Here is a 57,671-nt window from a genome sequence, read left to right as displayed (position 1 = left end):
AAATAGGTCAGCGCGTTCAGATCCAGGTCGGTCTTCACGTTGTTCAGGAGGATATCAATATATTCCGGGAATTTCTGCGGGTTGGCGACGGCCTTTTTCAGCACGGCGGTGAGCAGGTCCCGCTGGGTCTGTGTGCGCCCCACATCCGCGCCGTTGTAGATGTCATAGGTGTGGACCTGCCCCGCGTCGTCGATATAGGAGTTCTGCCGGCAGCGGGCCACCTTCAGCGCGTCGGCGCCGGAGAGCCACTGGCTGCCCTTATTGTAGTGGATGTGCAGGTCCTGCGTGGGGTCGTCGTAGCTCATATCCACCGGCACGTAAAATTCCACGCCGCCCACCGCGTCCACCAGGCGGACAAAACCGCTGATGTTGACCTTGATATAGTAGTCGATGGGAAAGCCCAGGATCTTGGAGACCTCCGTCTTCAGCCCGTCGATCCCATTATAGGCGTATGCGGCGTTGAGCTTGTAGAAGTTCTTGCCGTTGGACTCCCGCACCCCGTTGATAAAGGTATCCCGCGGCAGTGAGACCAGCCCCACCGTCTGGTTCACCGTGTCGTACGTGGCGACCATCATGGTGTCGGTGTTGCCGTTGCCCTGGTCGCTGGCCACCAGCAGAAAGGTATAGGTATACTCCTTGCGCGCCATGGCAGGCTCCGGCGCCGGGGTAACGGCGGCCAGGCGCTCGTCCACTTCCGTATCCGGATCATCGGTGGGCTGTATGCCGGCCGCCGGCGCGGGACCTGTAAGCTCCGGCGGCCGGGCCAAATAGCGGTATACGCCGTAAAGCACCACGATGACGGCGGAAAGCGCCACCGCCACCCGGTATAGGATCTTTCCCACCCGCCGGGCGGGGGAAGCTGCGCTCTTCATGACGCGTCGGGCCAAGGGAGACGCCCCCTTCTTTTGTGAAATGACAACACCGTTCCGGCCTTGCTTCGACCAGCCCGAAACACGGCCTGACGTCTGTTTGAAGCACCGGAAAATGGCGCAGGCGCGCAAACGGACGCTAGTCCAGTATACAGGTTCCGACGAACGGGGGCAAGGAAAAGTTTCACGGTTTCGATTATTTTAAGAAATTGCCGCCGTCCCCGGGAAATGCCTGCGTTACATGCAGCAGCAGGGTCTCCGGCTCCAGCTGAGCCCGGAACCCGCCGCAGTTGAGGCACATCCAGCCGTAGTATTCCCGCTCGGGACGGCCGTATTGCGCCAACAGGCCCATGAGCGCCCCGCCGTGGGATACCACGCCTACCCGTCCAAAGCCCCGGCGCCCGGCATCCGCGGCCACCTTCTTCAGGCCGGCGGAGACCCGCTCCACCACCTGTTGGGCCGATTCGCCCACCGGCAGGGCGGCAAAATTAGCGCCCCCCGGCGCACCGATCCAGGCTTGGTAGAGAGGATCGTCCTTCAGCTCCTCGTGGTTTTTCCCCTCAAAGGGGCCGAAGTCCGTCTCCCGCAGCTCGTCCACCACCGTCTGTTCCACCCCGGGCCATAGCAGCTGCGCCGTCTGCCGGCAGCGCAGCAGGGGACTGCGGTAAACATGCTCCACCGCCGGCAGCGTCGGCCCCACCTGCCGGGCCAGCGCTTCTCCCTGGGGGGCCAGGGGCACGTCCAGCGTACCGATGAACCGCTTCTCCAGGTTGCCCTGGGTGGTGCCATGCCGGATCAAGATCAGTTCCATGTGCCTTCTCCTTTCAGTACCATGCTCAATCCGCAGAAGATACGCTCCACACGTTCGGCCCGCGCCGCCAGGCGGCAGCACAGCCGTCCCACCTGCTCCCGGCGCAGCCGCTGCTCCGGGTCGGCGGGCACCACGCCGCTGCCCACCTCGTCGCAGATCAGGATAATCTCCGGGTTGGCCGCCAGCAGCTCGTTTTCCTCCAGCTCCGGCCACTGCTCCACCCCCGCGAAAACAGGGCGGCTGCGGGCCGTCTCCGGGTCCCTTGCCACCTGTTCCGGCCCCAGGCCGGTCTTCTGCAGCACATACTCTAGCTTCCCCTGGCCCGCACCGCCGATGATGAGGATCATCCAAACACCTCCAATCGCATGCCCACGGCCGCTCCCAGCACCACTGCCAGCTCGCACAGCTGCAGAAAGAAGCCGGCCAGATCCCCGGTGATGCCGCCGAACTGGCGCCGGGACATGACGGTGTAGTACAGGCAGACCAGCGCCGCCCCCGCCAGCGCGCCCGCTCCCGCCCAGGGGGAGAGCAGCGCCATGGCCCCACCAGCCGCCGCCGTCCACAGACCCAGGACGCAGCGCGCCTTCACGGCGTCCATCGGCGCGGTGAAGGCCGCCAGCAGCCCGCTGCCCCGGGCGTTGGGCAGCACGGCGGCAAAGAGGCCCGACAAGCTCCGGGACAGCACCGGGCCCAGCGCGAGCACCCACGTTTCCCGCCCGGCGGGCAGCGCCTCGCACCAGACGGCAAAAAAGCAGATCAGATACAGGCAGCAGCAGATGATGGCAAAGGCCCCCGTGTGGGAATCCTTCAGGATCTCCAGCTTCCGCTCCCGGCTCTGGTGGGAGGACAGGGCGTCGCAGGTATCGCAGAAGCCGTCCAGGTGGATGCCGCCGCTGACGGCCACCGGCAGCAGCAGCGCCCCGGCGGCGCAAAGCACAGTGCTCAGTCCCAGCAGCTGACTCAGGCGCAGCCACAGCCACAGCAGTCCTCCCGCCGCCAGGCCGACCGCCGGGAACCACCACAGGGCCCGGGACAGGCTCTTCTCGTCCCACTCCACCCGGGGCATGGGCAGCTTGGAATACATGGCAAAGGCAATGACCAGGCTTTTCACACCGCTTCCCCCTTCCAGCCGACCGGGATACCGCATACGACCTCCCAGACTTGCTCCGCCGCGGCGGCCAGCTTCCGCTCCAGACGCGCCAGCTCCGCCAGCCAGGCCCGGGTCTGCGCCGCGTAATCCATACCTCCGGCGTACACGTTGCCGGTGACCACCGCCAGCAGGGCCGAGCGCTCCGCAGCCCGGAGCACCCCCCGCAGCACCCGCTCCGCCGCGCCCGCGGCCCCAGCGGCTCCGAAATACTCGTTGGCAAACAGGTTGGGCAGATCCTCCAGCAGCACGGCGCAGCCCTCCGGCAGTGCAAATCCCGCCAGGTCTGCCGGGCGCTCTATCGTCTCAAAGCCCTTTCCGGCCCGCATGGCCCGGTGCCGCTCCACCCGGGCCTCGCTCTCGGCGTCCCACACCTGCATGGTGGCCAGATAGAGCTTGGGCTCGCCCCGCGCGCCCACCAGGGCCTCGGCAAACGCCGATTTGCCGCTGGAGGCGCCGCCGGACACCAGGATCAGCATTCGTCTTCCCCCCCCAGGGGCTGATACGCCTCGATCTTCACGTCGTCAAAACTCGCCATCTCCCGGTACACGGCAAGGCCCATGTCCAGCAGGGGCATCACCGCCACCGCGCCGGTCCCCTCTCCCAGCCGCATCCCGGCAAAGAGGAACGGCCGCAGCCCCAGCGCCTCCAGCACCAGGGTCCCGGCCGGCTCCTGCGAGGCGTGGGAGCCCAGCATGTAATCCACCGCCGCCGGGCAGAGACGCGCGGCGATGAGGGCGGCCACGGAGGAGATGAAGCCGTCCACCAGCACGGGAAGCCGGCAGGCCGCGCCTCCCAGGAACACTCCGGCCAGCCCGGCCAGATCCAGTCCCCCCACCTTGGCCAGCACGTCCAGGGGATCGCCGGGGTCGGGGGCGTTGACCGCTACCGCCCGCTCGATTGCGGCGATCTTCCGCCGCAGCCCCGCGTCGGAAAGCCCCGCGCCCCGCCCCGTCATGGTCACGGCGGGTTGGTCCAGCAGCACGCAGGCCACGGCGCTGGAGGTCGTGGTGTTGCCGATCCCCATCTCTCCGGTGGCCAGCAGGCGGCAGCCCTGCTCCTTCAGCTCCCGCGCCACCGCCGCCCCGGTCAGAATGGCCCGCTCGGCCTCCGCCCGCGTCATGGCGGGGCCCCGGGTCATATTGGCGGTACCCCGGCGGACGCACCGCTGCAGGATGCGCTCCCCCTTGACCGGCCGGGCCACGCCGATGTCCACCGGCACCACGTCCGCCCCGGCGGCGCGGGCCATGGCGCACACGCTGGTATCCCCGGTGGACATGTTCTCGGCGACGATGGCGGTGACCTCCTGCCCGGTCTGGGTGACCCCCTCCTCCACCACGCCGTTGTCGGCGCACATGACCACCACAGCCCGCGGGGCGGTCTCCACGTCCGGACTTCCGGAGGCCCCGGCGAGGCGCTCCACCGCCTCCTCCAGCAGACCCAGGCTGCCCAGGGGCTTGGCGATGGAATCCCACCGGCGGCGGGCCGCCGCCCGGGCGGCCCCGTCGGCGGGACGAATGGATGCGATCAGTTCCGGTACGGTCATTGTTTTAACTCCTCTCGTTCTCCCAGCAGATAAAAACGTCCCTTGGGAAAGATGATGGACACCCGGGTCCCCTCCCCCGCCTGCGAGGCGATGGAGAAGCCCAGCCCCAGCCGCCCGCACAGCGTTCTGCACAGGTAAAGGCCCAGTCCCGTGGAGCGTTTGGACAGCTTCCGGCCATTTTCCCCGGTAAAGCCCTTTTCACATACCCTGGGCAGATCGGCCTGCGGAATCCCCACCCCGTTGTCCGCCACGTTCAGCGCCACTGACTGCTCCGCCCGGCTCTGCGTAAAGACGAGCCGGGGGTGCTCGCCCCGATATTTGATGGCGTTGGAAATGAGCTGGCCCAGGATAAATTCCACCCACTTTCCGTCGGCGTAGGCCACGGCGTCCAATCCCTCCAGCTCCACGGAGAACCCCGCGGCGATGAGCGGCCGGGCGTACTTCTTCACCGCGTCGGAGGCCGCTTGGCGCAGGGCCATGGGGCGCACCACATAATCCCGCTCCACCGCGCCGCTCCGGGCGTAGAACAGCGCCTGCTCCACATAACCCTCGATTTGAAACAGGGCCTCCTCCAGCCCCTGAAGCGGTGGACCCGGCAGGTTCTCCAGGGTCAGCCGGGCCGAGGCGATGGGCGTTTTGACCTCATGGACCCAGGTTTCGATGTATTCCCGGTAGTCCGCCATGTCCCTCCTGGCGGCGGCCAGGGCGTCGTTCATGGCCTTGTTGGTCTCCTCCATGGCCCGGCAGAACAAGACCCCCTCCGGGAAAGAGGGCTGTTCCAGCAGCTCGGAGAACAGGTACTTGCGCTCCAGCGCGTCCAGCATGCCCATGGCTTCGTCGTAGAATGTCTTTTTGCGGATGTATTCCGCGGTCAGGGGCAGCAGTCCGCCCAGCAGAAAGACCAGACACAGCAGGGCGATGGCCCCCGGATGGACCGACAAGACCCAAAGCAGCACCGCCGAGAGCAGCACGGAAAAGCCCAGTCCCGCCAGATAAGGCGCCTTGTCCCGCCAGAACCAGCCCGCCGTCACAGCTGATACCCCTGTCCCCGGCGGGCGGTAAGAAACCCCTCCGCTCCCAGGCCCTCCAGCTTTCGCCGCAGGCGTGCGACATTGACGGTGAGGGTGTTGTCGTCCACAAAGGCGTCCGACTGCCAAAGCGCGTGCATCAGCTCCTCACGGGAGACGATGCGCTCCGGGTTTTTCAGCATAAGCTGGAGAATGCGCGCCTCGTTGCGGGTCAGCTCGGCCTCCCGCCCGTCCAGCAGGACCGTGCTCCGGCTCAGGTCCAGGGTCAGGCCCCGTTCCGACAGCACCGCTCCGCCCTGGGCGGGATAGGCCCGCTGCAGCAGCCGGCCGATGCGGGCCAGAAGGATCTGTGTGTGATAGGGCTTGGTCAGAAAATCGTCGGCTCCCAGGTTCATGCTCATCAGTTCGTCCAGCTCGGTGGAACGGCTGGTGACCACAAGGATGGGCAGCTGGGACTGCCGCCGCAGCTCCCGGCAGACGTGATAGCCGTCATACCGGGGCAGATTCAGATCCAGCAGGGCCAGGTGGGCCCCGCTGTACAAGATCTGTCCGGCCACATCCTCGTAATCGTCGGTGGAGGCGCAGACATAGCCGTACCGCTCCAGCAGCGCGGCCAGCTCCCCCCGCAGCGCGGGGTCGTCCTCCACAAGAAAAATGGTATGGGACATGGTATCCCTCCCTGCGTTGTGATCTTCCGGAAGCACGGAGCCCATCAACGGGCGCCGGGCGGTTCCGCGGTTCCTTCCGCATTATAGCAGAAAAAAGCGGCGCGTCCAACCCCGGACGCGCCGTCTGATCACCAGAATATACCCAAGATCCGTTCACTGATGGCATAATAGAGGGGGATGCTCAGAAAAAGCATCCAGCCCGGGTGCCAATTATCCAGCAGAAACCCTGTGATCAGGAAAACAATGACCACAATGATCGGATATACGTCACCCAGTCCCAATACCGCGCTGGCGGCAGGCAAAGCTACCATCAGCACCAGGGTCAGCAGCCACAAAAGCGCTTGCTTCTTTTTTTCAAACACCTTTTTCTGCTGCTTTTCCCAGGCCCGCTCCGCTTCGTCCCATTCCCGCGCGGCGGCAAAGACCTCTGCCTGCTCGTCCTCCGCCTCCTCCGCCGCGGCCGGTCCCGTCTGAGATGCATAGGCGTACTGGCTTTCGCAGCGGTCGCCCCCCTGAGCCGGCTGCAGCAGCAGCTCGTCCAGAGAAATGCCGTAGAGCCGGGCCAGGGCGATCAGATTATCCGTATCGGGAGAGGACTCCGCCCGTTCCCACTTGGAAATCGCCTGGCGGCTCACCCCCAGCCGGGCCGCCAGGTCCTCCTGGGATAACCCCCGCTCCCGCCGCAGCGCCACCAGCCGGTTTGCAATCTCTAGATTCATTCGCCAACGCTCCTTCTCTGTGCTTGTGCGTTCAGTTTACCAGATTTCCGCCCGCCGCGCCACCCATTTTACGTTTCAGCGTCCGCAACTATCGGTTGCGTGCCCCTAAAATCAGATAGATTCGCTTGCCAAACCGATAATGGATATGGGGGCCTCCCGCCCGCTTTCCCTTTTGATTTCTCTTTGCGGCCTGAATGCGTCCTTACCGTCATACAATCGGAAAGTATTCCAGCCGAAAAGTCCGGTCCTCTTGGGATGCGAACAAATATGGTGCTTCTCTAAACCTTATACCACTTCTTGTTCCCCTCCTCATGGCGTATAGATAGGCCGATCCACTGCCAAGCTACCGCCCAGCGCCAAGGACACCTGCCAGCGCCGCCTCCACCGCGGCCAGATTGTCATGGTTGGTAATGCTCTCCATTGCCGCACGGTCCATGGTGCCGTCTTCCTTTTACCGACACCACCCCCGAGGTAGGGCTCGTGGTTCTGTTTCTTCATCGCCGCAGAGTATACCGGCCACTTGGCGGCCTCGGTCTTGGCGTACATGTCGGCCAACTGGAACTGGGTGTTCTGGAACTGGGAAATGCGGCGGCCGAACTGGACGCGCTCCTTCGTGTACTCAATTGCCGCATCCGGTGCGGCCTGAGCTTCGCCGCAGACCTGAGCCGCACTCTTCAGGAACAGCTGTTTGCAAAGGACTTCTTCTGAAGAAGAGTACCATTGTAGATTCCACGATCCTTGCCGCCCCGTTTTCCGCAAAGAACCAGGACGGGCAGTGAGATCCGAATGCGCATCAGATGAAAACGGCAGGGAATGACGCTTTGGGTACAAAGCACATATCGGGGTAGATATGGATAGCGGCTTTTTGAACCGAAGGAAAAGCCGATTGCAAATCGCCAAAAGGGCAAAGCGGCCGTGCGCAGAAAGAAAGCGTCCTGACCGCAAGCCTGCAAAACAGGCCAAGCCCCAAAAGGCTGGGCCGCAGAGCGCACAGCAGACCATACCCCACAGGGAGCGTTTCAAAGATGGTATCTGCCGGATAAACGACAAGAGACGCGCCGCCAAGTCAGAGCGGCACGTTCCCCAGCAGAATGGTGACGGCCAGGAATGCCAGCGCGAGCATCAGCAGGCGCCAGCCGGAATAACGGAAATGTGTTTTGAGGTCGATCCCGGCCGCGCCCAGCATCAAATGCGTGCTGGGCATGATCGGGCACGCCATTATGCTCATGCTGTAGCCGGGCGCCAGCGCGCAGACAGACTGCAGCGCGGAGAAACCGAAGTTGGCCGCCACGCCATTGATAACGGGCGTGACGCCGAAGCTGTAGGCAGTGAGCCCCAAAAAGCAGCCCAGCGGATAGGACAACGTGCCGAATATGGTGAGCAGATATCGGCTCCAGCTCTGTGGGAACACCGAAACGAGGGCTGTGATCATGGCGTTCAGCACACCGGAGTCATTGAGCACATTGCCGAACACACCGCCAAGCACCATGGCAAGGCAGATCATCAGTGCAGTGGACGCATGCTCACTGAAGTGTGCCATCTGCTCCTTTATGGTGCGGTAATTTACCAGGACCGCCACCGTATAGCCCGCCATGAACACAACGGCTGTATTCACGACATTCAAAAACAGCAGAATGAGCACGGCGACCGTAAGGACCGTGTTGAACGGCAGAAGGCGGCGCGCCCGCGCAGGCAGCTCCTCGCCCGAGGATTGGAACATGCTTCCATAGGCGGTCTTGTCGTTTAATCCCGCGGCGATGCGCTTTTTTTCCGTGTACGCAGTTCCCAGGAGCACCAGTGACAGGATGCCCGTCATGCACAGCAGCGCAGGCAACAGCTCCTGCCAGATGTCCAGAACATCCAGTCCCATCACAACGGAGTTCGTCAGCGTCACGGAACCCCATGGCAGGAAGCTCCAGATGCCCACCACGGCCGAGAGAATAAACGTAAGCACGACGGGCCGGATGCGCAACTTTTTATAGAACGGATAGAGCGCCGGAATCGTAACAAGGATGGTGGAAGGGGCCTGCCCGTCCAGATGGGAGCAGATGGAGACGAGCATCGTGGCGAGCAGCACGGGATAGATGTGGCTGCCGATGCGGCGTGTAATGCCGCCCACAATGGTGTCGAAGACGCCCAGTTTGTTCATAAGCGTAAAAAACAGGATCGCAAACGCCGCCATGATGCCGAGTGTTGCCGTGGATGCGATACCGTCCGTGATGTAGCCGCTGATCTCGTTTAAGGGGATACCCAGGCACAGGGGGATGAGCAGGATAACGATGACGAATGCCGCGGGCATGATAGTCTTGTTGCGCGCGAGGAGCACGATGAACAAAACGATGCCCAGCAGGCCCACCAGAGCAAGCATGATACAGATGCCTCCTTAATTTTTAAGATTCGGAATAGACGGGCGGACAGCGGCCATTTTGGCCGCATTTGAAAAAAATAGTCTCACAGACTATAATAGAAGAGCGCAGAAGAGAACGGGTACCTCCCGCGGCATCAGAGCGAAGCGGGTTGGAAAAGGAGGGTCTTGGATGAAACTTTCACAGATGCGGTATTTTCAAGCCGTCTGCCTTTATGGCAGCACCACGCGCGCGGCGGACTCCCTGTTCGTTTCACAGCCGTCTATCAGCATGGCCATCAAAGAACTTGAGGAAGAGCTGCACGTAAAGCTGTTCGTACGCCAGAACAACCGCATGATGCTCACACGCGAGGGATCGTTTTTTTTGGAGCGCGTCAACCGTGTGCTGGACGAGGTGCGTACGCTCGAGCAGACGATGCAGCATCTGAACAGCAGCAGCACCGTAACGCTCAGCCTGCCGCCCATCGTGGGCGATTTTTTCCCGAATCTTCTCGACCGCTTCATGCAGGAATATCCCGACTACCGGCTGGAGGTATACGAGGACGCACAGGGGGAAGTGACAAACCTGCTGCGCGAGAGCGAGCGCGATTTTGCCGTGGCCATCCTCAACAGTATAGGCGACCAGGAATTTGTCACCTATCCTTTTTTGAAGGTGGAACTGATGCTGTGGACGAACATCCACAGCCCCCTCGCCCAGAAGGCACGTGTCTCATTCCGGGACATCGGCACATCGCCCATCGTGCTATTCAAAGACAGTTATTACCAGAACTCCATTATCAAGAACTATTTTCAGGAGGCGGGCATTGAGCCGAACGTGATGCTGTATGCGAGCCAGACAGCCACCATGAAGAACTTCGCACGCAAGAACCTGGCCTCCACGTTCCTGTTCGTAGAGGAGTGCCCCGGCGAGCCGCTGCTGCGCGGTGTGCACTTCGAGCACCCCATTATCTTCTCCGTCGGCCTCATCCGTCTGCGCGACAAGCCCCTCAGCAAAGCGCAGGAGGCCTTCCTTGCCCATATGCTGCACACGGCACCGGGCACGTCTGCATCCTCCCAAACCTAGCGTACCCTTTCGTTAAAAAGATGTAAAATAATTTTTTACAATAACCCTATAAGCAGTTTTGATGGGTTTTTCCATCAAAACTGCTTTTTTGTGCACAATATACAAAGAGTTCGATAGCCATTCGGCAAAAGAGAAATTTTGAGGTTTCTCTATTATGTTTTATTATAATTGAATAGTTTTTCTATATTGTACAGTCCTTCTTTCGTTCCCTATAATAAAGCTGCGCTTCACAGCAAAACTGTTCGACGGCCGATTCGAATGCGCTTGCATGAAAAAGGAGGAAGGAAAATGTCCGAGACAAACAACGCAAAGGTGAACAAGGGCGGCATGTACGCTGTTTTGTTCGTCGCATACGCCATGGTGAACTTTCACCGCTACGCCACCAGCATGACGGCTTCTATTCTCGCAACCGACCTTGCGCTCGACGCAGGCCAAGTCGCTCTTTACATCGGGGTGTACACATGGTGCAACGCCATCATGCAGCTGCCTGCCGGCCTCATCACGGACCGCATCAGCGCGCGCAAGCTGCTGAGTGTGATCTATCTGCTGGCGGGAGGCGGCCTTCTGCTGATGGCCTATTCGAAAAGCTTTCCGCTCATCCTCGTGGGCCGCGGCATCCTAACGGCCGCAGTGGCCTGTGTGTTCAACGTCTGCAGCCGCCATATCGCCTCCTGGGAGAGCGCCGACAACTATAAGCGTGTGAACAGCATGTTTATGACGGCCGGAAAGATCGGCGGCCTCGTCGCGACCACGCCGCTCGTGCTGCTCATCGGCGGCATCGGCTGGAACAACACGTTCGGCCTCATTGCAGCCGCCTCTATCCTCGTGGCCGCGGGCGCATGGATATTTGTACGCGACCGGCAGGGGGCGCTGCAGAAGAAGGCCGTCTCTCCGCTGGCTTCTGTCAAGCACCTCGCCCGGACGGGCGGCTTCTGGCTCTATTGCTTCGCAGGCGCGCTGGTGGGCATGACGGTTCCCATGGTATTCTCGGCGTGGGGCGGCACGTTTCTTGTGCAGGGGCTCGGGGTAGATCCCGTCGTCAGCAGCAATATCTTAATGGTGGGCAATATCGCCTCGTGCATCGGCGGTGTGACCATCGCGCTCGTGTGCAAAAAGATTCCCGCAAAACCGCTTGTCGTCATCTCCTACATCGTCATCTCTGCCTGCGTGGCACTGCTGGCCGTCTTCACCACCCAGCTTTCAACGATTGCTTATGCCGTCATTTTTGTCATTATGGGCTTTACCTTCTATACCTCCACCACTTCGGTCTATGCCCTTATGCGTGAGATGTGCGGTGTAAAATTTATCGGCGGGTTTATGGGCGCTTCCAATTTCATCTCGTGGCTCGTAGGCAATGCACTGGTCTCCACCATCTGGGGGCTGTTTATCCCGGCCGACTTCAGCATCGCGGGCTTCCGCAACGCGCTGTTCTTCCAGCTCGCCATCTCCATCGTCGGCCTCATCGGTTTCATCGCACTCAAGCCGGGCATGCTCAAAGGTTGCTCGGACAAGGATATCGCTGCACTGGAGGCCGCACTGGAGACACAGAAGGCGGCGGACTGAATCAAGGCTAAACCGCCGGAAGAATGGGAGCTGTAAACATGAACAGACGTACCAGGGCAGAGATATTGGAGAGCCTTCGGGAAAAGGAACGCAACCGTGCGCTCATCCTTGGAACAGGGGCCGGGACCGGCCTCTCCGCCGTGGCGGAGGAAAAGGGCGGCGCCGACCTCATCATCGCCTACGCGACGGGCCGATACCGCATGGCGGGGCGCAGCTCCATGACGGGACGCTTCGCCTTCGGCGACGCGAACGCCGAGACCGTGCGCATGGCGGCTGAGCTGCGGCCGCTTGTTCGGCACGCCCCACTCATCGCAGGCGTGTTCGCGCAGGACCCTTTCCGTGATATGGACGCCTTTCTGGACGAGCTTACAGCGCTGGGCTACGAAGGAGTGCAGAATATCCCGGGTATGGGCGGGCAGGAAATTATGGAGGGCGCGGGATGTGCGGCCGCACTGGAGGCGGTCGGATACGGCTTTGCCCGCGAGGCAGAGCTTGTGCGCAAAGCACACCGGCGGGGCCTGCTTACAACGCCCTACTGCTCCCGCCCGGATCACCTGAAGCTTCTCGTAGAGGCCGGCGCGGATGTGCTGGTGCTGCATATGGGGCTCACAGGGCGCGAGAGCGACCACAGCATGGTCATCACACCGCTGGAGCGCTGCGCCGAGCGCATCAACGCCTTGAGCCAGCTTGCGAAAGAACTGGACCCCCACGTGATCGTACTGTGCCACGGCGGCCCCATTGTGAGCACAGTGGAAATGCGGTATCTGATGCAGCGCTGCCCCCGGCTGGCGGGGTTTTACGGCGCATCCACCATCGAGCGCATCCCGGTGGAGCAGGCGCTGATGCAGAGCGTGCGGGCGTTTGGGGCGCTTACCCTCAGCTCAAAAAGGAGAGTTTGAATATGAGATCATTTACAAGAGGCGAAGTATTGTGTGCGCTGCGCGCTGGACTGGCCGAAGGGCGCCCCATCCTCGGTGTGTGCGCGGGCATCGGTCTCACGGCTAAATGTGCCGAGAGAGCCGGCGCAGACCTTATCTTTGTCAACAATACCGGCCGGTTCCGCATGTCCGGGCGCAATGGGCTCCTCGCAAAATTTTCGTTCGGCGACGCAAACGCCGTCACCGAGGAGATGGGTACAGAAATCCTGCCGGTGCTTGCCCACACGCCCGCCGTGGCGGGTGTGTTCGCTCAGGATCCCTTTAAACGCATGGATATGGTGCTGGAAAACCTAAAACGCTGGGGGTTCGCGGGTGTGCAGAACAGCCCCGGGATGGGGATGATGAGGCCCGCCATGGCCAAGAACCTGGAGGCCGGCGGTCTTGGCTTTTCCAAGGAGATTGAGCTTGTGGAGACAGCGCGCAGTATGGATCTTCTCACGGCTCCCTTCTGTTATGATGCCGAACAGGCCCTGCGCTTGGCACAGGCAGGCGCGGACATTCTCCTGCTGAACCTGGGCTTGACGGCGGGAAATGACGACGGCGTCGAGGTGCCGCCGCTCGGTGCGTGCATCGAGGAAATGCGTGCGATACTCGCGCCCGCAAAGGATGCACGCCCGGACGTGCTCATCATGTGCCACGGCGGACCTCTTGCCACGCCGGAGGATGTGCAGCGCGTGTACGACGCCATCCCGGAGATGGACGGTTATCTGGGCGGCTCCTCCATCGAACGCATCCCCGTGGAGCGGGCCATCATCAACGTCATCCGTGATTTCAAGCAGATCGCCGTGGAAAAACAGGAGGAGCCCGTATGAAGAGCATCGCTGTTTTGGGTGCGTTCGACACGAAGGGTGCAGAGTTAGCCTATCTCATCGACTGCATCCATGCGCTCGCACCGCTGGCGGACGTGATCTCAGTGGACGTGAGCGCGCGCGCCCATGAGGCCGTATTCTCCGCCACTATCCCGAACGTGGAGGTAGCTCGTCGGGGCGGCGGAACGTTGGCGGCCCTCTCATCGGGCGACAGGCTGGAGGCTGTCACCGTGATGATTGAGGGCGCGAAACGGTGTATTCAAGATCTGTATAGCACAGGCCGTATCAGCGGCGCCATCACACTGGGCGGCGGTTCCGGCACAGTGCTGGGCATGCAGGCTCTGCGGCAGCTGCCCGTCGGTTTTCCCAAGGTCATGGTCTCCACCATCGCAGCCAGCGCCACAACGGGGAGGCTGTGGCAGGGCACCGATATTCTCGTCATGAATTCGGTGGTGGATATCGCCGGCCTCAACAGCATTTCGCGCGCGGTGTTCCGGACCGCCGCCGGCGCGGTCACAGGCGCCGCACAACTGGGGCCGGCACCCACGCCGAAAAAGGAAAAACCCGTCGTGGCCGCTACGATGTACGGTATGACGACGCCCGGTGTGGAGGCCGCGAAGGCCTGGCTCGAGACAAACGGCTATGAGGTACTGGTATTCCATGCCAACGGCGCGGGTGGGCAGACTATGGAGGAATTAATCCGCGGCGGCGGCATCGACGGTGTGCTGGACCTCACCACCACCGAGTGGGCCGACACCCTGTGCGGGGGCGTATGTGCCGCCGGACCCGACCGCCTCGACGCCGCCGCGCAAGGCGGCGTGCCGCAGGTGGTGAGCGTAGGTGCCCTGGACATGGTGAATATCAACGAAAGACCGGTGCGCTTTTCCCACCGCCTGTTCCACGGCGGCGAAACAAGCAGCCTCATGCGCACGACGCCCGAGGAGAACCGGCGCCTGGGCACGATTATCGCCGACAAATTGAATGCGTGCACGGCCCCGTGCGCACTGCTCCTGCCCCTGCACGGCGTATCGCAAATCGACCGCGAGGGCGGCCCCTTCTGGGACCCGGCGGCCGATGACGCATTATTCAGCGCCATCCGTGCCGCGCTGGTATCGCCGCTTGTGGAACTGCAGGAGTTGCCGCTGCATATCAATGACCCGGCGTTCGGAAAAGCCGCGGCGAAGAAGCTACACGCGCTCATCACGGCGGGAAAGGAGCACCGCACAGCATGTATATGACAAGAGAAGAAGTGCTCGGACGGCTGCGGGCAACGCTGCGCAAAGGGCAACCCATCGTGGGCACAGGCGCAGGCATCGGCCTTGCGGCGCACGCCGAGGAACGGGGCGGCGCCGACCTCATCATCGTCTATGGCACGGGCAAGTACCGCATGGCTGGGCGCAGCTCCATGGCTGGGCGATTCGCCTTCGGCAATGCGAACGATCTGGTGCTCAAGATGGCACAGGAAGTCATGCCCGTGGCGCCCCATACGCCAGTCCTGGCAGGCGTATTCATTCAAGATCCCTTCCGCGACATGATGGGGTTTATAGAACAGCTCAAGCAGGCGGGCTACAGCGGCGTGCAGAACGTACCCGGTATGGGCGGGATGGACCAGATGGAGGGTGCGCGCACTGTGACATCCCTGGATGCCGCAGGCATCGGCATGGCGATGGAACTGGCGTTCCTGCGGGCCGCAAAGGACCGCGGCATGGTCACGACACCATACGCATACAACCTCACGCAGGCCGTCCAGCTGGCTGCAAACGGTTCGGATATGTTGTGCCTGCATGTTGGCCTCACGACAAAAGGCCTCACGGCAGCCCAGGTGGCGCCGCCGATCGAGCGGTGCGCCCAGATGCTCAACAGCTGGATTGAGGCAATCCGTTCCGAGAATCCCGATACCATCATCCTCTGCCACGGCGGCCCCATCGCAGAACCGCAGGATTTTTCATACATCATGCGTCATGTGGAGGGCATTTCCGGCTTCTACGGCGCGTCGTCAATCGAGCGCATCCCGGTGGAAAGAGCACTGGTGGATGCCACGTCCCGGTTCCGCACGCTGCATATCGCGCCCCGCCCGGATGCCGTGTAGCAGTCCGCGTGCGTCCGGCACCAAAAACAACAAAACGGAACGCAGTATCTTCCTTTTTCTATTCCACAAAAAGTGCGTCTTTGCAGAAGATGAACTCACCGGGCCCCGAAGGACCCCTGCGCCGCATCGCTCATAAAACAGCAAACCCCCCCTTCTCGTTTCTTTTTATGCTCCCCGCACGTTCTGAAAAAAGCGGCCGTCTCATGACGGCGAACCAAAACATGCATGGTGCACCGCCTTTTCAGAGCCACGATTCTTTCCGATCTTAAGCGAACCCTCCGGTGCGGCGCTGAATAAAGCGCCACATCGGAGGGTTTCATAAAACTTCAGGTTTCTTTACCCCCTGCCCCGTTGTGTCTCCACAATTTCATTTTTGCTGCAGTTTGGAATTACAGCCATCGCGCAACGATACCCGCAGCGGACAAGGGACAACACGCCTGCCAGCGGCCAAAATCAGCGCTGACGGCGTTATTGCCTTCGGCGGGCGCCGCCCGGCAAGGGGGATAACGCAGCCGGCGGACCTATTGGTCCCGAAAAACCGTATTGTCCCTTATCCTCCGGGGGCGGCGTATGATAAGAGACCGATTGACAGGACCTCTCACAGCTTCCCATCAACCACCCTCGTTCCCACCCTCCTTCAGGAAAACGCTGCTGCAGCTCGTCTTGCGGCGGGAGACGCGCTGTGGTATGCTTTGATTGACATCCTGTTTTGGGAGGAATGTGCCATGGACCGGATCGTTCCAGGCCCGTATCCCTATGATCCTGCGCTGTCTGCGCCGCCGCCGCCGCGGGACTACCGGCGCCCCGGGGAAGCATTGCGCCGGAAGCTGGTTCGCCGCCGGGAGCATGCCCAGGTGCACTCCTGGCGGCCACCGGAGGGGGTGGCGGTCCACCGCTTCGTCTACCCCGGCGCGGACAGGGCGGCCATTTCGTGCTGGAGCGTAGCGGCGGGCGAGGCCGCCGAGCGCCGCCCCGGTGTGCTCTACTTCCACGGAGGCGCCTTTCTGTTCGCCCTGGAGCCTATGATGCTGGAAAATGCCGCCTGGTTTGCCGCCGCGCTGGGCGTACGGGTCTTCCTGCCGGAATACCGGCTGGCCCCGGAGCACCCTTTCCCCACGCCCCTGCTGGATTGTTTCCGGCTGCTGCAATTTCTGTCCGCCGGGAACGCCCCCTGCGCCGTGGACCCGGACCGTCTCCTTCTCTACGGCGAGAGCGCCGGAGGCTGTCTGGCCGCCGGAACTGCGCTGCTCGCCCGGGATGGGGGCGGCCCGCCCCTCCGGGGGCAGGCCCTGATCTATCCCGTCCTGGACCGGACCATGGCCTGTCCCTCTCACCGGCTCTTCCCGGCGGCCCCTTGGCCGCCCTCCGCCAACCGCCAGGCGTGGGAGCTCTATCTGCGCCGCGGCGCGGGAGACATGGCCGCTTACGCTTCCCCGCTGTCCGCCCAGGACTTGTCCCGGCTTCCGCCCGCCTATGTGGAGTCCCAGGAATTTGATATCCTCCGGGACGAGGCCGAAGCCTATGTCCGCAGGCTCCGAAGCGCCGGAGTGGCTGCGCAGCTCTGGCGGGTCCCCGGCTCCTACCACGGCTTTGACGCCGACCGGGACAGTCCCCTCGTCCGTCAGGCGCTGGAACGCCGGGTCAGGGCCATGGCGGCCATGCTGGATCTCTGAACGGGCCTTCTTTTACGAAAACGGTTTACTTTTATCCGAAAATGTGATAAGGTAAAAAGACCAAGGGAGGGAGGAGATGGAGAAGCCTATGACCATCAAGGATATTGCCCGGATTGCCGGAGTTTCCCCTGCCACCGTCTCCCGCGTGATCAACAACAACCCTGCCGGAGTGAGCCGGGAGACCCGCGCACACATCCAGCAGATCGTACAGACCTACGGCTACCAGCCCAACAACGTAGCCCGCAGCATGATCACAAAGCGCTCCAATACCATCGGCGTGGTGGTGCCCGACATCGTAAACCAGTTCTACACCCTGCTGCTCAAGGGTGTGGAGGACATGGCCGCCTCCCGCGGCTACAGCGTGGTGCTCTGCAACTCCAACAACAACGAGGACAAGGAGCTGCGCAACCTCAGCTATCTGCGGGACAACTACGTAGCGGGCATCATCTACAACAACTACCGCATGAGCGAGCGCACCGCCAACCTGATCCGGAGCAGCCGGGTGCCTCTGATCTTTGTGGACAACTGGGGCGATCCCATCGACGGCATCTGCGTGCGCATCAACCATCAGCACGGCATGGCGGCAATGGCCAACTATCTGCTGGACATGGGGCACCGCGCCTTTGCCTATCTGGCCGGACCGGAGGGGGTCTTCTCCGCCGATATGCGCCGCCGGGGCTTTCTGGACGCGCTGGAGGAGCGGGGCATCCCTTTCGCCCCTAGGGGCGTTTTGCAGCACTGCGCCTATTCGGAGGAGGCAGGATATGAGGCGGCCAAGCAGCTGCTGGATGAAAAGCGCTCCATCACCTGCTTTGTCTGTGCCAACGACCTGATCGCCTACGGGGTGATCCGCCTGCTCAACGAACGCGGCCTGCGGGTGCCCGACGACTGCTCGGTCACCGGCTTCGACGACATTCCCTTTTCCCGCCTGCTCAACCCCGGGCTGACCACGATTTACAACCCGGTGCAGCAGCTGGGGCGCTCCGCCGCCCAGCTGCTCATCGACCACATCGAAGGCGCCCCCCCGCCGCCGCAGCGGGAGCTTCTGTTTGACACCCATTTGGTGCGGCGGGCTTCCGTCAAATTTCTTCCGCTCTAAAAGAAAACGTTTTCTCTTTTTTCGTTGACTTCTGCAGTGCAGTGTGCTATTCTGATCCTGCGAGCAGAACATAAATCGCTCTCTTTGGAACTGGAACTAAAACGTTTTATCTCTGAACCAATTATTTTATGGAGGTGTCAAAATGAAAAAGCTTGTCTCTTTGCTCCTGGCCGGTCTAACGCTCTTCTCCCTTGCCTCCTGCTCCGGCGGCGGAAGCGGAACGGCCGCACCCCAGAACTCCGGCACGGGGGAGGGCGGCGCGGTCCGCACCCTGACCGTGGCCAACTGGCAGGGCTACGGCTCCGATGCGGAGTACGCCGTCCAGGCCTTTGAGGAGGCCAACAACTGCAAGGTGGTCCATCAGTATTTCGATTCCGAAGAGGCCCTGCTGAACATGCTCCGCCAGGGCGGCCTGGGGCAGATCGACGTGGTGCTGCCCAACATGGCCTATGTGGCCATCGGCAAGCGCGAGAACCTGTTCCAGCCCATCGACGTGAGCCGGCTGGAGAATTATAGCGACCTGCGGGAGGACATCCGCGATGTGGAGGATGTGAAGGACGCCGACGGCAACATCCTCGGGGTGCCCTGGACCTGGGGCACTACCTCCCTGGGCTATAACCCGGACGCCATCTCGGACACGGTGGATTCCTGGGGCATCCTGTGGGACCCTGCTTATCAGAACAAGATCGCCTTCTTCGACGACCACACCACCGCGGTGATGATCGCCGCCACCTACGCCGGGGAAGATCCCTACGATCCCGACCTGGACGTGGTGAAGGATACCCTGCTCTCTCTGAAAGCCAACTGTAAGCTCTTCTGGAGCAGCTATGACTCCTTTGCCAAGCCCTATTCCGCCGGCGAAGTGGTCGCCGGCAGCGTCTGGTCCGGTGCCGCCACCCAGCTCAACGCCACCGGCCAGAAGATGACCTATGTCTATCCCAAGGAGGGTACCATCGCCTGGGTGGACTATTGGGCCATTCCCAAGGACGCGCCCAACGAGGATCTGGCCTACAAGTGGATCGACTGGATGACCTCTCAGCAGTTCCAGTCCACCTATGCCGCCGATCTGGAGATGCAGCCCCCCATCCCCTCCAACACCAAGGTGCTGGACAGTCTCTCCGGCGATGTGAAGGCCGCCCTGTACGTCGACAACGGCCTGCCGGAGAAGCTGGTGTTCCAGAAAGAGATCCCGGAGGAGACCAACCAGGCCTGGCTGGACCTGTGGAACGAGGTCAAGGCCTCCTGAGCACGCGATCATCAACGGGGGAGACGGATCCGCGCAGCCGTCTCCCCCGTCTTGTTTCATCACTCTGAGAAGGGCGGAACGCGCATGACGAAATCCAAACTTTCTACCTGGCTGCTCATGCTGCCCAGCACCGGGATGCTGGCTCTGCTGGTGGTGGCGCCGCTGGCTGTGCTGGTCTTTGCCAGCCTGATCCAGGGAAACAACCTGGCCCTGGATGCGGCGCTGAGTCTGGGCAATTACGCCACCATTTTGGAAAAGGGGCTCTTTTTTCCGCTGATGGGCAAATCCCTGGCCATGGCGGGCAGCGTCACCGCGGCCTGCATCCTGCTGGCCTACCCTACCGCCTACGGCCTGGCCAAATGCGTGGGCGAAAAGCACCGCAACCTGCTGGTGGTACTCATCATCATCCCCTTTTTCACCTCCCAGCTGCTGCTGATCTACTCCATGATGGTCCTGCTGCAGGCCAACGGCCCTGTCATGAGCCTGCTGGGCCTGTTCGGCCGGAACGCCTCCACCTCCATCCTGTACACCAATTTTGCGGTGTTCCTGATCCTGCTGTATGAATTTCTGCCCTATATGGTGCTGTGTCTTTATTCCTCCATGTGCAAGATCGAGGATAACCAGCTCTACGCCGCCCAGGTCATGGGCGCGGGCAAGGCGCGGCGGTTCCTGGACGTGATCTTCCCGCTCTCCTCCCCCGGTCTGCTCTCCGGCATCATCATCGTCTTCGTCCCGGCGGCGGGCAGCTTTGTAGAGGCCAATCTGGCCGGCGGCACCAACGGGATGCTGATCGGCTCCTATATCGACACCAACTTCTCCGTATCGCTGAACATCGGCCGGGGCTGCGCCCTGTGCGTGCTGTTCCTGCTGGTCCTGTGCGTCATCACGCTTATCATCAACGCCGTTATCCGCGGCGTGGCAGGGAGGCGGCTATGAAAAAACGGTATCCCTTCATCCGGGCGGTCATGATCGTGGTGTACGCATTTATCTTCCTGCCCATCTTCATCGTCGCGCTCATGAGCTTCAATGCCTCCCAGTACGGCACCTTTCCTTTCGTATTCTCCACCAAGTGGTACGTCCGCCTGTTCACAGGGGCCAGCCTGGGGGGCGCCACCTGGCTTTCCATCTGGTTTTCCCTGCTGGTGACCCTCACCATGGTGGTGGTGGGCGTCATGACCAGCCTGGGGCTCAAACGCTCCAACGCCAAATTTGCCAAGGTGTTCTCCGCCCTGCTGAACATGGGCGTCATCATCCCCTGGCTGGTGCTGGGCGTGGCGCTGCTGATGATCTTCAATTTCATCGGCCTGGGCCGGTCCTATCTGGGCATGTATCTGGGCAACAGCATCTGCGTGCTGCCCTATGTGGTACTGCTGGTCTACCCGGCCCTGTGCGAGCTCAACGACAACCTGGAGTTCGCCGCCCGCGCCATGGGGGCGAGCCCCCTGCGTGCCTTCTTCACCGTGGTGCTGCCCGGCATTTTCCCCGCCGTGGCCGCCGGGGGCCTGATGGCCTTTATGGTCTGCTTCAATAATTTCGTCATCCAGTACTATCTGGCCCCCTTCGGCGTGCGTACCCTGCCCCTGGAGATCTACAACATGGTCCGTGTGGGCTATAAGCCGGACATCAACGCCCTGGCCACCATTATGGTGCTGGTCTCCACGGCGCTGGTCTATCTGGTGAACAAGCTGGGTTACGGCAGCAAGAGGTCTCTGCTATGAGCGGGGCGGCGCTTCTGGTCATCGACATGCAGCGGGTCTACGCGCCCGGCGGCGCGTGGGCCACGCCGGGCTTTGACCGGGCCGAGGCCAATATCCTGCGCCTGTGCCGGCGCTATCCCAGGCGTCTGTTTACCCGGCACCTGCCCTTTTCCGATCCCCCCGGCACCTGGAAGCGCTACAACGCGGAGTTTGCCGGGATCAACCGGGATCCGGAGTGCGCCCGCCTGATCCCCGCTCTGGAAGCGCTCGACCACCTTTCCTTTGAAAAGCAGACCTATTCCGCCCTCTCCAGCGGCGCTCTGCGCGCCCACCTGCTGGCGGCGGATTACGCTGAGATCCTGATGACCGGCGTCCAGAGCGAATTCTGCGTCCTGGCCACCCTGATGGACGCGGTAGACCTGGGCCTGCCCGTTACCCTGGTATGGGACGCCTGCGCCGGCTCCAGCCCCGCGCTGGACGCCGCCCTGCACGATATCGCCGCCCTGATGCCCTGTCAGGTACGGCTTGCAACGACGGAGGAAGTACTCAATGGCTGATTTGAAGATCGTGGACGTGCGAAAAAGCTACGGAAAAAAGGAAGTGCTCAAGGGGGTATCGCTCACCGCCGGAACCGGGGAATTCCTGGCTCTGCTGGGCCCCTCCGGCTGCGGCAAGACCACCCTGCTGAATACCATCAGCGGCATCGTCCGGCAGGACGCGGGTCAGGTGCTGGTGGACGGCCGGGACATCAGCCACTCTCCCATCGAGAAGCGCAACATCGGCGTGGTGTTCCAAAATTACGCCCTGTTCGCCCATATGAACGTATTTGAAAACGTGGCCTACCCCCTGCGCCTGAAAAAGGTCCCCAAGGCGGAGCTGCAGCAGCGGGTCGGCCAGGCCCTGGAGACCGTGCGGCTGGACGGCTACGCGCCCCGGCGCATCGCTCAGCTCTCCGGCGGCGAGCAGCAGCGGGTGGCTCTGGCCCGGGCCATCGTCTACCGGCCGGACATCCTGCTGCTGGACGAGCCGCTCTCGGCCCTGGACCGGAAGATCCGGGAGCAGATGCAGATCGAAGTACGCCGTATCCAGCGGGAGATCGGCATCACCACCGTCTTTGTCACCCACGACCAGGGGGAGGCGCTCTCCATGGCCGACCGGGTGCTGTTGATGCACGGCGGGCAGATCATCGAAGACAATACCCCCGCCGAGGTGTACCTCCACCCCAAATCCGCCTTTGCCGCCGACTTTATCGGGGCCTCCAACGTGCTGGAGGGCCGCTACGAACACGGCCGGGTGAACGCCGGTGGGCTGGCCCTGCCCGTGGGCGAGCAGGCCGTCTCCGACGGCGCCCGGGTGCGCGCGCTTATCAAGGAGGAGAACCTGGCCCTCCTCCCCCCGGGCCAGGGGGATCTGAGCGCCCGGATCCAGGACAAACTGTTTTTGGGCCAGTCCATCCGCATCACGCTGCGCTGCGGGGAGCGCAGCCTGTTCGCCCTGGTCCCCGCCCGGGAAGCCGAACCGCTCACCGTGGGCTCCGACGTGGACCTGCGGGTCATGGGCGCGTCGGTGTTCGCTTTGTAACCCCCCGGCCGTCCCCGCGGGGCTGTCCAATCAAACACCGCGTGCGTGCGCGGTAAGGAGGGCATTATGTTTCAAATTTCAAGGGAAAAATACTTTAATACCTGGAGCGCCAAAAGTCCGGCGGCCATGATGTTTCTGCCTGCCCGGCTGTCCGTGTCTCTGGGGGCGTACAGCTTTTCCAGCGGCGCCTACACCAGCTTCCCCTTCAGCGAACACATCAAGCTCTATGAGCACGACGCCGACGGCCGCTACTGCCGTCTGACCGCCGAGCACAACGGCACGGTACTCCAGCTGGAATACTGGAAGAGCGACCCCTGGACCGTCCGGGGCCGGGTGAGCACCCTGGCCAACGGGGAATGGGGCCTGCGCTTTTTGCCCGTGCTCACCGTCGGGTTCGAGGGGGACGGCTGCGTCTCCCGCGCGCCGGACGGAAGCGTCGCCATGGCCCTGCGCAGCTACCGCTTTGCGGTGGCGCTGAAGGACCGCCCCATCCGGGAGTGCCTGACCGACGACGAGGGCTACGTGGGCCGCCGCATGGAAGAGCTGGGCTATTACGCCCCTCTGGAAGACGCTCCCCGGCCCAAGTACCGCAGCTTCCTCTATAACCTGGAGGAGACCCCGGTCATCGACTTCGCCCTGTGCGCAGCCAATGGGGATGCCGGCGCCCGCGCGGGGGCGGAAGCCGCCCTGGCGCTGGAGCAGGACGCGCTGGACGCCATCCGCGCCCGGGCGGGAGAAGCCCTGCAGCAGGAGGGCCGCTTCGGCTGCTGCGCGGAGGCCCTGCGGGACGTGATGGCCTGGAACACCTTGGCCGACTTCAAAAACGGCCGGGTGCTCACCTCCCTCACCCGTTTCTGGATCGATAAGAAGTTCGGCGGCTGGTTCCTCTGGCTGGACGACGTGCTCTACCACGCCCTCTGCGCCGCCTGGTCCGGCGATTGGGCCACCGCCCGCTGCAACATCTGCGCCAGCATGGAGAACGCCGTCCCCGCCGGGAACCTGGCCTGCCTCATGTCGGAGTTTACCGAGTGGGTGGACCGCTCCCAGCCGCCCATCTTCGGCTATATCGTACTGAAATACTATGAGCTGACCCACGACCTTTCCCTGGTACGCCAGGTGTTCCCCACCCTGCACCGGGCGCATCTGTGGTGGTTTGAGCACCGGGACGGCAACGGCAACGGCGTGCTGGAGTACGGCAGCTCCCCCGACTGCGGGGACGGCCATTTCAAGCGCACCAAGCTGGCCGCCAAGGACGAGGCCGCCATGGACAACAGCCCCATGTACGACAGCGCCCGCTTCGTGCCTGAGGCAGACACCCTTAACATGGAGGACGTGGCCCTCAACAGCCTGCTGGCGCTGGAGGGAGAGTCCCTGGCCAAGCTGGCCCGGGCGCTGGGGGACGCGGATACGGCCCGGACGCTGAGCGCCCAGACCGACGCCTTCAAGCGCCGCATCGACGAGCGGCTCTGGGACGAGGAGCGGGGACTTTACGCCAACCGCCACTGGGAAAACGGCTTTGTCAGCCCCTCCCCCACCAGCTTCTATCCCCTGGTGGCCGGCATTCCAACTCCGGAGCGGGCGCGCCGTCTGGTGGAGCACATCTTCGACGAGAGCGAATTCTGGACGGCGGCTCCCCTGCCCTCCATCTGGCAGAAGGACCCCGCGGTCCGGGACGACGTGTACTGGCGGGGGCGCATGTGGCCGCCGCTGAACTTCTTCACCTACCTGGGCCTCAAGCGCTACGGCTTCCAGGAGGAAGCCCACCGCCTTGCGCAGCGCAGCGCCCAGGTCTTCGCCCGAGCCTGGGAGGAGGAACGGGCCTGCTATGAGAATTACAACACCTTCACCGGCGTGGGGAAGAGCGTGGACGCCGACCCCTTCTACGGCTGGGGCGCTCTGCTGCCCCTGATGTGGGTGCTGGAATTTGTAGACACCGACCCCGACGGCGGTCTGAGCTTCGGCTCGATCTCCGGAGAGGCGATGCAGCTGCGCCACCTGCGCACCTATCTGGGCCAGATGGAGCTGCGCCTGGGCGACGCCGCGCAGGTGGACCTGGACGGCCGGACCGTCTTCCGTTCCAACGCCCGGGGACGCTTCTCCGGCTTCCTCTATGAAAGCCACTACGCGCAGCTCACCGTCCCGGCCCAACCGGAGGAGTCCTGGGTGGAATTCCCGGCCGCCGAACCGGTGTCTGTCTGCGTGAATGGAGCGGCCGTCCCTCCCGCCGCCCGCCTCTCCCTCCCGGCGGGACGCGCCGCCCGCATCCAGCTCTGGTACTGAGGGGGGACGCCGGATGAAGGTACTGTGCGTCGGCTCTCTCAATTTGGATTATACCTATCAGGTGGACCACTTCGTCCGCCCCGGCGAGACCCTGGCCGCCCGGGCGCGGAGCGTCCATTGCGGCGGCAAGGGGCTGAACCAGTCCATCGCCGCCGCCAAGGCCGGCCTGCAGGTCTGGCACGCCGGTCTGGTGGGGACGGGCGGCGCGCCGCTCCTGGACGCGCTGCAGCGCTACGGGGTGGATACCGGCCTGATCCGCGCCCTGGACCAGCCCTGCGGGCACACCGTCATCCAGGTGACGGAAGCCGGGGAAAACTGCATTCTCCTCTACGGCGGCACCAACACCTGCCTGACCGAGTCTTTTGTGGATGAGACGCTCTGCCGTTTTGCACCGGGGGATGTACTGCTCCTGCAAAACGAGGTCAACGGCATCCCCTACCTGATCCGGCAGGCGGTTCGCCGGGGCCTGCGGGTGGCCTTCAACGCCGCCCCCATAGCGCCGGAGGTGGCGGATTACCCGCTGGAACTGCTCTCCTGGCTGGTCATCAACGAGGGGGAGGGCGCCGCCCTGGCGGGAACCCAGGCGCCCGCGGACATTCTGGACCGTCTGGCCCAGCGCTGCCCCGATACCCAGCTGCTGCTCACGCTGGGCGCCGGGGGCTCCGTCTGCCGCGCCGGCGGGGAGACCTGGTCCTGCGGCGTTTTTCCGGTGCGTCCGGTGGACACCACCGCAGCGGGGGACACCTTTCTGGGCTACTATCTGGGCGCGCTGCTCGCCGGCGCTCCCATACCGGAAGCCCTCCGGCTCTCCTCCGCCGCCAGCGCCCTGTGCATCCAGCGCCGGGGCGCGGCCGACGCCATTCCCCTGCTGGAGGAGGTCCGCGCCGCCCTGGCCGCGGGCAGCCTGGGGGAAATGGGGAAAGGAGCTTCTTTATGAAAAAAGGCAAGCTGCTCCACAGCGCGCTTTCCCATGAGATCGCCAAGCTGGGACACACCCAGACCTTGGTCCTGGGCGACGCGGGGCTTCCCATCCCGCCCGAGACCCGGCGGATCGATCTGGCCGTCACACAGGGCGTTCCCGCGCTCCTGTCCGTGCTGGACGCCGTGTTGTCCGAGCTGGCCGTGCAGAAGATCACGCTGGCCGAGGAGATCAAGACGGCCAGCCCGGAAATGGACCGTTCCATTCGCAGCCGCTTTCCGGGCACGCAGATCTGCTACGTCCCTCACGAGGCGTTCAAAGCCCTGCTTCCTCAGGCCGCCTGCGTGGTGCGCACCGGGGAGACCACTTCCTATGCCAACGTGATCCTGGAGTCCGGCGTCACCTTTTAGCGTCGGTCCTCCAGCCTTCGGAACGGCTGGCAGCGGGAGATCTTTGCCGGACAAACAGCTTCCCGCCGCAAGCCTGCCGGATTCCCGGGGAAACCCAGGCCGTCCGGGCAAAAAAGACCCGCTGCCCCGGCGCTTGTAATACTGTTTCTTAATAAAAAAGTTTAGCAAGCCTTTTTATTGCGGCGTATGATGCCGCAGCGCCTGTGGCGCAAGCAACAGTATTGACGACATTCCTGGCGGCTACGCCGCCGAGCCACATTCTGTGGCCTCCATAAAACGGTTCAACCGTTTTATGGAGAATTGGTATAAGATTGGGATACAGACCCTGGGGCTTGCGGCGCCGTTCCATCCGCATTATAATAGGGGTTCCCGGCCATAGCCGGGGACCCCTCAGCTTTTTCCACAGGCGCCTTGCCGCTTTGCCGGCGGCGCCCCCCATTCCTATGATGAAAGAGGATCCCGATGAACGAAAAAGAAATCGCAGAGCTGCGCCGCCGTTTCCGGCCGGAGAAGACCAGCATCACGCACATCCGCGGCTGCTGTGTCAACGAAAACCGGGAGATCGTCTCCCAATTTGACCAGTCCCTGGCCCTCCTGTCCCAGGAGGAAAGCGAAAAATTTCTCTCCCTTCTCCGCAAGACGCTCTCCGGCGGCATAGGCAAAAACCTGGTGGACATCACCTTTACCACCCAGCAGGTGGCGGACAGTCCGGAGCACAGGCTCCTCATGGCCCTGCGCAGCTCCGCCCTGAAGGACGAGCAGGCGGTGCAGACCTTTTTCCAGCAGGTGATCGGCAGCCTGTCGCTGGAGGGCAATTACCTGATCCTGCTGGCCCGGGACGCCTACGACGTACCTTACCGTTCCCGGGACGGGGAACGGCAGGACGACGCCTCCGCCGAGGTCTTCTCCTACCTTTTGTGCGCGGTGTGCCCCGTCAAGCAGACCAAGCCGGGCCTGAGCTACCATATCCGGGAAAACGAGTTCTGCACGCCGGCGCCGGACTGGCTGGTCTCCGCCCCTGAGCTGGGCTTTCTCTTTCCCGCCTTTGACGAGCGCACCACCAACCTGTATAACGCGCTGTACTACACGCGGGACACCGCGGAAAATCACCCGGAGGTCGTGGACGCGCTCTTCCGCAGCCCCATCCCCATGCCCGCCTCCGCCCAGAAAGAGACGTTCCAGTCCCTGCTGGGCGATACGCTTGGAGCGGATTGCAGCCTGGAGGTGGTGCAGGCCGTGCAGGAGCAGCTGTGCCAGCTCATTCAGGAGCACAAGGAATGCAGGCAGGCCGAGCCGCTGACCCTGTCCAAGGGCACGGTAACGTGCGTGCTCCGGTCCTGCGGCGTATCAGACCGCCACGCGGAGTCCTTCGACGGAAAGTATGACGAGGCCTTCGGCCCGGACGCCGCCCTGAGCCCCGGCAATCTGGTGGACACCAGGCAGCTGGAGCTGCGCACCCCGGACGTGACCATCCGGGTCAGCGCCGAACGGGGCGATCTGGTAGACACCCGCGTCATCGACGGAGTCAAGTACATCCTCATTCGCGCCGACGAGGGCGTACAGGTCAACGGCGTCAACGTACAGATCTCCTGACCGCCTGCGCGCTTCGCCCTTCCATGCAAAACGGCCCGCGCCCCGAATCAAAGGGGGTGCGGGCCGCTTTCGCCGGGTCTGCGCCTGTTCAGCCGCCCGTCTCCAGCAGCAGCTCGTACACGGCGCCATGCACATAGTCGATCTCTTCAAAGCGGGTGAACGGTCCCACGGAAAAGCGCACCGCCCCCTGCGGGAAGGTCCCCAGCGTCCGGTGGGCCATAGGCGCGCAATGGAGGCCGCAGCGGGTCTCGATCCCATACTCCTGTTCCAGACGGAAGGCCATCTCTCCGTTATCGGCGTGAAGGAAGTCCACCGACACCACACCGGTGCGGCGCTTCACCTCCCGGGTCCCCAACACCCGCAGGCCGTCCTCCTCCAGCTCCATCAGCCGCGCCCAGAGGTGTCCGCCCAATTTGCGCACCCGGTCCCGGAGGGGCGCTCCCATCCGCTCCAGATAATCCAGCGCGGCTCCCAGGCCGTAAATGCCCGGCAGGTTGAGGGTGCCCGCCTCCAGCCGGTCGGGCAGGAACGGCGGCATATCCAGCGATTCGGACCGGCTGCCGGTACCGCCGGAGAGCAGCGGCTCCAGTTCGGCCGCCAGCGCGTCGGTAACCACCACGCCCCCGATGCCCTGGGGGCCCAGCAGTCCCTTGTGGCCCGGGAAGGCCAGGCCGTCGATCCCCATCGCGGCCATATCCACCGGCACGCACCCCAGCGTCTGAGCCGCGTCCACCAGGAAAAAGATGCCCCGCGCACGGCACATCGCCCCAATCTCCCCAATGGGAAACAGGGTGCCCGACACGTTGGAGGCATGCGTCAGGATCACGCAGCGGGTGTCTTGCGTCAGCATTTCCTCCGCCTGCTCCAGCAAAAGCTCCCCCTGCCCGTTGCAGGGCAGGCGGTCCACACGCACGCCTGCCGCCTCCAGCTGGTTCAGGGGGCGCAGCACCGCGTTGTGCTCCATTGCGGAGGTGACCGCCCGGTCGCCGGGCCGCAGCAGGCCCTTGAGCAGCAGGTTCAGGCCATGGGTGGCGCCGCCCGTGAAGACCACGTTCCGCGCCCCCGGGCCGCCCACCAGGGCGTTCAGCCGCTCCCGCACCGACAGGACGGTCCGCCCCGCCGCGCAGGCTCCGGGGTAGCTGCCCCGGCCGACGTTGCAGCCGATCCGGCCGATATAATCCGCCATGGCCTCTCCCACGCCGGGTGCCTTGGGAAACGCGGTGGCCCCGTTATCCAGATATACCCTTCTCATGCCGTTTCCTCACAATTCGCTCTCCACCGCCAGGCGGATACTGTACCCCGCCTGCTGCAGCCGGGGCAGGATGCGGGACAAGATCCCGGCGCCCGCGGCGCCGTCGTCCAGGGTAATACGCACGCTTCCGCGCTCCGCCGCCGCCGCCAGGATGGCGTTTGCCTGGGCGGCCTGGCCCCGTCCGTCGTCCAAGCCGTCCACATTGCCTGTCCAGCAGGCCCAGCCCAGCTGCGTCAGCCATCGGAGCACCTGGCCGTCGTTCTGCTCCAGCGCCGCGGTATGGATCCGCAGGCGGGCGATGCGCTCCAGCAGGGCGCTGCCCTGGGACAACGACGCCTGGACCGCATCCAGATCGCCGCCCGGGAGCAGCAGCCCCACTGCGTGGCCGGAGCCCACCACACGCCGCACCTGATCACCCCTTCCGGCCAGATCCTCCGGCCAGAACAGGAACAGGGCGCGCACGCCGCTGCGGTCCAGCGTATCGAGGATCGCCTCCAGCCCGCTGCCGTCGGTACACTGGAAGGCCAGATACAGCCGCACGCCGTTCCGGTCCGGCGTCTCAGCCCCGCCCGGCGTGGGCGCGGACGGGACCGTCTGTCCCGGAGCCGTCGTGACCGCCGGAACGCTGGCGGAGGGCGACAAGCTGCGGATATAATCGTTGTACCGGTTCTGGAGCCGGCCGGAGACCATCGCCACCTCCAAAAATTCCTGGGTGCTCAGGCTCTCCTTGCCGTTTGTCAGCCGCAGGAACGTTCCGTAGGGCGTCAGCCGCTGGCTGGTGGTCAGCTCGCAATAGCGGCTGACCCGGTTCAGCGGCAGGAAAATGGTCCCGTTTCGGATAATGGCGCGCATGCCCATGCTCTCTCCGGTATTCTGATCGGTGCAGGTACCGGCGTTCAGATCGAAGCGCAGGGTCCCGCCGATGCGGTACATATACAGATAATACCCCGAATCATCCCGCATTACGCTGAAGGATACCCCCAGGGCCACTCCGGTCACATTTCCGTCGAAGAGGGTATAGGGCGCGTACAGCACTCCGTCGGACTGAAAGGGCATGGCCTCGGCGGACATGTCCACAAAGCGGTCGTTCACCGCCATCTGATAGACCGATTCCTCCGATGCGGCGGCGGAGAGCGCCAGCGCCATCACCAGAGCCGCCGCGCAAAGGCAGGCCAGCAGCCGCCGGAGTCGTTTCATTCCATACCACCCCCCAGATCATTTGCCTTGGGCTTTGCTGCATTATATCATTTTTTAAACCGTATGGCAACCGGCCGCGCCGGACGGAATCGCCCGCTTGCACCGGCAGGCGGCGCATAGTATAATAGATTTGCCTGACCTTGGATTTAACCGGATTTTAAGAAAGTCTAAAGGCCAATTTAGCCTGCGCCGGTTATACTTTCTACAGAACAACCGGCGAAAGGATGTGCACCCTATGGCGGTCACGTTGGAACAAGTGGAGCGGCTGCGGGAAGAAGCGGACCTGTCTTACGAGGAGGCCCGCGCCCTGCTGGAACAGACGCAGGGCGACCTGCTGGAGGCCCTGATTCTGCTGGAGCGGCAGGGCCGCACCAGGGGCGCAGCCAAAAGCGCCTACTACTCCACCCGGCCCAGCCGGGATGCGGCGGAGGGGGCCGCCCTGGTCCCCACAGCGCCCTCCCGGGGCGGCCGCCGCAGAAGCGCGGGCCAGGACGCGGAGCGCCCCGGCTTCCGGGCTCAGCTCAAGGCCTTGCTGCTGGCCGCTGTGGATCTGCTGCGGCACAGCACCGTCAATCAGTTTGAGGTTTGGCGGCATGGGGAGATGATCACCTCCCTGCCGGTACTGATCCTGATCCTGCTCATCCTTGTGGCCTTCTGGATCTCCGTGCCGCTGCTCCTTTTGGGATTGTTTTTCGGATGCAGATACCGTTTTTCCGGCCCGGATCTGGAAAAAAGCGGGGCAGGAGACGCCGTCAACCGGGTGACGGGCGTCGTCGGCGATGCGGTGGAGCAGGTGAAGGACGCGTTTACCCGCGCCGCGCAAGGCAAGGACGACCCCAAAAAGTAACCCGCGCACAGCCCCGGCTGGAACGCGCGATTCGATGGGAGGAGGCGGCGGCATGGCCGAAAAGATCCTTTTGGTGGAGGATGAGGAAAAGCTGGCCCGCATGGTGGAGCTGGAGCTGCAATACGAGGGATACCAGGTGGATAAGGCCTTCGACGGCCGGACCGGACTGGACCGCGCCCTGTCGGGAGAATACGACCTGGTGCTGCTGGACATCATGCTTCCCGCCCTGTCGGGCATGGAGGTGCTGCGCCGCCTGCGGAAGGAGAGCCAGCTGCCCGTTATCATGCTCACCGCCCGGGATACGGTGGTGGATAAGGTCTCCGGCCTGGACATGGGGGCCGACGATTACATCACCAAGCCCTTCGCCATCGAGGAGCTTCTGGCCCGCATCCGGGCCGCCCTGCGCAAGCGCCCCGCCCAGGCCGCGGAAGAGCCCCGCAGCCTGCTCGCCGCGGGGGCGCTCACCATGGACACCGAGCGCCACGAGGTGGAGGTGCGCGGTCAGAGCGTGGAGCTGACCCGCCGGGAGTTTGACCTGCTGCGCTACCTGCTGGAGAACAAGGAGAAGGTCATCTCCCGGGAATCTCTGCTGGATCACGTGTGGGGCTTCGATTTTGTGGGGGAGACCAACGCTGTGGACGTGTATATCCGCTTTCTTCGCTCCAAAATCGACGAACGCTTTGACATCAAGCTGATCCACACCGTCCGGGGTGTGGGATATGTCATCCGCGAGGACGGGAACGGCTGACGGCTCCGGGCCGGGAGCGCCGGACCGATCCTCCGCCGCCCGCACGGATGCGGGCCGGCATTTACAGGAAAAGAGGGACCGGATCATGGACATCAACGCCATCGTATACACCAGCGCCACCGGCTTTACCGCCCGCTACGCCGCCCTGCTGGCCGAGCGGACCCGCCTGCCGGCTTACGAGCTGGCTCAGGCCGGGACCGCGCTTTCCAAGCGCGCCCCCGTGCTCTATTTGGGCTGGCTGTGCGCCGGCGGGATCAAAGGGCTGAAAAAGGCCGCCGCACGCTTTGACGTGAAGGCCGTCTGCGCTGTGGGCATGTCCCTTCCAGACCCGGCCTATACCGCCAAGCTGGCCTTGCCCGCCGCGCTGAAGCAGGTCCCGCTGTTTTATCTGCGGGGCGGCTATGCCCCTGACCGGCTCACCGGCGTCTATCGGCCCATGATGGCCCTGATGACCAAGGCCGTGACCAGGACCCCGCCCAAGGACGCCGGAGAACGCGCCATGCAGGATGCCTTCCTCCACGGCGGCGACTGGGTGAGCGAACAGGCCCTGACGCCGGTGCTGGAGCGGCTGGCCGAACGATAAGGAGGCGCCGTGATGACCCGCAACCCCAACAACAAGCCGCCCGGACGGATCAGATCCTCCATTGTGGCCCGGCTGAATACCCGGCTGTTCTTCCGGCTGCTGGGCATCTATTTCTGCATGGATCTGCTGCTCTGCCTGCTGTTCTCCGGCGGACTGTTTTTCTATGCCGAGCGGCAGGCTGCGGACATCAGCCTTCTGGTCCAGGAGCGGGGCGTGCCCACGGCGGAGGCAAGCGCGTGGATGCAGGCGGGCGACTCCATCGTCACCGCGGGCATCTCCGAGGTGCAGGGGATACCCCTGCCCGGCTGGCTGCCCTCTCCTGCGGAGACCACCGGGGGAGTGCGGTACTTCGACCCCGGCGACACAGAGCTGTTCTCCCTTGTCACCTTCCATACCGGCGGCGTGACCAGCTACACCCTTCAAATGGATTCCGACGGCACGCCCTATACCATCTGGCTGGATCTGTCCGCCCCCGCGTCCATCTTCCTCTTCGCCGCCCGGGTCCTGCTGATCTGCCAGCTGGTGAGTTTGATCTCCAACCTGTTTAAAAACGCCGGGTCCATCAAGAAGGTGCTGCGTCCCATCCAGGAGCTGGCCGCCACTGCCGCCAAGCTCAACAACGTCTCCGGCATGTCGCCGGAGGAGCTGAAGGTGCTGGCCGGAAAGCTGGATGAGATCAACGCCACCCATCTGGACCAGCGCATCAATCTGCCCGGAACCCAGAAGGAGCTTCAGACTCTGGCGCAGGCCATCAATGCCATGCTGGACCGGATCAATGAGGCCTACCGCTCTCAGATGCGGTTTGTCTCTGACGCCAGCCACGAACTGCGTACCCCCATCGCGGTCATCCAGGGATACGCCAACCTGCTCAACCGCTGGGGGAAGGACGATCCGGCCACCCGGCAGGAGGCCATCGACGCCATCCGGCAGGAGGCCGATTCCATGAAGGAGCTGGTGGAGCAGCTGCTCTTCCTAGCCCGCGGCGACAACGACTCCATGCACATTCAGATGGAGGCCTTCGACCTCACCGAGGTGGCCGCCGAGGTGCTGCGCGAGACGGAGATGATCGACCAGACCCATCGCTTTGCATCCCATTGGGACGGGGCGGTCCCCGTCTTCGCGGACATGGGGCTGATGAAGCAGTGCCTGCGCATCCTGGTGGACAACTCCATCAAATATACCCCCGCCGGCGGTCTCATCACCCTGCGCTCCTCTGTTGCGGACGGCGCGGCCCGCATCTCAGTCCAGGACGAGGGACAGGGCATCGATTCCGAGAGCCTGCCCCATATCTTTGAGCGCTTTTACCGCACCGATGTGTCTCGTGCCCGCCAGACCGGCGGTACCGGCCTGGGCCTGGCGATCGCCAAGTGGATCGTCGACCGCCACGGCGGCTGGTTCGAGGTGCGCTCCTGGCCCGGTGTGGGGACCCGCATGACCGTTGTGCTTCCCCTGGCCAACCTGGGCGGGCAGAGCGACGACAGCCAGGAAGACCCCGGAGCGGACGCCAGGCAGAGTGCCTGAAGGCGGCGGAACAAACGGGAACCACAATTCTGACGGGCAGGGCGGTCTTTCCACAGGACCCGAGTTCCATCCGTCCCGCCCCTTCTCTGCGGGAAAAGGCCGAAATGCCTTTTCCCGCAGTCTCTTCCGGCGACCCGGAGCAGCTTGCTCCGGGCCGCCGGTTTATTTTAAGGCGTCACCGCACAATTCCCCACGCACGTCTTGGCGGCCAATTTGCCCCGCAAATGCGTTGCAAAACCTTGCAATACGCAAAGTATTCCTGCAGTTTTGCGCCTTTTGGCGGCACAAATTTCCGCACCGATCCGTACGCGCTGAATGATGCGGTAATACCCTAATTTTGCGGAGGCGGGAACTTTTTGTCCTGTCCGTCCGTCAAAGACAGCACAACCCAATCAGAAAGGAACCGATCTCTATGAACCTGAACCGACGCCTGCTCGTCCTGACCCTGGCCGGGACCCTCAGTCTGGGCCTGCTGTCCGCCTGCGGCGGCGGGAATACGCCCGCACCCGAGACCACGCCTTCCGCAATACCGTCTCCCCAGGCCACCGCTGCTCCCACCGCTTCCCCCGACCTGCCGGAGGAGACCGGTGCTCCGGAGCTTCCTCCGCCTTCCGACGCGCCCGCCGCCACCGCAAAGCCGCAAGCCACCCCCGTTCCCACGCAAAAGCCGGGGGGCGCCGTCACGCCCGCTCCCACGCCGGAGAGCACGCCGTCCGCCTCCCCCGTCGCGTCCACCTGGAACGACATCGCCAAGCTGGATCTGCCCTCCCTGATGGATGTGGACGCCGACACCCTCTCCGCTCTCTACGGGATCGACGCGGCCGATTTGGAGGAATACATCTGCAAGATGCCCATGATGAGCGTTCAGGCCACTGAATTTTTTATTGCCAAGGTGAAGGACGGCAAGCTGGATGCGGTAAAATCCGCGCTGGAGCAGCGCCAGAAGGATCTGGAGGAGCAGTGGTCCCAGTATCTGCCCGCCCAGCTGGAGCTGGTGCAGAACTACAAGCTGGTATCCAACGGCAATTACATCCTGTTCGCCGTCAGCGAATCGGCGCCCGACGCGGTATCGGCCTTCAATACCTATACAAAATAGTCTTTTCCGGTTATAATGGAACGGAACCGCCCGGCAGGGCTCCCCTGCCGGGCGGTATTCGGAATGACGCAAAAAAGAAGGTGACCTTTTGGTCTTTTCCAGTCCGTATTTTCTCTTCCTGTACCTGCCCATCGTGCTGCTGGTCTACTACCTCACGCCGCTGAAGGCCCGCAACGCGGTGCTGCTGGTCTTCAACCTGATCTTTTACGCCTGGGGCGAGCCGGTGTATATCCTCATCATGTTTGCCTCCATTGCCATTGACTACACCCACGGCATGCTGGTGGAACGCTGCAAGCGGCGCGGCAATGACCGGGCGGCCCGCCGGGCGGTGGCCTCGTCCGTGATTTTCAACCTGGCGCTGCTGTTCTTTTTCAAATACTGGGACTTTGTGGCCGGGAGCCTGGCCGCCATCGGGCTGCCCTTCATGCCCCGGCTGGGTCTGAGCCTGCCCATCGGCATCTCCTTCTACACCTTCCAGACCATGAGCTATACCATCGACGTGTACCGCGGCGACGCCGGGGTACAGAAAAATCTCATCAACTTCGGTACGTTCGTCACCCTGTTTCCACAGCTCATCGCGGGCCCCATTATCAAATACAAGGACCTGGGGGATCAGATCGACCACCGTCCCCATTCTCCGGAACAGTTCGCCTCCGGCGTGCAGGTCTTTGTGGTGGGCCTGGCCAAAAAGGTCCTGCTGGCCAACAATCTGGGACTGCTGTGGGATGCCTATAAGGCCCTGCCTGCGGCAGAGCTCACCACCGCCGGGGCCTGGCTGGGCGTGGCGGCCTTTACGTTTCAGCTCTACTTTGACTTCTCCGGCTATTCCGATATGGCCGTGGGCCTGGGCCGGATGCTGGGCTTTGAGTTCATGCGCAACTTCAACTATCCCTATATCTCCCGTTCCATCACCGAGTTCTGGCGGCGGTGGCACATCTCCCTGGGCACCTGGTTCCGGGAATATCTGTATATCCCTCTGGGCGGCAACCGGGTCTCCACACCCCGGCTGTTTTTCAACCTGCTGGTGGTATGGGCCGCCACGGGCATCTGGCACGGGGCCAGTTGGAATTTCCTGCTCTGGGGGCTTTATTTTGCGGCTCTGCTGATTTTGGAGAAGGCCTTCCTGCTCAAGCTGCTGGACAAGCTGCCCGCCCTGCTGCGGCATCTGTATACCCTGTTTCTGGTGGCGGTGAGCTGGGCCATCTTTGCCGTGGAGGACTTCTCCCAGCTGGGCGCTTACCTGAAGGCCATGTTCGGTCTGGCCGGGGGCGGACTGACGGATGCGGCGGCATGGTATTACTTCCGCTCCTTCCTGCCTGTACTGCTGATTTCCGCCGTAGCCTCCACCCCCCTGGCCGCCCGGCTTTGGAGGCGTCTGCCGGAGCGGTCCATGCGTCTTTTGCTGCCCGTGCTCCTGCTGGCGGGACTGGTCTTTTCCACCGCCTATCTGGTGGACGCCACGTATAACCCATTTTTATACTTTCGCTTCTGACGCCGCCCGGCCGCCGGCGCGGCCTGCATGATCCGCCGGCCTTCCGCCCGCGGCAAAAAATTGTTTTCCGTCTAAGGAGGTCCCCATGACGAAACGCTACTGCATTTTCATCACCGCGCTGTTCTGCGCGTTCCTGGGCCTGTTTCTGGCCGCCAATGCGCTTTCCCCCGACCGCGACTTTTCTCAGCTGGAGAACCGCGCCCTGCAGCAGCTGCCCGCGCCCTCGGTCAAGACGCTGGTCAGCGGAGCATTCATGTCCGACTTTGAGACCTATGTCAACGACCAGTTTGTCCTCCGGGACGGCTGGATCGCCCTGAAGTCCGCCACCGAACTGGCCCTGGGCAAACAGGAGAACAATGGCGTCTACTTCGGCAAGCAGGGTACCCTGATCACCCACTTTCAGGCGCCCGACGCCGGGAAGGTGACGAATAATCTGAGTTATGTTAATAAGTTTGTGGAAAATGTGGATATCCCGGTGTATTTCTCGCTGATCCCCACACAGGCCTGCATCTGGGCCGACCGCCTGCCCGAGGGCGCGCCCAACGCCAGCCAGACCGACCTGCTGACCCAGGCGCAGGCGGCCACCCAGGCAAACTGGTATGATACCTACCCTTCCCTCTGGGCCCACAGGGACGAGGATATCTTCTACCGTACCGATCACCATTGGACCAGCCTGGGCGCCTATTACGGCTATACCGCCCTGGCGGACGCCATGGGCCTGGAGCCGGTGCCCCTTTCGGAGTACGCCAAGACGACGGTGAGCACCGCCTTCTACGGCACGGTGTTTTCCTCCTCCGGCGTGCGCTGGGTGCGCCCGGACGTGATCGACACCTATGTGCCCGACGACGGGATCACCGTCACCTCCTACACCTACGATAAAAACGGCAATCCGGTGGAGGAGCCCCGGCAGCTGTACGACAAATCCTTCCTCGCCGTGAAGGACAAGTATGCCATGTTCCTAGGCGGGCAGCAGTCCCTGGGGGTCATCCGCACCGGCCGGGAGGGCCCCAAGCTGCTGCTGATCCGGGATTCCTACACCGACTCTCTGGCCCCCTTCCTCACCGCCCATTATTCCGAGATCCACCTCATCGACCTGCGCTACTACAAGCTCTCCGTCGCCGACTATATCAAGCAAAACGGAATCGACGCTGCGGTGGTGCTCTACAGCGTGCCCAACTTTGTCACCGATTCCAACCTAGTCTGGCTGGGCCGGTGACTGAAGCGTGAGCACACCCCTGCTGACCCGGCATGGCTTCGCCATGCCGGGTTTTCCCATACGCACGACAGGATTCCCGTGCATCTTTTCCGTGGGAAGGCATATACTGATATGTACATCACTCACGAAGGAGGTTAGGCAGATGCAGGAGCACGAGGAACATACGCCGTCCAGGCCTGACGCCGCTCCCAGGGAGGACGTGGACGATCTCATTTTCCGCGCCGACCCGGACTGGCTTGCCAGCGACCGTTGAAAACCGCCCGCCTTCGGGCGGTTTTTTGGCGTCCGGAAGCCGTTTGCCCTTTACATTACCGGCTTCTTTGGATATAATATGAGGGCTATTTTATGGAAATGAGAGTGTATGTGATGCTGCAGTTTGACGAATACAAAGTAAAGCTGAACAACCTGCGCCCCGAACTGGAGGATCTGGACCAGGCCCTGGGGCTGGAGGCCGCCCAGCGGGAGGCGGAGATGCTGGAATCGGAGAGCGCCTCCGACGGCTTTTGGGACAACCTGGAGAAGGCCCAGAAGGTACAGCAGCGGGTCAAGCAGCTGCGCAACAAAATCGAAGGCCAGCAGAAGCGCAAGACTCAGTGGGATGATCTGATGACCCTGTGCGAGCTTGGCAACGAGGCCGAGGATGAGAGTCTGGTGCCCGAGGTGGAGGAAGGCTTTGCCGCCCTCGTGGCCGCCGTGGAGGACGCCAAGCTGTCCACCCTGCTCACCGGCGAATATGATAATTCCAACGCCATTTTGACGTTCCACGCCGGCGCCGGAGGCACCGAGGCCCAGGATTGGGCCCAGATGCTTTACCGCATGTACACCCGCTGGGCCGAGCGCCACGGCTACAACTACCAGGTCATCGACTATCTGGACGGCGACGAGGCGGGCATCAAAAGCGCCACCATTCTGATCGAGGGGGAAAACGCCTACGGCCACCTGAAGAGCGAGCACGGCGTGCACCGCCTGGTGCGGGTCTCCCCCTTTGACGCCAACGCCCGCCGGCAGACCTCTTTCGCCGCGCTGGAGGTCATGCCCGAGATCCCCGACGACGTGGAGGTGGATATCCGTCCCGAGGACATCGAGATGCAGGTCTTCCGCTCCTCCGGCGCGGGCGGCCAGCACATCAACAAGACCTCCTCCGCCGTGCGGCTGATCCACAAGCCCACCGGCATCGTGGTCTCCTCCCAGCAGGAGCGGTCCCAGTTCCAAAACCGGGACACCTGTATGAAGATGCTGCGCTCCAAGCTGGTGGAGCTGCAGATGCAGGCCCATGCGGAAAAGATCTCCGACCTGAAGGGCGTGCAGATGAAGATCGAATGGGGCAGCCAGATCCGTTCCTATGTATTTATGCCCTACCAGCTGGTCAAAGATACCCGCACCGGATATGAGACCAGCAATGTGGGCGGCGTGATGGACGGCGATCTGGACGGCTTTATCAACGCCTATCTGAAGGCAGAGGCCACCGGGAACTGGCTGGAAAAGTAAGCGTCCCGCAGCCGCCCCGCACCCGAACCAATGGGCGGCCGGACTTATGAGCGCCCGTTGCCCGGTATATCGGATCCCGACGGCAGCGGCCTTTCAACTGCAACGGGGCCCGCAGCGTATGCTGCGGGCCCCGTTGTTCTTTTTCTAAATCGTACGCAGAAAGTCGGAAATAAAGTTAAGGGCGGCCCCGGCGGCGATGGCCTCCTGCTTGTAGCAGCACACCCGCAGGTAATCCGGACGGTCCCCGAAAATATTATACTGGTCAATCCGCCGCTTGAGCTCCTCCAGATAATCCCCAATGTACGCGCCCACATACCCCCCCAATATGATGGGACAATCGAAGAGCATATACAGATTGGCGATGGTGACCGCCAGGTGATCCAGATACGTGTCCCACCGCGCCCCGGCCTCCGGCGCGCCCCGGTTCAGCAGGGCAAAAAAGGCGGCCAGGTCCCCATCGGTCAGGGAGGACAGCACGGTGGCCGCGCAGTAGGTGTCCACACATCCCTTTTTACCGCAGTAGCAGGGCTTTCCATCGGGTACGATGGTCAGGTGTCCGATCTCCCCGCTGTGCAGGTGTTCTCCGGAGTAGATCTGATTGTTGATGACCACCGAGCCGCCGATGTTGTTGCTGAGCATCACGTAAAAAGCGTTGGAGAGGTTCCGGTTGATCCAAAGTTCGGCAAAGCCCGCGGCATTGGCATCGTTGAACAGAGCGGTGGGATAGGGAATATACCGGGCAAACTCCGCCCCGGTCACTCCGGTGATCTCCAGGATCTTTCCGTAAAAAACACTCTGGTTGTCCCCGGCGATAAGCGCAGGCAGACCGATCCCCACCCCCTGGATATGCTCTGCCCGCAGTCCGGCCTCCTGGATGATCTGCTCTACTACCGCCCCCAAACGGCGGTAGTAGGCGTCCGTGCGCTCGAATCGGCACCGCAGGCGGACGCTGGCAGTGATGGTCCCCCGCAGATCTACCGCCACGGCGGTGATGTGGTTGCGGGTGATATCCAGGCCGATGGCCGTGCGGGCGCCGGCGACCACGTCGAAGGTCTTTGCCCGCCGCCCGCCGGTATTACTCAAAAAGCCGACCTCTTCCACCAGTCCCTCCTCCTGCAGCTGGGCGATATTCTGGGTCACAGTGGGCAGGCACAGGTGCAGCCGTCCCACAATGGCCTGCTTGGACAGCGCGCCCTCGCCGTGGAGGAGGTTATAAATATTGGTGCGGTTGGCCTGCTTGATTCCCATATTGGCGGTAATCTTCTGCTCCATATTCCCTCAGCTCTCAAACGTTAATTTTTTCACATTCTATCCGTTAAAAAAAGGAAAGCCATATCATCCAAAGCCTTCCCGTCCATGGCCCTGCCCGCTTATTAAAAACCATTTTCTAAAACCATCTCATTATATCTATATCACACTTAAGCTGGTTGTGCAAGGAAAAAAATTCCGAATTGGATTGCTCAATATATACAATTTTGAAAAATCAAATTTGACACTTTAGCCAAATCAGTTTCTTTTTTCATCTTGTCTCTTGACAAATTTACAGTCCACTCCTAATATGTAATCAGTTTATTAAATCAGATTACAAAAAGTGTTTTGATAATTAAGATAGCCGAAAGTGAAGCACAGGAGGGATCGCGTTGAAATTTTACATTCTGGACAACGGCTGGGAGACCCTGGACAAATCGTTTTTTATCGCCGGAGCCAACTCGGCCACCGCCTCCAACCGCAACCCTGAAACCGAGTGGATCAACATCCCCATCCAGGCCTATCTCATCGAGCACGAGGACGGCTGGATCCTCTTCGACACCGGCTGCGACCCGGATTGGGAGCGCAACTGGCCCGCCTTTATCCCCGAGCAGTCCCCCTATTATGTCACGGAGGAGCAATTGCTTCTCAATCGCCTGGCCCAGCTGGGCGTCGCCCCGGAGGATATCAGGTATGTGGTCATCTCCCACCTGCATGTGGATCACGCCGGCAACCTCCACCACTTTAAAAACGCCCAGGTGATCGTCAGTGAGGAGGAGTTTACCGCCACGCTGAAGGCCTTTGTCACCGGCCGGGGCCTGGACGTTCACGTCCCTTCCGACATCCGGCACTTCATCGACGCCCAGCTCAACTGGCGCCTGCTGCGCCCGGACGAGCGGGAAGTGGAACTGGTCCCCGGCGTCACCCTGCTGAATCTGGGCTCCGGCCACTCCTTCGGCATGGTGGCCATGAAGGTGGAGCTGGAGCACACCGGCCCTCTGCTAGTGGTGGCCGACGCCATCTATTTTGAGGAAAATGTGAAGCCGGAGATCCAGGTGCCCGGCATTCTGTACGACTCGCTCGGCTTCCGCCGCTCCGCCCAGTATCTGCTGGACTACGCCAAGCGCACCGGTGCCAAGATCCTGTACGGCCACGATATGGCCCAATTTGAAACGCTGATCAAATCCCACCAGGGGTACTACGACTAAGGATGGATATGACAGGATCTCCTGCCGTATATAAAAACAGAAAGAGGGTATTTGATGTGAAAAAACTGCTTTCTCTCGCGCTTGCCGCCGCGCTTGCCGTCACCTGCCTGTCCGGCTGTTCCGGCAGCGGCGGGACCGCCCCCAGCACGGGTGCGCCCCAGACCAGTACGCCTGAGAGCGGCGCCCCCGAGACCCCTGCCGCCAACAGCGATCTGGTGGTGGACCTCTCCGACATCTCCGTCGGCGCCTGCGTCATGTCTCTGCGCCACGAGTTTATGGCAAACCTGGTGGTGGGCTACAAGGAATTCATGGCACAGACCAACTGCAATGTGATCATCACCGACGGCGGCAACATGGAACCGGAAAAGCAGGTCACCAACGTGGAGAACTACATCGCCCAGAACGTGGACGGCATCCTGTGCCAATGCATCTCCGTGGAGACGATGAAGGACACCCTGAAGCACGCCATGGACGCCGGCATCCCGGTGGGTATCTATCCCTACGACACCAGCGTGGGCGCGACCACCTACTTTGGCTACAACGAGTATGACTGGGGCTACAGCCTGGGCGAGAACGCCGCCGACTGGATCAACAGCAAGCTGGACGGCTCCGCCAAAATCCTCAACGTGATCACCACGCTGGAGGAGGCCGCCGTACAGCGCAGCCAGGGCTGGCAGGACGCCATCAAGGCCCTGTGCGACGAGAGCAAGCTGGAGTGGGTCACCGTGGAAGCCACAAGCTCCGAGGACGCCATGGCCACTACTGAGTCCGCCCTTCAGGCCAATCCGGACGTGGACATGGTGCTGGTGTACAACGACGAAATGGGCATCGGGGCCTACCAGGCCATCGTCCAGTCCGGGCTGGACACCACCAACATGTACCTGGGCTCCTGCGACGGCACCGACACCGTGCTGGACTATGTGCAGGAGGATACCGTCTACCGCTGCACGGTGGGCAACGACCGCTTTGTGTCCGAGATCGGCTTCTACTGGGTGGAGAACATGGTGAAGATCGCTCTGGGCATGGACTATGACGATCCCTTCCCCATCACCACCATTGCCATCACCAAGGACAACGTGGACGACTATCGCTCCCGTGAGCCCGAGTACGTCATCTCCCAGGACCTCATCGATTTCGTCAATAACATGTAAGAAAAACCTGCGCTCCCTTCTTCCGGATGCCCGCTCGTCATCGGGCGGGCGTCCGGAAGCTGCTTTTCCGGCAGTTGGGAGCACCGGAAAGGTGACACTATGGAGAAAAAGATCATTCTCTCAGCGCAGGGCCTGACCAAGAGCTATGGCCCCATTACCGTGCTGGATCATGTCAGCGTCGATTTTCGGGAAGGGGAGATCCACGCCCTGATCGGAGAAAACGGCGCGGGCAAATCCACCTTGTGCAAAATTCTCTCCGGCGCTATCACACCGGAGAGCGGCAGCATCGTCACCGGCGGCCAGACCTACCCCAGCCTGACCCCCATTAAGGCCAAGGCAGCGGGAATCGGCATGGTGTATCAGGAGTTCAATCTGGTGCCGGAGCTGTCCATCTGGGAAAACCTGTTTGTCGGCAAGGAGATCCGCCGCGGTCCCCTGATCGACTCCAAGGCCATGCTTCAGCGCAGCCGTGCGGTCTTTGCGGACATGGGCGTCAACATCGACTGTCAGGCCAAGATCAAGGATATCTCGGTGGCCTACTGCCAGCTGGTGGAGATCGCCAAGGCCCTTCTGGAAGAGAGCAAGCTGCTCATCCTGGACGAGCCCACCGCGCCGCTGACCAACGCAGAGATCGACATCCTGTTCCGGGTGCTCGCCAAACTGAAGGCGGACGGCATCTCCATGATCTACATCTCCCACCGGCTGGAAGAAGTCTTCCGCATGTGCGACAAGATCACGGTCCTGCGGGATGGGCAGTTCATTCGTACCATGGATGTGGCCGACACCAGCAAGGAAGAGCTCATCCACCTGATGATCGGCCGCGAGCTGTCGCAGGAGTTTCCTCCCCGTCCGGGCCGCTTCGACTATGCCGGGGCCAACACCGTTTTAAAGGTGGAACACCTGACCAACCGGAAGCTCAAGGACGTCTCCTTTGAATTAAAAGAGGGGGAGATCCTGGGTATTGCGGGCCTGGTGGGCGCAGGCCGCACCGAGACCGTGCGCGCCATTTTCGGCGCGGACAAGCTGGACAAGGGGACCATCTCCATCCGCGGCAGGCCGGTCGCCATCAAAAACCCCTCTCAGGCCATCAAAAACGGCATCGGCCTCATTCCAGAGGACCGCAAACGGGAGGGCCTCATGCTCATCCTGCCCATCAGCATCAATATGTCCATTGTGGTCATCCAAAGGCTGTGCCGCGGCCTGATGATCTCCAGCCGCAAGGAGAAGGAGCTGCTTCAATCCAAGGTCAAGCTGCTGTCCGTCAAGCTGCCCTCCCTGGACAAGCCGGTCTCCAGCCTTTCCGGCGGCAATCAGCAGAAGATCGTCCTGGCCAAGTGGCTGTCCACCAACGCGGACATTCTCATCTTTGACGAGCCCACCCGCGGTATCGACGTGGGCGCCAAGCGCGAAATCTACGACTTTCTGTTTGACCTGAAGTCCAAGGGGAAAAGCATGATCGTCATCTCGTCCGAGATGTCCGAGATCCTGAATCTGAGCGACCGCATCCTGGTGATGCATGAGGGCGCGCTGAAGGGCGAGCTTTTCTATCAGGACGCTACTCAGGACAAAATACTCAGCCTTGCCTCCGGCCTGGCGTGATGGAGATGAGGAGATAACCATGAATACAAAAGGAACCGCGGGAAAGCTGATTTCCTTCTACAATAAATTCGGCATTATTTTTATCCTGATCCTGGAGCTTATTATTTTCTCGGTGGCCAACTCCAACTTCTTTACCCCCAACAACCTCTTTCTGGTGGGCCGTCAGGTCTCCTTCTACGGCATTGCCGGCGTTGGGATGACCATGGTGCTGCTGGTGGGCGAGATCGACATCTCCGTGGGCTCCATCCTGGCCTTTACCGGCTGCCTTTCCGCCACGCTGATGACCCAGATGGGCCTGTCCATCCCGGTGGCCTTCCTGCTCACGCTGCTGCTGTGCTGTGTGTTCGGCCTGGTCTCCGGCACGCTGACCGCCGTGCTCAAGATCCCCTCCCTCATTGGCACGCTGGCCATGCAGACGATTATCAAGGGATTTACTTACCTGATGACCGGCGGCAGCTCGGTCACCGGATTGTCCGACCGCTTCAAGCACCTGGGCCAGGGGTTCCTCTTCGGCGTGATCCCCATTCCCCTCATCGTCATGGTGGTCATGTTCGCCCTGGGCTTTCTGCTTCTCAACCGCACCTTTCTGGGCCGGCGGATCTATGCCGTGGGCGGCAATCAGGAAGCCGCCCGTCTTTCCGGCATCAAGACCCGTGCCGTCGTGGTGGGTACGTTTGTGGTCTCTGCCGTCACCGCCGGCATCGCCGGCGTTCTGATGGCCGCCCGCCTGGGGACCGGCCAGCCCTCCACCGGCTCCGACTTCGCCATGGACGTGCTCACCGCCACCGTCTTGGGCGGCGTCACCCTCCAGGGCGGCAAGGGCTTCGTACTGAATGTGTTTATCGGCTCCTTTATCATCGGCATTCTCTCCAATGGCCTGACCATGTGCAACGTGCCCGAGTACTGGCAGTGGATCATTAAGGGCCTGGTCTTCCTCTTTGCCGTGGCCATGAGCAACCTGGAAGCCCTGATGAGCAAGAAGTAAGGAGGCGGCGTATATGGGTATCATCGAAAAGCTGCGGCTGGACGGGAAGACGGCGTTTGTCACCGGCGGCGCCCGCGGGATCGGCAAGAGCGTGGCCACGGCCTTCTGCGAGGCCGGAGCAGACGTGGCCATTGTAGACATCGATCCGGACGAGGCGGAGAAAACCGCTGCCGCCCTGGCCGCCGGCACCGGCGCACGCACCCTGGCCGTCCGGGCGGACGTGACCGATCCGGCGGATGTGGACGCCATGATGGCCTCCATCCTGGCCCGCTACGGCAAGCTGGACGTGGCCTTCTGCAACGCGGGCATCTGCCGGAACATCCCCGCCGAGGAGATGAGCTATGAGCAGTGGCGCAGCGTCGTGGACGTCAACCTGACGGGCGTTTTCCTCACCGCCCAGGCGGCGGGGCGGCAGATGCTCCGGCAGGGGGGCGGTTCCATCATCAACACCGCCTCCATGTCGGCCCATATCGTCAATGTCCCACAGCCTCAGTGCTCTTACAACGCCTCTAAGGCCGGGGTCATTCAGCTCACCAAGTCCCTGGCGGTGGAATGGGCCGCCCGCAATGTACGGGTCAACTGCATCAGTCCCGGTTATATCGGCACCGAGCTTACCCTAAACTCCCCCACGCTCGTCCCCCTCATTGAGCAGTGGAACGCCGTGGCGCCCCTGCACCGCATGGGAAAGCCCGAGGAGCTGCAGGCCATCTGCGTATATCTGGCGGGGGACTCCAGCGCTTTTACCACCGGCGCTGATTTCGTCATCGACGGCGCCTTTACTTGTATCTGAGTGAAAATTTTGCTGTGAAAGGTAGTAGACTAGTTATGGAAGCAAAGGGAACTCTGCCCAAAACCATGAAGGCTCTTGTGGCCTACAGCGCCACCGACTACCGTCTGGAGACGGACTATCCCGTCCCCGCCTGCGGCCCCGACGATCTGTTGATCCGGACCGAGGGCTGCGGCATCTGTGCCGGCGACCTGAAGTGTCAGCATGGAGCGGCCATGTTCTGGGGGGACGACACCCAGCCCGCATGGGTCAAGCCCCCCTTCATTCCCGGCCATGAGTTCATCGGCAAAGTGGTCTGGGCCGGGGAGAACGTCAGCGGCTACGCCCTGGGCGAGCGCATCGCGGTGGATCAAATCGCTCCCTGCGGTGCGTGCCGCTTCTGCAAAGACGGACATTACTGGATGTGCCAGCCGCACGAGATCTACGGCTTCTTCCACGATTTCTGCGGCGGCATGGCAGAGTATGTGCGCATTCCCACCGGTCGCTCCGTCATCCACCGGGTCCCCCAGGACATGCCTTTGGAAGACGCCCTGCTCATCGAGCCCTATGCCTGCTCCAAGCACTGTGTGGACCGGGCGGACATCGGCTGCGAGGATGTGGTGGTGCTCTCGGGTGCCGGCACCCTGGGACTCGGCATGGTGACCTACGCCAAACTGCGCAGCCCCAAAAAGCTCATCGTTCTGGATATGCTGGACGAGCGGCTGGAAAAGGCGCGGGAATTTGGCGCCGACCTGGTATGGAACCCGGGTAAAATGGACGTGGTCGCCGCCATTCAGGAGATCACCGACGGCTATGGGTGCGATATCTATATCGAGGCCACCGGGCATCCCTCCTCCGTGGTGCAGGGCATGCAGATGATCCGCAAGCTGGGCCGCTTTGTGGAGTTTTCCGTTTTCGGCGCGCCTACCCAGTTGGACTGGTCGATCATCGGAGACCGGAAGGAGCTGGACGTGCTGGGTTCCCACCTCTCCCCCTACTGCTTCCCCTACGTCATCGACCACATTGCCGACGGAACACTGAAGACCCGCGGCGTGGTCAGCAGCGTCTTCTCCCTGGACGACTGGAAGACCGCTTTTGACCGCGCCTCCGGCCAATACGGCGACTTCAAGGTCGCCTTCCGCTTCTGAATCGGGAGGGCATGATGAAATACCTTATCGGTACCGACATCGGTACCTCGGGCACCAAATCCATTCTTATGGATACGCAGGGCCGGCTCATCGCCCAGGATCTCCAGGAATACGACGTGCTCACCCCCCAGCCGCTTTGGGCCGAGCAGTGGCCGGATGTGTGGCTGGACGCTGCAAAGCGCTCCATCCGCAATACGGTGCAGAAATCCGGAGTATCCCCTGCCGACGTGGCCGGTATCTGCATCAGCGGACTCTACGGCGGCTCCGGCATCCCGCTGGACGAGCAGATGGAACCCGTACGCCCCTGCCTGATCTGGATGGATCGCCGGGCCACGGTTCAGCAGCGCTGGGTGGAAGAACACATCGATCCGGAAAAACTGCAGCGTATCACCCACAACGGCACCGACCCCTATTACGGTTATCTGAAGATCCTCTGGATAAGGGACAACGAACCGGACAACTGGCGCCGTACCCGTCTCTTTCTCCCTCCCAACAACTATGTCATCTATCGGCTTACCGGGCAGGTGGCGATCGACTACTCTGCCGCAGGCAATATCGGCGGTATCTTCGATATGAACGCACACGGCTGGTCGTACGAGCTGATGGATGACATGGGGATCCCCCGCACGATGATGCCCCCGCGCATCGTAGAGTCCCGGGACATCGTGGGCGGCCTCACCGCCCAGGCCGGGCTGGAGCTGGGCTTGAATGAGGGAACCCCTGTGTGCGCCGGCGGCGTGGACTGCGGCGTGGCCTCCTTTGGTCTGGGCGTCTTTGAGCCCGGCGAGTATGTGGCCGCCATCGGCACCTCGATGTGCGCCGCTCTGATCCATGACCGCCCCATCCGGGCTCAGGGGCTCATCGAGTGGCCCTATGTCATCAACTCCAAGGCGCTGTCCTACTCCTTCGGCGGCGGCGCCACCGCCGGCGCTGTGGTCAAGTGGTTCCGCGATACCTTTGCCCAGCGCGAGAAGGCGGAAGAAGACGCCGGCGGAGCGAACGCCTACGCCGTCCTGGACGAGCAGGCGGCCAGCATCCCTCCCGGCTCCGGCGGCCTTATCGTACTGCCCCATTTTATGGGAGAGCGCAGCCCCGTCTGGAATACGGATGCCAAGGGCGTTATCTTCGGCCTCTCTCTGGCCCACACCAAAGCCCATATTTACCGGGCTTTTCTGGAAGCGGTGGCCTACTCCCTGCGCCACACCATGGAGTCCACCGGCGAGGACCTGGGCGAATATATCCTGTTGGCGGGCGGCGTCAGCAAGTCTCCCCTGTGGCGTCAGATCTTCGCGGACGTGACCGGCCACGCGGTGGTCTGCCCGATCCACGATGTCGAGGCCAACCTGGGCGATGTGATGCTGGCAGGCTTGGGTACCGGCACGCTCACTCTGGAGGATATCAGGAGCTGGCAGGTGCTGGATGAGAAGGTACGGCCCGACCCGGAAGCCCACGCCAAATACAATGACTACTACAAGCTCTATCACGCGGTCTACCGCGACCTGGAACAGGACATGGCGGCCATATCCAAACTGTCCTGAGCAGCGCCTCCCGTCCAAGGCCGGGGCTCCGATGGGACCCCATCCCGGCTTTTCCCCAACGGCACCGCAAGCCGCGCTGAACCGTTTTCTCCGCATCCTGCACCCCGCCGCCATTGACGCAGCAGAATTCCTTTCATCGCTGCAGTTCTGCGGGGGAGACTCCGGCTGTTTCTCCTCTCGCTTCGCACCGGATTGCAAACCCGCTTGCTGCTGATCCGCAGAGCGGCGCCCCTGTTTTCCAAAGCCATCCAGCAAAGTCATAACTACCAGCTAAAGTGGTAGCTTGAGTAGGCCCTTATAGGGCCTGTTCACAAAAGCATGCGGACGAAACGCCCTGAAAAAAGCCTTTTCCCGCTGTCAAATTAGGAAAAATGTCCGCTGGGTGCCGATCCTCCCTGCCTCTTTATCCCTTTATCGGGGTGGCGGGTTCCAATCGTTTTTCTTTATACCGCCCGTTAAGGTTTCCCCCATAAAACAGCAAACCGGCGGCAGGCCACATGGTCGTTTTCCATGTGCCCTGCCGCCGGTTTTCCGCTCTATCCGCAATAGGCGGCTGTCCTCTGCCGCTTCGCTAACATGAGCAGAAAAGGGGCGCGTTGCAAACTTTATTCTACAGCGCGCCCCTTTTGATATCATGTCATCGTCAACGATTTACTTTTTGGCAGAGATCTCAGTCTTCGTGAGCTCGGAGAAGTTACGCACGACAAGAGGCTGATCCAAAACGCCGGAGAGGATATCTTCCTTAACCATCTTGAGATAGGAGATACCAATAATCACGATGATAAAAGCGATGGGGATGGACAGCACCAGGGTAGCAGTCTGCAGGGTAGCCAGAGGCGCATCCAAAATGATAAAGCCAATAGGGATCAGGGACAGGCCAAAAGCCCAGATTAGCCGCAGGATAGGCACGGATTCACCGTTCTCCACGCGAATCTGAGAGTTGGCAGCGATGATATAGGAGGCTGAGTCATAGGAATTGGCCGCAAAGACGAAACAGAGCAGGGCCACCAAAATGACAGCAATCTTCCCGAAGGGGAGGGTAAGCAGGATTTCCACAATGGTGTTGGCGGGACCGATCTCGCTGAGGGAGTTGACCACGTCGAAGGCGCCGCTCAACTGGAGGTCCAGGCCATAGTTGCCCAGCACACCAAAGAAAAGGATGCAGCCTGCGCTGCCAAACAGCAGGGAACCGGCTACCATACTCTTGACGGTGCGGCCCTTGGAAATGCGGGCGATAAACATGCCCAGGAAGGGGGCGTAGCCGGCCCACCATGCCCAGTAGAACACAGTCCAGCTTTGGGGAAAGCCGGATAACCCGATGGAGTCGAGCCAAGTGGACATCCGGATAAAATTCTGCGCCATAAGGCCGATAGCTGTGGTGGTGGTATCATAGATAAACTTGGTGTCGCCAACCACGAAGACAAATGCGATCAGCAGCAAAGCCAGCCATACGCCTGAGTCGCTGAGGAACTTGATCCCCTTGTTCAGGCCGGAGTAAGCGCTGAGACCAAACATGGCAACGATGATGAGCAGGATGATGATCTGGAGCATGGGGGTGGCTTCGATTCCAAACAGGGTGCAAATGCATGCTGTAACCAGAGGATTGGCAAGACCCAGGGAGGTGGCCACGGCGCCCACGATGCCGAAGATGAAGAACACGTCGATGACCTTGCCCAGGGGGCCATCCACCTTCTTACCCAGCAGGCCGCGGCAACCCTCACTGCACTTTAGAACATTGCTCTTTCTCACGAACATGATATAGCCAAAGGTACAGGCAGAGACGGCGTAGATGGCCCAGGCAGTGGGCCCCCAGTGGAAGAAGCCATAAGCGGGAGCCATCTCGCCGGCCTGCCAAGTGCCGTATTCAAGGCCTAAGGGAGGCGCCTGGAAATAATAGCCCCACTCGATGAAGCCCCAGTATAGCACGCCGGCACCGACACCGCAGCAAAACAGCATAGCAGCCCAAGAGAATGTCTTGAACTCGGGCTTTTCGCCCTTGTCCCCCAGATGGACCTTGCCATAGCGGCTGACGATGATGTAGATGCAAAAGATGAGGCAGAAGATACCAAACCACATATAAGGTGCGCCCAGATAATCCAAGACCCAGCCGTTCAGTGTGCCGACAACTGCACCACTGGCCTCCGGAAACAGGATGATGGGGAGGGACAGGGCCAGGAGTGCAATCCAAGAGATGATGAGGACTTTCTTGTCAATCAGCTTCAAAGACTCTCTAAAACCTTGCTTTTTCACGTGGAAATCTCTCCTCTCATTTCATTTCTTAGCTCTCTAAGATTTTTGCGATGGCGGTGTGGAGATTTTCGTCAAAGCGGTCCAGCATATCACCATCCTCCAGGAACATAGTGATGATAGCATAGGCCTCCTCGTCGATATGATAGAAGATACCCAAACCGTGAGGCATCACAGGCGGGAAATAGCACCCCTTCATGTCATCGTTGCCGAAGGAGGTGCAGGAAAGCCTGTCCTCGCAAATGCGGGCGAAGCCCTTGCTTCGGAAAAAGGCTGGCTGCTCGGCAAAGCCCAGTTCTTGAGCGTAGTCCTTACAAACCTCACGCACGGCAAACAGGTAACGGTTGACGCCCATTCCCGCCTGTGCCTGCCTGGTACGCTCGTGGTGGGCATCCAACGCCGCCAGCATCAGCCGACGACGTTCTTCCTTTGAGACGGAATCGTCCAGCAGGGCTGCAACAAAGGCCTTGGAGGCGTGAGTCACCGGGCGATTGACCTCTGTTCGGCCGCGGAAGAACTTGCGGCAGTCCACTGAGATATAGGTGTTGCGAATGTCGTTCCAGGCCATCTGTTGGGCAGCCTGGAACGCAATGTGCATGAATCCGTCGCCGGAGAGAATCCCATGCTCTCTCAGAACGGTGCGGCTTAAACCGGGGAAGGAGACGACACGGGCATCAAAGGCGCTCATCTTACTTCGGAACCGTGCAAAGCACTGGCGCAGCCGATCTTCAAAGCTATCCAGATGGAATTGCAGTTCGCGATATGCAGCTTGATCGGTTCCAGCTGTGAGGTCCATCTCACCCAGGATCTCACCCACCCGCTTGACCAGATAGACCTCAATGCCGCCGTCGCAGTAGGTATGCTCAACGATCATAGACATAGCGCCATTGACCGCCACGTTGAACTGAGTTCCCTTGCCGTGGAAGCGGTTAAACCACAACGGGTCGCCGCAGGCGGTATAAAGCTTTTGCAGCACAGTCTCGGGGGCACAGGTGTCCAGGTTTACTACGGCTATCGCCTTTTTGATTACTTCATACTCCTCAGCGTTGCCGGGAATGGCCAGCAGCCCGGCCAGCAAGTCGCCGGCCATATCACGCTCCGGTTCGGAAGTGACCGTGTTAAAGTTGACTTCCAGCCCAGGGGTCGCATCGTTCAGGATGGCAGCAACGCTATAGCGCAGGTTGCCGTAAGGGATGGGTTTCCCCTCGGGGGTGATGACCTCGACGGTATAGATGTGGTTCTTGTACAGGACCAGACTATGCCGGGATATCTCATCGGAGATATACATGACATCCTGGCCATGAGCAATGTGGTTGATAGAGGCTAATGCGCCGAAAAGTTCGTCATTAGAATAAGTCTTTGGGCCAATGTTATAAGCGCCGTTGCCCTTCTGGCGGAATACCCGATAGGTCTCCGCCGTGGCAAAGAGGAGGGCGGCAGCTTTTTCGGCCTGGCTCAGGTTGCGGAGGGTCGGATTGTCATAGAGAATGGGTACACTGGTGTAGGGGCAGATGGGGTCGCGGAATCCCAGGTGACCCTTGACCCAGTAGTTATAGATGTAACTGTCATCAGAGCCTTCGGCCAACTCGTCCATCTTACGCTCCAGGCGGGGAAACTGTTCTAATGCTTGGAATGCGTCGACTTCATTTATAGCCTGTGCCAGTTCTTCCTTGGTGACCAGTGGCTCCAGCCAGTTCAAATAGCGCTCCAGGGTGTCGCGCAAGCCGGGGTTTGGGTAGTGAGGGAGTCCTGCATTATTTTTAATGGAAAGGTTGAATTTGATACAGTCCATATTTCCTTCACCTCAGCATCCCATGGGGCAGTGGGGGTATTTCAAGCGGAGCAGTTGTTCCACACGCACATCCTTCTGATAGAGGGTTAGGAAGCTGCTGCCGAAGCCCTCGGTGGCGGTTGGTTCTCCGTTGCAGACGGCCTCCACCTTGTCGACGATGCGCTGCCCCACCCGGGCGGCGGAATCGCTGCCGTCCATAATGCCGGTGGCATCCACATCTACGTCGTCGTTAATCAGATCTTTGTTACCGCTGACCTTGATAACAGGGACCAACTCGTTATCGAAGCCGGCAGCGCCGCTGGTCCACATGACGACCTGGACGCCCAGCGCTGCGAAGTTGGTGCCTGCACCACCGCAGAGGTGGCTGACGTCAGAGAGATAGAAGCCTGGCTTGTCGGGATGGTCGATGCCGCTGTTGCTGATTTGCAGGAAGCCCTGGATAGGAGCACTGCCGGTCTTATGAAGGGCACCGAAAGATTTTTCCTCAATGGTGGTCAAGCCTCCTATGCAGTTCCCGATGCTCATGGACTCCACAGGTGCGCCATCCACGTTCCAGCGCTTCAGTTCATTATCTGAGGCTGCGGCGATATCCGCAGCCACCTCAGGACTGATGGCCCGCCGCTGAATCTGTTCCTCACAGCCCATCAGCTCAATGAGCTCTCCGGCCACGGTAGTGGCGCCCAACTCGTAGAGTATATCTGCGGCCTTGCCCACGCTGGGGTTGGATGCGATACCCGAACTGGTATCGCTACCACCACACTTGATACCCACAAACAGGTCGGCGGCTGTGCCCTCACGCCTGGGAACCTGCTGTGCGTATTCGATCAGCTTTTCAAGTTTCTCTCGGCCCAGGGCGATGGACTTCTTGGTGCCGCCTACCTCGATGCAGTTGATCGATTCTATAGGTTTTCCGCATTTCTTTGCGTGATCGACGAAGTGACTGATGAGGATGCTGCCGCAACCCATGGCCAGCACCAGCACAGCCGCTACATTGGGGTTCGCACATATGCCCACCATTTGGTAGAAGGTCTCCTCATTGCCTCCCAGCATGCAAGTGTAATGGTTGGTCAGCACCACGACATCCCGGTGACCCTCGGCGATACGTTTTGCCAGGCCATCACAACATTCGTCCAGTGCGACAATCAGTATCTTATTTCGGATACCCAACTTGCCGTCGGGACGAATATAACCTTGAAATTTCATATTTCGTTCCACCTCATTCCGTAATGTTCATCACGCTGATGATATCCCTGATGATGGAGTCGGGAATGTCCAGGTGCATGCTGCGCACGTTATGAACATGGACCAGGTGGCCCTTAGCGATGGGTTTGATGACTACACCGACGTTCTCTCCGTACTTGATCATGGTGCTCTTTTCTGGCATGTCGCTCAACGCGAGCTTATTGCCGCTGAGAATGGGGCTTTGTGCAACAACCCTTTCCACCAAAACCTGGTTTTGGTCATACACCCAAACCATATCTCCGATCTGCACATCAAACAAGACTGTGGCTACATTGTCGTGGGGGTCCATTTGAATGGCGCGTTTTTCCATACGTTTTCCTCCTTTGCTTTGTGCTCTGCCTTATACCATTGCAAATATGGTGCCAAATCATGAAAAAAATAGCGCAAGACTTAGAGCCGGAGGGAAACGCGACAAGGCATACCGCCGTCATAAGGCGGCAAACGTCGTAAATTTGAGTTGATCGCAATTCAAATCCACATTTTGCTCGAGTCGAAAACAACTCGCAAGTTAAAAACGATTCAAATTCGCTTGCGGCCCCTGGAATTCTGTGCTACAGTAGGGCTATGGGACTGTGACTAAGCGTGATTGGAGGAGGAATGTTTCATGGACCGGACCTACCGATACCTAGACACCGATACCCTGGCCCGTCTCGTGGATGAACTGTATGACGAAGTATGCATCTACGATAACCATTACCGTATGGTTTATATTAACAAGGCCTGCCTTAGACATTACGGTTTCGAGCCAGACGACCTGATTGGCAAAGAACTTACTATTTTTGAACACGATAAATGGTGGGATACCTCTATTCTGCCTCATGTCTACCGAGATAAAAAAGCCTATGCCATACGTCAGAAGACGATTGTGGGCTCCAAACTGTTTACCGTCGCTGTCCCGATCTTTGATCGGAATAATGAAATCGAGTTCGTTGTTATGAGCGTGCGGGATACTGTCAGCGACAACCTGATCTTTACCGGAGAAAATACTGCGATCGTTGCCTCCGCGGACGAATTACGCCCGGAACTGCTCTATGAGAGCGATGAGATGAAGGCTATCATGGACAGCATCCAGCGGGTAGGCCGAACGGATGCCAACTGTCTGATTGTAGGCGAGTCGGGTACCGGCAAAACTGCCTTGGCTAAGTATATGCACAAAATCAGTGATCGCCAGGATAAGCCTTTTATCTCGGTAAACTGTGCAAGCCTGCCTAGAGAACTAGTGGAATCCGAGCTCTTTGGCTATGTCAAGGGCGCCTTTACCGGTGCCAAGAGCGGCGGCAAAACGGGGTTGTTCGAGGCTGCAAACCACGGCACCCTGCTGCTGGATGAGATTTCAGAGCTGCCGTTTTCTGCTCAAGCGAAGTTGCTCAGTGCCATTCAAGAGAAAGAAATTCTGCCCATCGGTGCCACCGCTCCGGTGAAGATCGATGTCAAAATTGTCGCCGCCACCAATAAGGACCTGACAAAGCTCATCGAAAGCAATGAATTCCGAGCGGATCTCTACTATCGTCTGAATATCTTTGAATTGACCATCCCGCCACTGCGTCAGCGCAAAAAGGATATTATACCTCTGGCCACCTATTTTCTTAACCAGTTTGACACACAGTACGGAAAGTCCCATACGTTCTCCAAAGATACCATTCCGTTGCTGCTCTCCTACGCATGGAAGGGTAATGTCCGGGAGCTACGACATGTGATTGAGCGCATCACCGTCATGGTAGATGACTTCTCTATTGAGCCGCACCACCTGCCCAAAAACATCTTCTCCGTGGTTAGCTATGATCAGACGCTGACTCCGTTCCCTACATCACTGGACGGTGCGCTGGAGGAGTTGGAGCGGCAGATGATTCTTAATTCCTACCAAAAGCACCCCTCCAGCCGCGGCGTAGCGACAGATTTGTCTATCAGTCAGACCCGTGCGGTTAAACTAATTCGAAAATATAGGCTTTGAACAGGAAAAAGCGGTTCGTTGCAAAAACATATCACAAAGAGCAAGCAGAGTTGCAGTCCCTCTAGGGGTTGCAACTCTGCTTGCTCACGTTAAGGTCTATTTATAAAGATACTGGCAAAACATGTGATGTACGCCGCATAATAACTCGACCCCATGCGGATACCAATGAGACTCAAAAATTGGTCATCAGCGGCCAGCGTTCCTCTTGGCCCTAATTCTAAACACGCCGGTACCTACAGTCATGCAACAAAATTTAGGGCTTGTTTGAAAAAAGGTGGAGATTGTGCTAAAGCAACAAAATAGCGATGGAGGCAAGATACACAAGGGCCAGGAAGGAAGCATCCGACTTGTCATATCTGGTGGCGATTCTGCGAAACCACTTGATTTTCTGGAAAAAACACTCCACCAGATGGCGCTCCTTATACAGGTGCCAGTCAACCGGCCAAGGATCGGAAACGTTGCTTTGCGGCGGGATCACATAACTGGCCCCGTGCGCTGAGATATATTCCCGAATTGCCCGAGCACCATATGCCCGGTCTGCCAGTACGGCACTCCCTCTGATCCTGACTTTTTCCAATAGTTCAACAGCGTGAACCGAATCGTGGTCATTTCCAGCGGAGAGAAGGAACTCCACCGGGTTTCCCAAACCGTCTACGACCGCGTGGAGTTTTGTGTTCCACCCACCTCTGGTACGGCCAACCGCCTTATCCGCTGTTTTTTTCCCCGCCATTTGCGCTTTCATGTACCGTTACGCAAGTGGAGTCTACGCTCAGATTCTCCATGTCCGCGTCCCCGGACAGCGCGTGAAATACCGCCTCCAGTGTGCCGTCATCCCGCCACTTGGAAAATCGTGCGTACACAGACTGCCAGGGGCCATAGGCCGCCGGCAGCTCACGCCACTGAGCACCGCTCCGGACAATCCAGAGCATCCCGTTGAGCATCGTACGATTATCTTTTCGGGGGCGGCCACGCTTTCCTGTTTCTTCCGGCGGCAGCAACGGTTTGATCCGTTCCCATTGTTCTTTTGTTAATTCATATCGTTTCATGCCCTTAGCTTCGCATAACTTGCTTTATTGTGCAACTTTTATTTTTCAAACAAGCCCTAGAGTCTGTTTTAAAACCTAGCCATTGTGTGAAAAACGACGATGTAATAGAATGGGAGCATGAAGAGACATGAAATAAGCGAAAAACAATGGAATAGGATCAAGGACAAGTTCCCGCCTGAGAGGAAGCCGCAAGGAGG

General features: G+C 61.1%; 50 protein-coding genes and 2 pseudogenes (1 of these 52 running past the window's edge). 33 read left to right on the top strand and 19 right to left on the bottom strand.

The genetic code is table 11. From position 1 onward, the window contains the following. The 11 genes and pseudogenes from MR825_RS08160 to MR825_RS08110 all read right to left on the bottom strand — a co-directional run. Positions 1-887 carry the 5' portion of an LCP family protein gene (locus MR825_RS08160; RefSeq protein ID WP_287880072.1) on the bottom strand. The gene continues 205 nt to the left of window position 1, outside the view, so 887 of the gene's 1,092 nt are visible here — the first part of the coding sequence; the start codon lies at positions 885-887; its stop codon lies off the left edge, out of view. Positions 888-1,065: 178 nt separating this feature from the next. Next, positions 1,066-1,680 carry a histidine phosphatase family protein gene (locus tag MR825_RS08155; protein ID WP_287880069.1) on the bottom strand — a complete coding sequence of 205 codons (615 nt, stop codon included), beginning with the start codon at positions 1,678-1,680 and terminating at the stop codon, positions 1,066-1,068. Continuing rightward, entirely contained in the window at positions 1,671-2,027 is a 357-nt protein-coding gene (locus tag MR825_RS08150; protein WP_186906841.1) for a bifunctional adenosylcobinamide kinase/adenosylcobinamide-phosphate guanylyltransferase, read from the bottom strand. Before MR825_RS08150 ends, MR825_RS08155 begins: the two co-directional genes overlap by 10 nt. Continuing rightward, the gene (locus MR825_RS08145) at positions 2,024-2,791 is read right to left on the bottom strand and encodes an adenosylcobinamide-GDP ribazoletransferase (RefSeq protein ID WP_256175596.1); all 768 of its coding nucleotides are present in this window, start codon (positions 2,789-2,791) and stop codon (positions 2,024-2,026) included. Before MR825_RS08145 ends, MR825_RS08150 begins: the two co-directional genes overlap by 4 nt. Next, entirely contained in the window at positions 2,788-3,306 is a 519-nt protein-coding gene (locus MR825_RS08140) for a bifunctional adenosylcobinamide kinase/adenosylcobinamide-phosphate guanylyltransferase (protein WP_186906843.1), read from the bottom strand. The genes MR825_RS08145 and MR825_RS08140 overlap by 4 nt, the downstream gene beginning before the upstream one ends. Beyond that, positions 3,300-4,373: a nicotinate-nucleotide--dimethylbenzimidazole phosphoribosyltransferase gene (cobT, locus tag MR825_RS08135; protein ID WP_186906844.1), complete on the bottom strand. Its 1,074-nt coding sequence runs from the start codon at positions 4,371-4,373 to the stop codon at positions 3,300-3,302. The genes MR825_RS08140 and cobT overlap by 7 nt, the downstream gene beginning before the upstream one ends. Further along, on the bottom strand, positions 4,370-5,404 hold the full coding sequence (locus tag MR825_RS08130) for a sensor histidine kinase (protein ID WP_186906845.1): 1,035 nt from the start codon (positions 5,402-5,404) through the stop codon (positions 4,370-4,372). Before MR825_RS08130 ends, cobT begins: the two co-directional genes overlap by 4 nt. Then, entirely contained in the window at positions 5,401-6,069 is a 669-nt protein-coding gene (locus MR825_RS08125) for a response regulator transcription factor (protein ID WP_186906846.1), read from the bottom strand. Before MR825_RS08125 ends, MR825_RS08130 begins: the two co-directional genes overlap by 4 nt. 128 nt (positions 6,070-6,197) lie before the next feature. Continuing rightward, positions 6,198-6,788 (bottom strand): helix-turn-helix domain-containing protein, encoded by a 591-nt coding sequence (locus tag MR825_RS08120; RefSeq protein ID WP_186906847.1) that lies wholly within the window; start codon positions 6,786-6,788, stop codon positions 6,198-6,200. Between the two features lie 471 nt (positions 6,789-7,259). Continuing rightward, positions 7,260-7,457, bottom strand: a pseudogene (locus tag MR825_RS08115) (acyl-CoA dehydrogenase family protein); the annotation flags it as partial. A gap of 397 nt (positions 7,458-7,854) precedes the next feature. Beyond that, positions 7,855-9,156, bottom strand: a complete 1,302-nt coding sequence (locus tag MR825_RS08110; RefSeq protein ID WP_186906848.1) for an SLC13 family permease — start codon at positions 9,154-9,156, stop codon at positions 7,855-7,857. A gap of 169 nt (positions 9,157-9,325) precedes the next feature. On the opposite strand from MR825_RS08110, the gene MR825_RS08105 reads away from it, so the two are divergent. From MR825_RS08105 to MR825_RS08025, 17 genes are all read left to right on the top strand, one after another. Beyond that, positions 9,326-10,216, top strand: coding sequence for a LysR family transcriptional regulator (locus MR825_RS08105; protein WP_287880058.1), 891 nt, complete (start codon positions 9,326-9,328; stop codon positions 10,214-10,216). A gap of 288 nt (positions 10,217-10,504) precedes the next feature. Continuing rightward, positions 10,505-11,779, top strand: coding sequence for an MFS transporter (locus MR825_RS08100; protein WP_186906850.1), 1,275 nt, complete (start codon positions 10,505-10,507; stop codon positions 11,777-11,779). A gap of 38 nt (positions 11,780-11,817) precedes the next feature. Continuing rightward, positions 11,818-12,678: a phosphoenolpyruvate hydrolase family protein gene (locus tag MR825_RS08095; protein ID WP_186906851.1), complete on the top strand. Its 861-nt coding sequence runs from the start codon at positions 11,818-11,820 to the stop codon at positions 12,676-12,678. A 29-nt stretch (positions 12,679-12,707) separates the two neighbouring features. After that, positions 12,708-13,529, top strand: coding sequence for a phosphoenolpyruvate hydrolase family protein (locus MR825_RS08090; protein WP_287880053.1), 822 nt, complete (start codon positions 12,708-12,710; stop codon positions 13,527-13,529). Next, positions 13,526-14,764, top strand: a complete 1,239-nt coding sequence (locus MR825_RS08085; RefSeq protein ID WP_287880050.1) for a Tm-1-like ATP-binding domain-containing protein — start codon at positions 13,526-13,528, stop codon at positions 14,762-14,764. The genes MR825_RS08090 and MR825_RS08085 overlap by 4 nt, the downstream gene beginning before the upstream one ends. After that, on the top strand, positions 14,755-15,615 hold the full coding sequence (locus tag MR825_RS08080; RefSeq protein ID WP_287880047.1) for a phosphoenolpyruvate hydrolase family protein: 861 nt from the start codon (positions 14,755-14,757) through the stop codon (positions 15,613-15,615). The genes MR825_RS08085 and MR825_RS08080 overlap by 10 nt, the downstream gene beginning before the upstream one ends. 725 nt (positions 15,616-16,340) lie before the next feature. Further along, positions 16,341-17,288 (top strand): alpha/beta hydrolase, encoded by a 948-nt coding sequence (locus MR825_RS08075; RefSeq protein ID WP_287880045.1) that lies wholly within the window; start codon positions 16,341-16,343, stop codon positions 17,286-17,288. A 76-nt stretch (positions 17,289-17,364) separates the two neighbouring features. Next, on the top strand, positions 17,365-18,387 hold the full coding sequence (locus MR825_RS08070; protein WP_287880042.1) for a LacI family DNA-binding transcriptional regulator: 1,023 nt from the start codon (positions 17,365-17,367) through the stop codon (positions 18,385-18,387). A 142-nt stretch (positions 18,388-18,529) separates the two neighbouring features. Further along, a complete protein-coding gene (locus MR825_RS08065; protein WP_287880040.1) occupies positions 18,530-19,633 on the top strand; it encodes an ABC transporter substrate-binding protein in 1,104 nt (367 codons plus the stop codon). 84 nt (positions 19,634-19,717) lie between these two features. After that, entirely contained in the window at positions 19,718-20,569 is an 852-nt protein-coding gene (locus MR825_RS08060; protein WP_186906857.1) for an ABC transporter permease, read from the top strand. Then, the gene (locus MR825_RS08055) at positions 20,566-21,351 is read left to right on the top strand and encodes an ABC transporter permease (protein ID WP_186906858.1); all 786 of its coding nucleotides are present in this window, start codon (positions 20,566-20,568) and stop codon (positions 21,349-21,351) included. The genes MR825_RS08060 and MR825_RS08055 overlap by 4 nt, the downstream gene beginning before the upstream one ends. Continuing rightward, positions 21,348-21,887: a cysteine hydrolase family protein gene (locus tag MR825_RS08050; RefSeq protein ID WP_287880036.1), complete on the top strand. Its 540-nt coding sequence runs from the start codon at positions 21,348-21,350 to the stop codon at positions 21,885-21,887. The genes MR825_RS08055 and MR825_RS08050 overlap by 4 nt, the downstream gene beginning before the upstream one ends. Continuing rightward, positions 21,880-22,911, top strand: coding sequence for an ABC transporter ATP-binding protein (locus MR825_RS08045; RefSeq protein ID WP_287880033.1), 1,032 nt, complete (start codon positions 21,880-21,882; stop codon positions 22,909-22,911). The genes MR825_RS08050 and MR825_RS08045 overlap by 8 nt, the downstream gene beginning before the upstream one ends. Before the next feature lie 66 nt (positions 22,912-22,977). Then, positions 22,978-25,191, top strand: coding sequence for an amylo-alpha-1,6-glucosidase (locus MR825_RS08040; protein ID WP_287880030.1), 2,214 nt, complete (start codon positions 22,978-22,980; stop codon positions 25,189-25,191). Between the two features lie 13 nt (positions 25,192-25,204). Then, a complete protein-coding gene (locus MR825_RS08035) occupies positions 25,205-26,128 on the top strand; it encodes a ribokinase (RefSeq protein ID WP_287880028.1) in 924 nt (307 codons plus the stop codon). Beyond that, complete coding sequence (gene rbsD / locus MR825_RS08030) at positions 26,125-26,520, top strand: D-ribose pyranase (protein ID WP_186906863.1); 396 nt, start codon at positions 26,125-26,127, stop codon at positions 26,518-26,520. Before MR825_RS08035 ends, rbsD begins: the two co-directional genes overlap by 4 nt. Positions 26,521-26,982: 462 nt before the next feature. After that, a complete protein-coding gene (locus tag MR825_RS08025) occupies positions 26,983-28,113 on the top strand; it encodes a DUF4317 domain-containing protein (RefSeq protein WP_287880025.1) in 1,131 nt (376 codons plus the stop codon). 88 nt (positions 28,114-28,201) lie between these two features. Here MR825_RS08025 and MR825_RS08020 read toward each other — a convergent pair whose 3' ends face one another. Together MR825_RS08020 and MR825_RS08015 are read right to left on the bottom strand one after the other, a co-directional pair. Further along, the gene (locus MR825_RS08020) at positions 28,202-29,365 is read right to left on the bottom strand and encodes an aminotransferase class V-fold PLP-dependent enzyme (protein ID WP_186906865.1); all 1,164 of its coding nucleotides are present in this window, start codon (positions 29,363-29,365) and stop codon (positions 28,202-28,204) included. Positions 29,366-29,374: 9 nt separating this feature from the next. Next, positions 29,375-30,562 carry a hypothetical protein gene (locus MR825_RS08015; protein WP_256176417.1) on the bottom strand — a complete coding sequence of 396 codons (1,188 nt, stop codon included), beginning with the start codon at positions 30,560-30,562 and terminating at the stop codon, positions 29,375-29,377. Between the two features lie 235 nt (positions 30,563-30,797). Here MR825_RS08015 and MR825_RS08010 point away from each other — a divergent pair, with 235 nt between their 5' ends. The 8 genes from MR825_RS08010 to prfB all read left to right on the top strand — a co-directional run bounded on the left by MR825_RS08010 (position 30,798) and on the right by prfB (position 39,553). Continuing rightward, on the top strand, positions 30,798-31,409 hold the full coding sequence (locus tag MR825_RS08010) for a ubiquitin (protein WP_287880022.1): 612 nt from the start codon (positions 30,798-30,800) through the stop codon (positions 31,407-31,409). A gap of 52 nt (positions 31,410-31,461) precedes the next feature. Then, positions 31,462-32,157 carry a response regulator transcription factor gene (locus MR825_RS08005; protein WP_186906868.1) on the top strand — a complete coding sequence of 232 codons (696 nt, stop codon included), beginning with the start codon at positions 31,462-31,464 and terminating at the stop codon, positions 32,155-32,157. A gap of 85 nt (positions 32,158-32,242) precedes the next feature. After that, the gene (locus tag MR825_RS08000; RefSeq protein WP_186906869.1) at positions 32,243-32,740 is read left to right on the top strand and encodes a hypothetical protein; all 498 of its coding nucleotides are present in this window, start codon (positions 32,243-32,245) and stop codon (positions 32,738-32,740) included. Positions 32,741-32,752: 12 nt separating this feature from the next. Next, entirely contained in the window at positions 32,753-34,261 is a 1,509-nt protein-coding gene (locus MR825_RS07995) for a sensor histidine kinase (protein WP_256176419.1), read from the top strand. Between the two features lie 412 nt (positions 34,262-34,673). Further along, the gene (locus MR825_RS07990) at positions 34,674-35,357 is read left to right on the top strand and encodes a DUF4358 domain-containing protein (protein ID WP_287880020.1); all 684 of its coding nucleotides are present in this window, start codon (positions 34,674-34,676) and stop codon (positions 35,355-35,357) included. Positions 35,358-35,445: 88 nt separating this feature from the next. Continuing rightward, the gene (locus tag MR825_RS07985; RefSeq protein ID WP_256175391.1) at positions 35,446-36,849 is read left to right on the top strand and encodes an MBOAT family O-acyltransferase; all 1,404 of its coding nucleotides are present in this window, start codon (positions 35,446-35,448) and stop codon (positions 36,847-36,849) included. Between the two features lie 85 nt (positions 36,850-36,934). Further along, entirely contained in the window at positions 36,935-38,065 is a 1,131-nt protein-coding gene (locus MR825_RS07980) for a DHHW family protein (RefSeq protein ID WP_256175393.1), read from the top strand. A 366-nt stretch (positions 38,066-38,431) separates the two neighbouring features. Then, positions 38,432-39,553, top strand: coding sequence for a peptide chain release factor 2 (gene prfB, locus MR825_RS07975; RefSeq protein WP_186907005.1), 1,122 nt, complete (start codon positions 38,432-38,434; stop codon positions 39,551-39,553). A 144-nt stretch (positions 39,554-39,697) separates the two neighbouring features. Here prfB and MR825_RS07970 read toward each other — a convergent pair whose 3' ends face one another. Next, positions 39,698-40,825: an ROK family transcriptional regulator gene (locus tag MR825_RS07970; protein ID WP_186906874.1), complete on the bottom strand. Its 1,128-nt coding sequence runs from the start codon at positions 40,823-40,825 to the stop codon at positions 39,698-39,700. 368 nt (positions 40,826-41,193) lie between these two features. Between MR825_RS07970 and MR825_RS07965 the strand changes: the two genes are divergently transcribed. The 7 genes from MR825_RS07965 to MR825_RS07935 all read left to right on the top strand — a co-directional run bounded on the left by MR825_RS07965 (position 41,194) and on the right by MR825_RS07935 (position 49,196). Further along, on the top strand, positions 41,194-42,009 hold the full coding sequence (locus MR825_RS07965; protein ID WP_186906875.1) for an N-acyl homoserine lactonase family protein: 816 nt from the start codon (positions 41,194-41,196) through the stop codon (positions 42,007-42,009). A 56-nt stretch (positions 42,010-42,065) separates the two neighbouring features. Next, positions 42,066-43,160: a sugar ABC transporter substrate-binding protein gene (locus tag MR825_RS07960; protein ID WP_186906876.1), complete on the top strand. Its 1,095-nt coding sequence runs from the start codon at positions 42,066-42,068 to the stop codon at positions 43,158-43,160. Positions 43,161-43,259: 99 nt separating this feature from the next. Then, positions 43,260-44,759 (top strand): sugar ABC transporter ATP-binding protein, encoded by a 1,500-nt coding sequence (locus MR825_RS07955; RefSeq protein ID WP_287880015.1) that lies wholly within the window; start codon positions 43,260-43,262, stop codon positions 44,757-44,759. Positions 44,760-44,778: 19 nt separating this feature from the next. Beyond that, positions 44,779-45,744: an ABC transporter permease gene (locus tag MR825_RS07950; RefSeq protein WP_186906878.1), complete on the top strand. Its 966-nt coding sequence runs from the start codon at positions 44,779-44,781 to the stop codon at positions 45,742-45,744. Between the two features lie 13 nt (positions 45,745-45,757). Beyond that, positions 45,758-46,534, top strand: coding sequence for an SDR family oxidoreductase (locus MR825_RS07945; protein WP_287880012.1), 777 nt, complete (start codon positions 45,758-45,760; stop codon positions 46,532-46,534). A 35-nt stretch (positions 46,535-46,569) separates the two neighbouring features. Next, positions 46,570-47,658 carry an alcohol dehydrogenase catalytic domain-containing protein gene (locus tag MR825_RS07940; protein WP_256175398.1) on the top strand — a complete coding sequence of 363 codons (1,089 nt, stop codon included), beginning with the start codon at positions 46,570-46,572 and terminating at the stop codon, positions 47,656-47,658. A gap of 14 nt (positions 47,659-47,672) precedes the next feature. Then, positions 47,673-49,196: an FGGY-family carbohydrate kinase gene (locus MR825_RS07935; protein ID WP_186906881.1), complete on the top strand. Its 1,524-nt coding sequence runs from the start codon at positions 47,673-47,675 to the stop codon at positions 49,194-49,196. Positions 49,197-49,847: 651 nt separating this feature from the next. Here the strand turns inward: MR825_RS07935 and MR825_RS07930 are convergent. Genes MR825_RS07930 through MR825_RS07915 form a run of 4 tightly spaced genes read right to left on the bottom strand, consistent with a single transcriptional unit; the run spans position 49,848 to position 54,787 of the window. Continuing rightward, positions 49,848-51,446, bottom strand: a complete 1,599-nt coding sequence (locus MR825_RS07930; protein WP_256175402.1) for a BCCT family transporter — start codon at positions 51,444-51,446, stop codon at positions 49,848-49,850. 28 nt (positions 51,447-51,474) lie between these two features. Next, positions 51,475-53,235 carry a choline/carnitine O-acyltransferase gene (locus MR825_RS07925; protein WP_287880007.1) on the bottom strand — a complete coding sequence of 587 codons (1,761 nt, stop codon included), beginning with the start codon at positions 53,233-53,235 and terminating at the stop codon, positions 51,475-51,477. Positions 53,236-53,247: 12 nt separating this feature from the next. Then, a complete protein-coding gene (locus tag MR825_RS07920; RefSeq protein ID WP_186906884.1) occupies positions 53,248-54,438 on the bottom strand; it encodes a UxaA family hydrolase in 1,191 nt (396 codons plus the stop codon). A 13-nt stretch (positions 54,439-54,451) separates the two neighbouring features. Beyond that, entirely contained in the window at positions 54,452-54,787 is a 336-nt protein-coding gene (locus MR825_RS07915) for a UxaA family hydrolase (RefSeq protein ID WP_186906885.1), read from the bottom strand. A 294-nt stretch (positions 54,788-55,081) separates the two neighbouring features. On the opposite strand from MR825_RS07915, the gene MR825_RS07910 reads away from it, so the two are divergent. Next, a complete protein-coding gene (locus MR825_RS07910) occupies positions 55,082-56,428 on the top strand; it encodes a sigma-54 interaction domain-containing protein (RefSeq protein ID WP_186906886.1) in 1,347 nt (448 codons plus the stop codon). A gap of 286 nt (positions 56,429-56,714) precedes the next feature. Here MR825_RS07910 and MR825_RS07905 read toward each other — a convergent pair. After that, positions 56,715-57,474 (bottom strand): annotated as a pseudogene (locus MR825_RS07905) (IS5 family transposase). Between the last annotated feature and the right edge of the window lie 197 nt (positions 57,475-57,671).

The organism is Lawsonibacter sp. (genome assembly GCF_022777125.1).
GTDB lineage: Bacteria > Bacillota > Clostridia > Oscillospirales > Oscillospiraceae > Lawsonibacter_A > Lawsonibacter_A hominis.
Note: the sequence above shows the minus strand (reverse complement) of the source record. Positions and strands in the feature narration are given on the sequence as shown.

Coding starts and splice junctions, on each gene's coding strand:
- MR825_RS08155 (WP_287880069.1), bottom strand. CDS start 1,680: ATGGAACTGATCTTGATCCGGCATGGCACCACCCAGGGCAACCTGGAG.
- MR825_RS08150 (WP_186906841.1), bottom strand. CDS start 2,027: ATGATCCTCATCATCGGCGGTGCGGGCCAGGGGAAGCTAGAGTATGTG.
- MR825_RS08140 (WP_186906843.1), bottom strand. CDS start 3,306: ATGCTGATCCTGGTGTCCGGCGGCGCCTCCAGCGGCAAATCGGCGTTT.
- cobT (WP_186906844.1), bottom strand. CDS start 4,373: ATGACCGTACCGGAACTGATCGCATCCATTCGTCCCGCCGACGGGGCC.
- MR825_RS08125 (WP_186906846.1), bottom strand. CDS start 6,069: ATGTCCCATACCATTTTTCTTGTGGAGGACGACCCCGCGCTGCGGGGG.
- MR825_RS08120 (WP_186906847.1), bottom strand. CDS start 6,788: ATGAATCTAGAGATTGCAAACCGGCTGGTGGCGCTGCGGCGGGAGCGG.
- MR825_RS08110 (WP_186906848.1), bottom strand. CDS start 9,156: ATGCTTGCTCTGGTGGGCCTGCTGGGCATCGTTTTGTTCATCGTGCTC.
- MR825_RS08105 (WP_287880058.1), top strand. CDS start 9,326: ATGAAACTTTCACAGATGCGGTATTTTCAAGCCGTCTGCCTTTATGGC.
- MR825_RS08100 (WP_186906850.1), top strand. CDS start 10,505: ATGTCCGAGACAAACAACGCAAAGGTGAACAAGGGCGGCATGTACGCT.
- MR825_RS08095 (WP_186906851.1), top strand. CDS start 11,818: ATGAACAGACGTACCAGGGCAGAGATATTGGAGAGCCTTCGGGAAAAG.
- MR825_RS08085 (WP_287880050.1), top strand. CDS start 13,526: ATGAAGAGCATCGCTGTTTTGGGTGCGTTCGACACGAAGGGTGCAGAG.
- MR825_RS08080 (WP_287880047.1), top strand. CDS start 14,755: ATGTATATGACAAGAGAAGAAGTGCTCGGACGGCTGCGGGCAACGCTG.
- MR825_RS08075 (WP_287880045.1), top strand. CDS start 16,341: ATGGACCGGATCGTTCCAGGCCCGTATCCCTATGATCCTGCGCTGTCT.
- MR825_RS08070 (WP_287880042.1), top strand. CDS start 17,365: ATGGAGAAGCCTATGACCATCAAGGATATTGCCCGGATTGCCGGAGTT.
- MR825_RS08065 (WP_287880040.1), top strand. CDS start 18,530: ATGAAAAAGCTTGTCTCTTTGCTCCTGGCCGGTCTAACGCTCTTCTCC.
- MR825_RS08060 (WP_186906857.1), top strand. CDS start 19,718: ATGACGAAATCCAAACTTTCTACCTGGCTGCTCATGCTGCCCAGCACC.
- MR825_RS08055 (WP_186906858.1), top strand. CDS start 20,566: ATGAAAAAACGGTATCCCTTCATCCGGGCGGTCATGATCGTGGTGTAC.
- MR825_RS08050 (WP_287880036.1), top strand. CDS start 21,348: ATGAGCGGGGCGGCGCTTCTGGTCATCGACATGCAGCGGGTCTACGCG.
- MR825_RS08045 (WP_287880033.1), top strand. CDS start 21,880: ATGGCTGATTTGAAGATCGTGGACGTGCGAAAAAGCTACGGAAAAAAG.
- MR825_RS08040 (WP_287880030.1), top strand. CDS start 22,978: ATGTTTCAAATTTCAAGGGAAAAATACTTTAATACCTGGAGCGCCAAA.
- MR825_RS08035 (WP_287880028.1), top strand. CDS start 25,205: ATGAAGGTACTGTGCGTCGGCTCTCTCAATTTGGATTATACCTATCAG.
- rbsD (WP_186906863.1), top strand. CDS start 26,125: ATGAAAAAAGGCAAGCTGCTCCACAGCGCGCTTTCCCATGAGATCGCC.
- MR825_RS08025 (WP_287880025.1), top strand. CDS start 26,983: ATGAACGAAAAAGAAATCGCAGAGCTGCGCCGCCGTTTCCGGCCGGAG.
- MR825_RS08020 (WP_186906865.1), bottom strand. CDS start 29,365: ATGAGAAGGGTATATCTGGATAACGGGGCCACCGCGTTTCCCAAGGCA.
- MR825_RS08015 (WP_256176417.1), bottom strand. CDS start 30,562: ATGAAACGACTCCGGCGGCTGCTGGCCTGCCTTTGCGCGGCGGCTCTG.
- MR825_RS08010 (WP_287880022.1), top strand. CDS start 30,798: ATGGCGGTCACGTTGGAACAAGTGGAGCGGCTGCGGGAAGAAGCGGAC.
- MR825_RS08005 (WP_186906868.1), top strand. CDS start 31,462: ATGGCCGAAAAGATCCTTTTGGTGGAGGATGAGGAAAAGCTGGCCCGC.
- MR825_RS08000 (WP_186906869.1), top strand. CDS start 32,243: ATGGACATCAACGCCATCGTATACACCAGCGCCACCGGCTTTACCGCC.
- MR825_RS07995 (WP_256176419.1), top strand. CDS start 32,753: ATGACCCGCAACCCCAACAACAAGCCGCCCGGACGGATCAGATCCTCC.
- MR825_RS07990 (WP_287880020.1), top strand. CDS start 34,674: ATGAACCTGAACCGACGCCTGCTCGTCCTGACCCTGGCCGGGACCCTC.
- MR825_RS07980 (WP_256175393.1), top strand. CDS start 36,935: ATGACGAAACGCTACTGCATTTTCATCACCGCGCTGTTCTGCGCGTTC.
- prfB (WP_186907005.1), top strand. CDS start 38,432: ATGCTGCAGTTTGACGAATACAAAGTAAAGCTGAACAACCTGCGCCCC.
- MR825_RS07970 (WP_186906874.1), bottom strand. CDS start 40,825: ATGGAGCAGAAGATTACCGCCAATATGGGAATCAAGCAGGCCAACCGC.
- MR825_RS07955 (WP_287880015.1), top strand. CDS start 43,260: ATGGAGAAAAAGATCATTCTCTCAGCGCAGGGCCTGACCAAGAGCTAT.
- MR825_RS07950 (WP_186906878.1), top strand. CDS start 44,779: ATGAATACAAAAGGAACCGCGGGAAAGCTGATTTCCTTCTACAATAAA.
- MR825_RS07945 (WP_287880012.1), top strand. CDS start 45,758: ATGGGTATCATCGAAAAGCTGCGGCTGGACGGGAAGACGGCGTTTGTC.
- MR825_RS07940 (WP_256175398.1), top strand. CDS start 46,570: ATGGAAGCAAAGGGAACTCTGCCCAAAACCATGAAGGCTCTTGTGGCC.
- MR825_RS07935 (WP_186906881.1), top strand. CDS start 47,673: ATGAAATACCTTATCGGTACCGACATCGGTACCTCGGGCACCAAATCC.
- MR825_RS07925 (WP_287880007.1), bottom strand. CDS start 53,235: ATGGACTGTATCAAATTCAACCTTTCCATTAAAAATAATGCAGGACTC.
- MR825_RS07920 (WP_186906884.1), bottom strand. CDS start 54,438: ATGAAATTTCAAGGTTATATTCGTCCCGACGGCAAGTTGGGTATCCGA.
- MR825_RS07915 (WP_186906885.1), bottom strand. CDS start 54,787: ATGGAAAAACGCGCCATTCAAATGGACCCCCACGACAATGTAGCCACA.
- MR825_RS07910 (WP_186906886.1), top strand. CDS start 55,082: ATGGACCGGACCTACCGATACCTAGACACCGATACCCTGGCCCGTCTC.